Genomic DNA, 50,718 nt, shown 5'->3' with positions numbered 1-50,718 from the left:
TTGGAAGGCTAACACTCTACCATTGAGTTATACCCGCATATTGTATTAAAATGGTCGGGGTGACAGGGATTGAACCTGCGACCTCATGGTCCCAAACCACGCGCGCTCCCAGCTGCGCTACACCCCGATATACATTAAGTCTTTATAAACCTACTAAATGTGCTAAATCCACTCCGACCTCATAACTTTTAATTCTAATGTTATTTTGTGACGACATGGATTATTCTACACCATATACACTAATACGTCAATACTTTTTCAAACTTTTTCTCTTGATATTTAAATAAACTTTACCAAAGTATCTTTTTTTTGTTTTAACACATAATTAAATACTATAAAAAAACTGTAATTTTGAATTGCAGTTTTAAAAAATTATTTGAAAAAACTATAATCTTATTAAATTGGTTCCTATGGACTCTCCCTGGATATCTATAATAGCAAAACTTGGAGTTCCATCTCTTGGCTCCGATGCACTTCCAGGATTTATATACCATATGCCTTCTTCAAAATCTATTTTTCCAATATGAGTGTGGCCATATAAAACAATATTAGCTCCTGTTTCTAGTGCCTTATATCTTAACTTAAGCAAACCTTCTTTTACATTATATCTATGCCCATGAGTTAAGAAAATCCTTTTACCGCAAATATCTTCTACCCTATCATAAGGCGTATTTTTCGAAAAATCACAATTTCCTTTCACATTAATTATTCTCCCCTTAAAATACTTCTCTATAATTAATATGTCATCTACATTATCACCTAAGTGAATCACCACATCCAATACCTTTATTTTGCTTGCTAACTGCTCTATGCAGCTAGCATTCCTATGTGTATCACTTATAACACCTATACGCATTTAAAATCACCCTCTTCATTAATATTCTACCCTATATTAATTTTTTAAGCTCATTTTTTAATTTATCAAGTGCCCTGCCCCTATGACTAATAGAATTTTTTTCCTCAGCGCTTATCTGTGCAAAAGTTTTATTGAATTCTTTCACAAAAAATAGTGGATCGTATCCAAAGCCTTCTTCTCCTCTAAATTCAGCTGTAATTATTCCTTCTACTTCACCTTGCACTTTTACTATTTTATCCTCATTAACTATCAGTACCATTGCGCAAATAAATTTAGCTTTTCGCTGTGCATCTTTCGCACCTTCTAAAAGGTATAATAATTTTTCGTTATTTGCTTTGCTATTTCCATGAGCACCTGCAAACCTAGCTGAAAAAACACCTGGAGCACCATTTAGTGATTCCACTGATAATCCTGAATCATCTGCAAGTACCATATTCCCATCAGCTATTTTGAAAATTTCACTAGCCTTTATATCTGCATTGTCCATAAAGGTACTTCCTGTTTCCTCTACATCAATATTAATATTAGCTTCCTTCAAAGATAATACTTCAAAAGGAAATTGTGATAACATTTCCTTTATTTCTTTAATTTTATGATCATTATTGCTAGCAACTATTAATTTTTTCATTTTTTTCCTCCTCGTAGTTCTCTAATTATATGCTAAATAACTCATCTCTAGTAGGCGGTAAAACGTCCTTTTGGATCTCATCCATTACTAATATACCTCTGGACTCAGTTATATTTCCTATTACTGTAGCTTGTATTCCTTTACTAATCAATTCCTCTGCTAGTTTTTTTCCACAAGTGGCAGTTATTAACATGCTTCCTGAAGATATAAACTTCAAAGGGTCAATATTAAGTCTTTCACAGATTTTAATTGTAATATCACTAATTGGCATTTTATTATTATATACCTTAAAGCCTAAATTACTCGCCTCCGCAACCTCCCACAAGGCTCCTAACACTCCACCCTCTGTTATATCATGCATTGAATTAACACCAAACTCTCCCGCTATACGGCCTTCATTAACCACACTAATACTATTCACATAGTCTTTTGCTTGTTCTATTTCCTTATGGGTTAAAATATCGCATACCCTATCTAAATAATCATTTACGACAATTGAAGTTCCTTCCATACACAATAGCTTAGTAACAACAATTTCATCTCCTAGCTTTGCCCCTGACGTTGCCACCGCGCCTTGTGCTTTCCCCTTACCTATTGCTGTACAGGAAACTACTATTCTATTCACCGCAGCCGTAACCTCAGTGTGCCCACCTAATATTTCCACGTTCAGTTTTTTTGTTTCTTCATCAATTTCACTCATAATATTTTTTATATCTTGAAGTGTTGATGTAGGCGGTACAAGAATTGTAACTAAAATACCTACAGGCTCAACTCCACAAGAAGCTATGTCATTACAGTTTATATTAACTGCTAATTTACCTATATTTTTATCTGCTCCCGTTATTGGGTCAGTGGATACTACGCACTCATATTCACCAAAATTTATGACACTGCAGTCTTCTCCTATTCCACTTCTAATTCTTACGTCATCCCGAACAACGCTTTTATTATTGTCGATTATTTGTTTTAAATCATCCCAATTTAATTTTCCAACTTTCATATAAATTCTTCCTTTCTAATTTTATAAAACTAGCACATTTTAACGGTTGTAATCATATTATCTATATAAGGATTAATTTATGGTGGTGGTATTTTGAAATTTATAGGACCTTTTTTAAGAGTCAATGCATTAAACAAAAATAACATAAAAAATCAATTCTTTTACTTATCAAAAGAATCATTAAAAGATATAGTTTTCGATTCCAAATGTGGGATATATATTCCCGCCCGGGATTTAAAATCTAAATCTTTTTCTAAGATTGATATTAACACAATTAATTTAAATTCTCCACTTTTATGTATTTACAAAAAAGCAGATGCTAAATTAAAATCGCAAGAGGGCACTTTAAATTGGAATGAAAACAAGGTAAAGAAAGAAATAACAATTAATAGCAATGCCTTCATGACTTTATCGCTATTAGAACTGGTAGACTATTATAGTGAGTTTAAGAACATTGATGATTCCAAATATGCTTTAAGCCCTTTGTACCTTAAACTATGTAAAGAACAGTTAGAATTTTATGCTTCTTATTTTAGAAATAAAGATGGGCTCTTTGTTGATAAAGTGGATTTAACTGACCCAATGAGCCAAGAATTTAATTTTGAAAATAAGAACAATAAATTCAAATTTTGTGATCAGGCTTTCATGATGGCCGCCTATTACAAATATTCTTCTTACGATAAAGACAACCATGATCACGAGTATAAAAAATTTGCTCTGGATATACTAAATATGTTTACTCAGTATAAAGAAGAAATTTATAATGTTTCTTTTGAAGAGCTCAATAAGATATGCTTTGCCTTAAACGTTTTTTACAAGTACTCGGGTCTCGAACAATGCCAGAATTTATTGCTAGATTTTTCAGACTTGCTTATAGAACAATATAACACAAAACCTTCTATAATTATTAATTCCAAATTGGACTACTCCTGTATGTTTTTTATAAATTGTACACTTTTATATAATAATACACTCATGCACAAATTTAAAGTTACTAGTGATGATTTATATGAAAAACTTACAAAATTATATGAAAGCGATAAAGGACTTTTGCTAAAGGAAAGTAATGATAAAGAGATAAACTACACTTGTGATGAGCTCTTACTCTATATGTATAGTTTAATGACTTATTCTGATTTTAATAATATTGAAGAGAATTCTTACATGCTTCAAGATATTTTTAAGCATCAAATAATAGACTCTGGCATAGTTTTAAGTTGGCCTGATTCTCCTTCTTTAGATAGTACAGAGCATTACAGGAATTTTTCACTAAAATCTGAAGATTTGCTTCAAGAAGAAGATTTTAGAACACCGACTATAGGAACACCTGAAAGTAATGAGTTAGCTTCTATCTTTATTAAAAATGTGGTATATAATAGACGAAAAGATACATTTAAACAAACTAAATTATCTTTTGATAGCAGTAAGAATATGTTTATATTCTTCTTAACAATATTTTTCCGAAATCAATAACATTAGGGTATAGTAGTTTTCTCTTATATTATGCTAACAAAAGTATATATTGCATAGATTGCATTTGAATAAGCTTTAATAATTCTAATTTATTTTAGAATTACTTAGAGTCATGAATGCATTTTAGCAATATATACTTTTCCTTATAGCATAATATAATAAAAACCGCTTATTGTAATCTCTACTTGGTTATCTCTATTGACTCTAATCTTTTCACTATATGTTTGAAACCCTTCTGTAGTTTTATTGTTATTTCATTTAAAACACTTTTCAATGCATCCACTAATTTCCCCCCCTTTAATTTTCCTGCAATTTGATATAATTTACTACTTCCAATTATATCACAATAGTGTAAAAATGTAATACTTTTTATAGTTTAACATATATTGGTGTTAAATTAAAATTATAAAAACACAGCCTAAGTTTATTGCAACTTTTTAAGGCTGTGTTTTATTTATAGTTATTTTTTAATAAGTTCCACCTTATTAAATCGAGTAATAACCCAATTGTTTTTAACTTTATTTAAAGTAAGTTGCCCCCCAACTTCTTCCTCTTTTTCTACCTTTGTCTCCGTAAATGTAAGTTTTAATTTTGCTTTATAATTATACACTATTGAACCATCATTTTCACTACTTTGTTGATCTATGCTTATAGACGCAACTTTTGAATTTATATGAACAGCACTTAAATGGTCAATATATATATATTTAATTCTATCTAAAATAAATCCTTCAAAAGCACTTTCAGTGGATATTTTCCTGATTTCATTTGTATATTGATCTTTAGGATATTCCAAATTTACTTTTGCCATATCTACTGTTTTATAATCTTCCAAGGTATACATCTTGGTTACAAACTCTTTAATTATAACCTCGTCTCCAGCTTCCTTATTACTTTTACACCCTATCAATAATGAAGATGAAAATACAATACATAATAATAAGTATATAATTTTTTTCATAAAATCGCCTTCCTTTATATAATATTATCTACTAAATCATTGTAAACCATATCCTTATATAAATCCACCGTTTTACATTTAAGGTTATTATATACTGAGTTTTGTGTTATATTATTACTTTGCCACGGTATTATTTTCTTTATAAGCATAATCAAATATTAAATTCCCAGCACTCGTGGTATAAATTTCTTTAATATTTTCTTTTTTACAAATAACTGTATTAAGTATGTATATAGGTATACAAGGCAAATCTTTTGCTAATATTTCTTGGGCTTCATTGTAAAGTTTTATTTTGTTTTTATTATCCTTCTCCAGTAACGCACTTTCAATAATTTTATCATATTCTAAATTCCTATATCCATAAATGTTGTAATTTGAACTAGATGTCCATCTTGAAAAAAATTTATAAATATTTCCATGTTCTTCATCAATTTTTGAGAATAATATATTATACCCCCCCCGCTTTATCACTTTATTAAGTTCATCTTTTTCATATCCTTTGCAAACTACATTTACATCTAAATAATCTTTTAAATCTAAATATCCTTTAATATTTTTAGCTATTTCATCTAAGTTCTCTTTAATGTTTTTACCTATTTCCCTTGCTATCCTATAATCCAAATTTTTATTTTCATAGACTATAATTAATTCTGGTTTCTTTTCATAGTTGTGGTTATTTAAATACTCCTTTAAATATTTTGTTCCTTTATCCTTACTCCCAAACACATCAAAAATCAGTTTACTACTATCCTCATTAACTGTGCTTGAAGCTGTATAATTAATTGCAGGAATGGCTAAATCTTTTGATATAGTTTGTATAATAAATTCCTTAGATATTATTGTACTAATTGCATTTCTAAAATTATTGTCTTTTACTGTATCTTTACTATTTAAATTAAAAGTTAGATAATACATACTCTTTGTGGGCACAGCAATAGTTTTCTTTTCCATACTAAGAGATTTTCCTTCGCTTATTGGGGGACTAACAAATACATCAATCTTTGAAGTATCGAGAACCTCAGTAGTTACAAAATCTGCTAGTGTTTTTTCTTCATCCTTTATGGTTGTAAACAACATTTCACTGCTAACAATTTCATGAGCCCTCCAATACTTTTCATTCTTTAATAGCGATATTTCTCCATCTTCATTTATCTCTTTAATAACAAATGGACCACTATATTGAATTTTTCCATAGCTATCTTTCCAGTTTCTCATATTCATACTAGTTTCCCTTAAAGTGAAAACTGGATTACTAAGGATATTTATAAAATAATCATTAGGACTATTCAGCCTTATCTCTAAGGTTAAATCATCCTTTGCTGAAATAGCAACTTTGTCAGATTTTACTTTTCCCATACTAAAATCCTTAGCTCCAAATATACAATATAATTGCTGGGCAAAAACATTATTTTTTTCCAATAGAATGTTTTGAAAAAGCCTTACAAAATCTATAGCTTTTATAGACCTTCCATCGCTATAATGAAGGTCCTTTCTTAATTTAAATGTATACCCAATTTTATCTACTGAAATATCAAATTTTTCTGCCATAGCAGGCACTATTTTCCCATATTTATCTTCCCTTACCAACCCTTCAAATAAAGCTAACAACAAGTCTTTTTCTCTGACATTATCACTGTTTAACATTAACAAATCTGAAGGCAATTCTCCCAAGTTATAAACTAAATATTTTCTAGAATTTTTAGGCTTTACTTTTTTCTCAACACATCCACTAGTTAACATCATAATAAAAATTAATATTATACATAATAACTTTTTCATAATTACCCTCCAATCGGGTCTTATTAAAAGTATTAACCTTTCATGTATGAAGTAATCATATTTGCAGTAAAAATATTAACTCCTCCTATAGATCATAAATGCAGACATTTACAGAGGTGAAGTCATAGAAGTAAAATCATGGAATAATGCAGCATACTAATATGTTTATGTAATGATTTTTTGTGTGAGGGTAAATACAGGAAGGCGAATGTGAGCGTTAGCTAATTTTATATTCGCAAAAGATTAGAATTTCTTAATGGAATTTCCAGTTTTGAGTTCGTTTGCAATGCACGCAGTAAAAGTTTATACTTTCTTATTATATTAGCTTTTTATACTTTAATTATGCTATAATGTATATATATATATTTACATAATTTATGTAATTAAAAGGTATGTAGGAGGAATTTTTTATGTTAATCTTAACTATTCAAATAATTGCTATATGTGCCATGATAACTTTTATGTTTATCGGAATTTGGGGTTTTATCTTATTAATTAAAATATATGACCAGTTAAGATATAAAAATTATTTAATGGAGAAACTTATACAAAGCACCTCTAAATTATCTTTAACCCATAAAAATGTAGCACAGCCTAAAGAAGATATTGAAGTTGAAGATACTTTTAAGCCCAATGAAAAAGAAATATTAGAATCCTAACATAAAAAAGACGTCATATGACGTCTTTTTCTTTTTTCTGTCTTTATATAACCAAATTATAATGTCATCTTTAGCATTAACAATGAGATAGAAAATTTTATATCTGGTATTTTTCTTATATTATGTCTAACTATTTTAACATCTTTACTAATTCCTCTTCAGATATAACTGTAATTCCGAGTTCCTCCGCTTTTGCACGCTTGCTTCCGGCATTCTCTCCTGCAAGCAGATAACTGGTTTTCTTCGAAACAGAACCTGCTACTTTTCCTCCATGATTCTCTATAAGCACTGTAGCTTCATCTCGCCCCATAGAAGTCAGTGTTCCAGTTACAACGAAGGTTAATCCATCAAACACATCATCGCCCTTACTCGCCTCCTCTACAGCCATATTAACGCCATATTCTTTTAATCTATCAATAATTTCTCGATTTTTATCATCTTCAAAAAATCTCAATATACACAAGGCACTTATTTCACCTATATCCGATACGTTTTGTAAATCTTCTAGTGAGGTATTTTTCAAATCTTCAATAGATTTGTAATGCTTCATTATACTTTTTGCTGCTACCTTCCCAATATTAGGAATTCCAAGGCCCGTAAGCAGTCTTTGTGCTTCATTACTCTTTGATTTATTTATAGCCTCTAGCAACTTATCTGTATTCTTTTCTTTTCCAATTATACCTTGCTCTATAAGTTCTTCCCGATAATTAAACAGTGAATATACATCCGCAATATCTTTAATATATCCCAAACGAATAAGTTCCTTAACATATGCCGTGCCAAAACCTTTTATATCCATAGCAGTCCTACCAACAAAATTAATAATATGTCTTTCTAATTGCGCCAAACAATTAGGATTTATACATTTGATGTCAGCAGTGTCTTTTTCACGGACAGTAGGTGCCCCGCATACCGGACAAATGCCAGGAAGCGTAAATGTATTTAATTCGAGAGCGCGTTTTTCTTTTACTACAGACTTAATCTTCGGGATAATCTCTCCGGATTTGTATACAACAATTATATCTCCAATCCTTATATCTAAATCATCTATAAAATCTTGGTTGTGAAGGATTGCTCTAGATACAGATGTTCCGCATAAACGAATGGGCTCAAATATTGCTGTTGGAGTAATTCTACCGGTTCTTCCTACTGATACTTCAATATCCATTAATTTTGTTTCTTTTTCTTCTGGAGGAAATTTATAAGCTATAGCCCATTTTGGAACTTTCGAAGTATTTCCAAGTTCTTTTCTATCTTCTAAATTATTAATTTTAATAACAACTCCGTCAATATCGTATGCTAAGTTTCCTCTTTCTTCTCCAATAGCCTGCACCGCATTCCATACTTCATCAGCTGTTTTACATTTTACATAATTCTCAATAACTTTTACACCTTGTTTTTTTAACCATTCATAACTTTCCGTATGTGTTTCAAATTCAATTCCTTTTGAATCTTGTACATTAAAAATAAATAGAGATAATTCTCTTTCCTTTGTTATTTTACTATCTAACTGTCTGAGTGTTCCTGCAGCGCAGTTCCTTGGATTGGCAAAAATCTTTTTCCCTAGTAACTCTTGCCCCTCATTAACCTTATCAAAGGCTTCATTAGACATATATACTTCGCCACGAAGCTCTAAGTATGGAACTTTATCTTTCAGTTTCCGTACTACATCTTTAATTACTTTAGCATTTTCAGTTACATCCTCACCTTGAATGATTCCATCACCGCGAGTCACAGCTACTGTTAAAATTCCCTCTACATAACGCAGTGACATTGACAAACCATCTATTTTAAGTTCAACAACAAAGGTTGGATCCTCCAGTTCTTCAATCATTTTATTTACATAAGCATAGACATCTTCTTTTGTAAACACATCTTGCAAACTGAGCATTGGGACATTATGTTTTACTAGTACTCCAGCTTTTCTTTTAGCATTTCCACCTACTATTTGAGTTGGGGAATCTAAGGTAATAAGTTCTGGATGCTCTTTCTCTATTTCTTTAAGCGTAAGCATTAATTGATCGTATTCATAATCCGATATTTCTGCATTATCTTCATTGTAATATCTATCACTATGGTACTTAATTATATTTTTTAATTCTTTGATTCTATCTTCTACATTCATAAACTGCACCCTCTCCTAAAAAATATAAACTTACTATTTAGTATACCAAATAACCAAATAAAATAACTAGCATACTCACTAGTTATTTTATGGAACATGTTTTATAACATTTCTATAGGTGCTTTATCTAATACCAATTTTTTTATTCCCATATTATCAAAAGCTATTGAAATCAAGGTGTCACCATTTGAACTTGATATTGACACAATGGTACCTATTCCAAATTTATCATGTTTAACTTTTCTCCCTACCGCCGCTTCACTTTTCATACTTTGCTGCTGCAAATTACTACCTTGCGCCGTAACTGATAGGTAATCCTGCGTCGCAGCATTACTCTCTTCACCATTTGAACTCATGAGACCATGAGGATTATACTTTTGTGGAGCCTTAGTTTTATTTCTTCTTAAGACCTGCACAGTCCTATTTTTATTTCCACCAATAATTTCTTTTAACCCTTCTGGGATTTCACTTATAAAATCAGAAGGTGCATATCCAACGGTTCTTCCAAATACCATTCTACTCTCTGCTGATGTTATATAAAGCTTCTCTTCTGCTCTTGTTATAGCCACATAGCATAAACGCCTTGATTCTTCCATTTCTTTAGGATCATTTAAGGAAGACATACCCGGGAATAAGCCGTTTTCCATACCAACCATGAATACCACTGGAAATTCTAGTCCTTTTGCACTATGTACCGTCATCATTGCTGCAGTATCTACAATCTCTTCAGGATTTTCAGTATTCTCTGCAGATGAACCTAAACTAACTCCTTCGAGGAATGCTAAAAGTGATTTATCTTCTGAAGTTCTTTCAAATTCTACAGCATCTGATACTAATTCCTTTATATTTTCTACCCTACTCTCATCCTCTGGTTCCTTAGATGTTTCTAATTGCTTTAGGTATCCTGTATCACTCAAAATAGACTTAATTAACTCCGCTACAGTGATCTCATCCTTTTTAGCCATAAAGTTATTCATAAGACTAACAAACTTATTTATAGATGATGTATTTCTAGTAGTTAGCGACGGTATGTACTCCACATCTAGAATTGCACTATACAAACATTGGTCTATCTCAGTTGCAAACTCTTGAATTTTTTGAATAGTTGCATCACCTATATTTCTTTTAGGAACATTTATAATTCTTTTTAATGCAATATCGTCAAGAGGATTATTCATAAGCTTTAAATAGGCCATTATGTCCTTTATTTCTTTTCTATCATAAAACTTTAATCCTCCTACTATTTTATAGGGAATTAAAGATTTCCTAAAACTTTCCTCAAAAATACGAGATTGAGAATTCATCCTATATAAAATTGCAAAATCCTTAAAGCTCTTATTTTCTTCCTTCATAATTTCCTTAATCTGACTTGCTACAAAATTTGCCTCATCTCTATCTGAAAATGCTCTATACAAATTAATTTTGTCTCCACTGTCTTTTTCAGTTCTCAGTGCCTTATCTTTTCTCTGTGAATTATTTCTTATGACTTCATTAGCTGCCGTAAGTATATTTCCATAAGATCTATAATTTTGCTCAAGCTTAACCACTTTTGCACTTGGATAATCACTTTCAAAATCTAAGATATTAGTGACATCAGCGCCTCTCCATGCATAGATGCATTGGTCATCATCCCCAACTACGCATATATTTTCCCTCTCATCTACTAAAAGTTTTACAAGCATATACTGTGCCTTATTTGTATCTTGATACTCATCTACCATAATATATCTAAACTTTTTATGATAAAAATCTAAAACATCCTTATTATTTTTAAGTAATTCTACAGCTTTAAAAATCAAATCATCAAAATCTAGTGCATTATTGCCTTTTAATTTCTTTTGATAAAGAACATATATATCAGCAATTTTATTCATTCTAAAATCACTTTCATTTTCTTTTTTGTATTCTTTAGCAGAAATAAGTTCGTTTTTAGCATTTGATATTTTATTTAAAATTTCTGAATCAGTTAGGTCTTTTTCATTTATTTGGAGTTCCTTCATACACTGTTTAATCAAACTTTTTTGATCATAACTATCATAAATAGTAAAGTTCTTGTTATATCCTAGTTTATCTATTTCCCTACGAAGAATCCTAACACAACTAGAATGGAATGTAGAAATCCACATATTATCTGCTATATTACCTACAAGCGCACGCACTCTATCCTTCATTTCACCAGCTGCTTTATTCGTAAAAGTTATTGCGAGTATTTGCGAAGGATATATATTTAAATCTTGAATCATATGGGCAATTCTATAAGTTAAAACTCTAGTTTTTCCAGAGCCCGCACCCGCCAATATTAGTAGCGGCCCATCCACTGTTATTGCAGCCTCACATTGCTCTTTGTTTAACAAACTTTCTAAATCCATAAAAACACTCCTTATATATTATATTAATACTAGATTCATCTAGCATTACTTATATTTCACTCAACACGCAAATAAACAAATAACAATTTAATGTACTATTTGTTTATTTGCAACAAACATACCTATAATTATATCATAATGTGTGTAAACTTAAACAACTTTAGAAATAGAGACGGTTAATTTATGTTTACTCCTCTAACCTTAGTTATGTTGAGTAAATATATGTCAACCGTCCCTTTTTGTCCCAAGCTGTAGGCAAATAAATATACTTATTTCTTTAATTTCAAACGTTCTAATATAAGTTTATATCCATCACTACCATAGTTTAACGATCTATTTATTCTACTTATTGTGGCAGTACTTGCCCCTGTAGTACTAGCTATATCCAAATATGTCCTTTTTTCTGCTAACATTTTTGCTACCTGAAGTCTTTGCTCAAATGCTTGGATTTCATTTATAGTGCATATATCCTCAAAAAATCTATAGCACTCTTCCTTATTTTGCAGGCTTAAAATACCATCAAAAAGAAAATCCATATCTTCACTTTCTAATTTAGAACTATATTCACTCATCATCCTTCACCTCTAATAATCATTGATTACTTTAAACAATTTTAACATTTATATTACATTTATACTATTAAAATTTTAAAAATTCCAAAAATTACATGTCCTACAAGTATCTTTGCTTTATTCAAGTAATTTTATAATTTCCTATGAAATAAAAAAATGCAGTTTATTAAAAATAATTTAAATAAACTGCTGCAAGACCAAAATATTTATTTGAATGTGCCTAACTGTGAGTTAGATAATTATATTATTTAACTATATTTAACATAACTGTAGTTAATATAAAGCACACTGCTGAAACTGTTGTGATTCGTGCTAAAACTGATTCCGCAGTTTTTGTTTTATTTTTCGCAAAAAAAGTATCAGAACTCCCTGCTATAAGACCACTTAATCCATTTGATTTACTAGGTTGCATCATAACTGACACAATTATAGCTATTGAAGTTATAACCTGTAAAACTACTAGAAAATTATGCATGTGAACACCCCCCCATTCATGGAATATATTATTATTTTATCATACTCTAGGTTAGCTTGCAATGGATTCTAATACTCCCACGCTTAAAGGTATGTGTTTTTCTTACAATCTGTAAATATCCACACAAAGGACACTAAAATATAAGAGTATAGCCTATGTAGACTATACTCTTATCTAAAATTAATTATTATCTATTAATGTTATAGAATGCTTTTAATCCTCTATATTCAGCCATTCCTTCTAATTCTTCCTCTATTCTTAATAGCTGATTATATTTAGCAACTCTTTCGGTTCTTGCTGGTGCGCCAGTTTTAATTTGTCCTGCATTCACAGCTACAACTAGGTCTGCTATGCTCGTATCTTCTGTTTCTCCTGATCTATGAGAAACTACTGCAGTAAATCCTGCTCTTTCAGCCATTTCTATAGCATTTAATGTTTCAGTTAGTGTTCCTATTTGATTTAATTTTATAAGAATTGAATTTGCTGTTTTTCTTTCAATTCCCATTTTTAATCTATCAGTGTTAGTTACAAATAAGTCGTCTCCAACTAATTGAATTCTATCTCCTATTTTATCAGTTAAGTATTTCCAACCTTCCCAATCTTCTTCAGCCATTCCATCTTCTATAGAAATAATTGGATATTTGTTAACTAATTCTACATAGTAGTCAGCCATTTGCTCTGGAGTTAATATTCTTCCTTCTGAAGATAAGTTGTATGTTCCATCTTCAAAGAATTCAGAAGCAGCTGGGTCAAGAGCTATATAGATATCTTTTCCTGGAACATATCCAGCTTTTTCTATAGCTTCAATTATAATCTTTATAGCTTCTTCATTTGATGATAAGTCTGGAGCAAATCCACCTTCATCACCAACACCAGTAGCCAGACCCTTACTTTTCAATAATGCTTTTAATGCATGGTAAACTTCTGCGCTCATTCTTAGAGCTTCACTGAAAGAAGTCGCTCCAACTGGCATAATCATAAACTCTTGTAAATCTACATTATTGTCAGCATGACTTCCACCATTTATAATATTCATCATTGGAACTGGTAAAACTTTAGCGTTTACTCCGCCAATATATTGGTATAATCCAAGGCCTAGTGATTCAGCTGCAGCTCTTGCACAAGCCAAGGATACTCCAAGTGTTGCATTAGCACCTAGTTTGCTCTTATTGTCTGTTCCATCAAGAGCTATCATTGCTTTATCTATAGCTATTTGATCGTATACGTTCATTCCAATTAGTTCTTCAGCTATTAATTCATTTACATTATCAACAGCCTTTAAAACTCCTTTTCCGTTATATATATTCTTGTCTCCATCTCTGAGTTCCACTGCTTCAAACATACCTGTAGAAGCACCTGATGGCACTGCTGCTCTTGCTACTGTTCCATCTTCTAGAGTTACTTCAACCTCAACAGTTGGAAATGCTCTTGAATCTAAAATTTGTCTTGCGTAAACATCAATAATTTCAATAAAGTTTTTCATATATTATTACCTCCAATATTTTTTTCTATTTTATTATCTCCTAAGTTAAATTAAGATAATCCTATAATTTAAAGAAACTTAAATTCACCTTAGATAATATAGTAATTTCATTTAGTTTTCTATTAATTAAATAATCACCTTCAGTGATTTAATCTTAAAGTGTGATTAAAGATTTTCCTGTCATTTCCTTAGGTACATCTAGTCCCATAACCGAAAGCATAGTAGGAGCAATATCTGCCAATATTCCGCTTTCTTTTAGCTCCATGCGTTGGTTTGAAACACAAGTAAATGGAACTAAATTTGTAGTATGTGCTGTCATAGGCTTTCCTGAAGAAAAGTCAATCATTTGCTCAGAATTCCCATGGTCTGCAGTTATAAATATGCTACCATCTTTTTCTAAAACATTTTCAACAATTTTCCCAAGACATATATCTACTGCTTCTATAGCTTTTTTAGCAGCTTCAAAATCTCCTGTATGCCCTACCATATCTGGATTGGCAAAGTTAAGTATAATCATGTCATACTTATCTGTATCTAACCTTTTTAGTAATTCCTCAGTAACCTCATATGCACTCATTTCTGGTTTTAAATCATAAGTAGCTACTTTAGGTGATGGAATTAATGCTCTATCTTCATTGGCATTTGGAGCCTCAACCCCTCCATTAAAGAAGAATGTAATATGAGCATATTTTTCAGTTTCAGCTATTCTTAACTGTTTTTTGCCCATTTTACTAACATATTCTCCCAGTGTGTTAGTGAAACTTTCTGGTGTGTATGCCACATCAACATGTTCTAGTGACATATCATATTGAGTAGTACATACATAGTTCAAATTTAGTGTTTCTCTTTCAAATCCAAGGAATACTTTGTCATTTATCGCTCTAGTAATTTCGCGAGCCCTGTCTGGTCTAAAATTAAAGAATATAACACTATCATTATTCTTTATAGCGGATACTGGTTTATTATTCTCCATTATAACCGTTGGAAGAACAAATTCATCTGTCTTATTATCATGGAAAGCACGTTTAACTGCTTCTGTTGCTGAGGTATTCTCTTCACCTTTAGATAAAACCATAGCATCATATGCAAGTTTAACTCTTTCCCATCTCTGATCTCTATCCATAGCATAATATCTACCACTTACAGTAGCAATTTTTCCGATACCTATTTCATTCATATATTCTTCCAGGTCTGCTATGTATTCCAGCGCTGACCCTGGTTGTACATCCCTACCATCTAAGAAAGCATGCACGTAAACCTTTTTCGCACCTTTATCCGCAGCAAGCTTTAATAGTGCTTTTAAATGATTAATATGGGAGTGAACTCCTCCATCAGACAATAATCCTAAAAGGTGTACGGTCGAATTTGCCTTAATAGCTTTATCTATAGCACTATTAAAAGCAGGATTTTTAAAGAAGTCTCCTTCCTTAATTTCTTTTGTTATTCTTGTAAGTTCTTGGTATACAATTCTACCAGAACCTATATTTAGATGACCTACTTCAGAGTTTCCCATTTGACCCTCTGGTAGTCCTACCTCTAGGCCACTTGCATTCAATTTTGTACTTGGATATTTCTTTAATATTGCATCATAGTTTGGTTTATTTGCAGAGTATACTGCATTTCCATCTAAGTGATCTGATAATCCAAATCCATCTAAAATCATTAGCATTACTGGTTTCTTTGGCATTTTTGTTCCTCCCACCCGATCTGTTTCTTATATATATATATATATCTGTTTATTTATATTTTAATAGTTTACTATTCCTTAATAGTTTACTATCCCTGCAAAGTCTTCTGCTTTAAGACTAGCTCCTCCAATTAATCCACCATCTATATCTGATTTACCCATTTGCTCACTTATAGTTGATGGTTTAACTGAACCGCCATATTGAATTCTAAGTTTATCCGAAACATCAGATCCAAACATAGCTCCTACAGTCTTTCTTATAAATCCAATTGTCTCATTAGCTTCATCCGCAGTTGCAGTTTTTCCTGTGCCTATAGCCCATATTGGTTCATAAGCTATAACTAATTTTTCCACTTGCTCTCTTGTAAGTCCTGCTAAATCTAATTTTATTTGATTATCTAAGACTTTTTCTGTAATATCTGATTCTCTTTGTGCAAGAGTTTCTCCCATGCAAAGTATAGGTGAAATTTTATGATTATAAGCAGCTTTAAGCTTTTTGTTTACAGATTCATCTGTTTCATTGAAATATTGTCTTCTTTCACTATGTCCAATTATTACATAATCAACGCCCATATCTTTTAACATCCCTGGTGAAACTTCACCTGTAAAAGCACCATTTTCTTCGTAATGCATGTTTTGAGCTCCTACTTTTATATTTGATCCCTTAGCTGCTTTTATTACTGCATCTAAACATAAAAATGTAGGACAAACTACAACTTCACATTGTGCATTTTTAACTAAAGGCTTTATTTCCTCGATTAAGCTTACAGCTTCACCTACAGTTTTATTCATTTTCCAATTACCTGCAATTATACCTTTTCTCATAAAAAACCCTCCTAATTGTTGGTTTGTGATATATGTGAACTATTAATTGTCATCTCTCTCATTTATCTTTAAAAAGAACTTTTAAGGGGGACAACAATTAATATTTATTTATGACTTTAGAATAACAAAATTTCATTTAATTATTTGTTAGTAAGTGCTTCAATTCCTGGTAACAATTTACCCTCTAAAAATTCAAGAGATGCTCCACCACCTGTAGATATGTGAGTCATTTTATCCCCGAATCCTAATTGGTTAACTGCCGCTGCACTATCTCCACCACCTATTACAGTAGTTCCGTCAACTTTTGACATGCCTTCTGCTACTGCTATAGTTCCCTTTGCAAAATTTGCAAATTCAAATACTCCCATTGGTCCATTCCATATAATAGTTTTAGCTATACTTATAGCACCTTTGTAAATTTCACAAGTCTTAGGTCCAATATCAAGTCCCATATATCCAACTGGAATATTTTGATTATCAGTAACTATAGGCTCTGCCTCAGCTGAAAATTTATCTGCAACAATATGATCCACTGGTAATAAGAATTTAACACCTTTAGCCTCCGCTCTTTGCATCATATCTTTAGCATATTCTACCTTGTCTTCTTCAACAAGTGAGCTTCCTATAGAATAACCACCAGCTTTTAAGAATGTGTAAGCCATTCCTCCACCAATTATTAAAGTGTCTACTTTTTCAAGCAAATTAGCAATAACATCTATTTTATCTGAAACCTTAGCTCCACCTAAAATTGCTACAAAAGGTCTAACTGGAGTTTCTACTGCTTCTCCTAAGAATTTCAATTCCTTTTGGATTAAGTATCCACACACCGAAGTTTCAATAAACTGCGTTACGCCAACTGTAGAGCAATGCGCTCTATGAGCTGTTCCAAATGCATCATTTACAAATATATCTGCAAGAGATGCGAGCTCCTTTGAAAAATTCTCACTATTTTTAGTTTCTTCTTTTCTATATCTTGTATTTTCTAGTAATAAGACATCTCCGTCTTTCATTTTTGATACTTCAGATTTTACATTATTACTAACTACATTTGGGTCTGCTGCAAAAACTATTTCTTTTCCTAACATTTCACTTAATCTCTTAGCAACTGGTGCTAGTGAAAGTTCAGGTTTTGCTTCTCCATTTGGTTTTCCAAGGTGTGAACATAAAATAACCTTTGCTCCATTTTTAACCAGATAATTTATTGTAGGCATAGCACCCACTAATCTATTTACATCTGTAATTGCTCCCTCACTTAATGGTACATTGAAATCGCATCTTACCAATACCTTTTTACCTTTAACCTGGATATCTTCTATAGTTTTTTTATTAAATTTCATACACATTCTCCTCTCATTATTGTTTATTATGCAAAATATTTTTATCTTAAAATAATTGTACTAAAATCAATTATTGTTAGTGATAATTTTTACATGATGTAATTATTAAAAAGGCCTGGTTTTATAGTTTAACTATAAAACCAACCCTTAATATTTTACTTACTGTTTGCTTACAGTTAGATTACAGTTTGCTTACAGTTTTATAGTAAAATTAATTTTTATAGTCTGTCTGCAACATATTTAGTTAAATCTGCGAGTCTATTTGAATAACCCCATTCATTATCATACCAAGCTACAACTTTAACCATGTTATCTCCAATAACCATAGTTGATGGTGCATCAACTATAGAAGATCTTTCGTCTCCTCTAAAATCAATTGAAACTAATGGTTCTTCGCAGAATCCAAGAATTCCTTTCATTGAAGTTTCAGAAGCACTCTTAAATGCTGCATTTACTTGTTCTGCAGTAACATTTTTTGAAAGTTCACAAACTAAATCTGTACATGAAACTGTTGGAGTTGGAACTCTTAATGAGAATCCGTTTAATTTTCCTTTTAATTGTGGTAAAACCAGTGCTACAGCTTTTGCAGCTCCAGTTGTAGTTGGAATCATTGATTCACAAGCAGCTCTTGCACGTCTCATATCATTATGTGGAGCATCTAATAATCTTTGATCTCCAGTATATGAATGAATTGTAGTCATAAGACCCTTAACTATTCCAAATTCTTGATCTAAAACTTTAGCAAATGGTGCTAAACAGTTTGTAGTACATGATGCATTTGAAATTATGTTATGTTTTGCTGCATCATATTTTTCTTCGTTAACTCCTAGTACTATTGTTATATCTTCATTTTTTGCTGGTGCAGATATAAGAACTTTTTTAACACTTCCACCTAAATGAGCATTTGCTTTAGTAGCATCTGTAAAGAATCCTGTAGATTCTATTATTATTTCTGCTCCAAGTGAATTCCAATCTATGTTTTTTGGATCTCTTTCTGCGAATATTTTAATTTCTTTTCCATTAACAACTATTGAACTTTCTTTAGCTTCTACAGTTCCGTTAAATTTTCCGTAAAGTGAATCATATTTTAAAAGATGTCCTAATGTAGCAGCGTCTGTTAAATCATTGATTCCTACTACCTGTAATTCTGTAGCATAGTTTGCCACTAGTGCTTTAAATACATTTCTTCCTATTCTTCCAAATCCATTAATTCCTACTTTTATCATTTGACAAAACCTCCTAAATTTTTAAAAATAATTATATGTAAATATATAATTTTTCCTTTTACAAAATCATTATATAGTTTACTCTGTTTTCTCGATAATATTTATAATTTCTTTTGCAGCTGCTTCATCAATTATTAAAACCGTGCTTGAACTACTGATTTCAGTGGCTATGATGGCTCTAGCTTTATTTTTTCCAGCTGCTACTGCAATTAGAGTTTTAATATTTTTAACATCTTCATTTTTCACCCCAATAGTAGGTGTAGAATGAACTATTTCCCCTAATTCATTGTAATAATGGCCAAAAGTCTCTCCTACAGCACCTAATTCTTCTAGGCCCTTTATATCCTCTTCCGATAGGCCTCTTTTCCTAGCCATGTCTGTAGCGATACCTATACCATATATAAGCACTTCAGCACTTCGGATTTTTCGGATTATACTTTTTATTTCTTTTTCATTTAATATGGTTTCTAAAGCTGCATTACTCAAATTATCAGGTGCATGAAGTAATTCATAATTGCCACCAATTTTATCTGCAAGCCTTGCCACTAATGTATTAGCTTGAATTTCTACATTTCTTGCCATACCACCTCTAGCTGGAAGCACTAAAATATTATTATATTTATTATTTTTAGTAAAACCCTCTACGACTTGTTTAACTGTTGATCCACCTGTTAATGCAATTATACTGTTATCTTTAATAATATCCATAGCATAAATGGCTGCTGCTTTTCCAAGTTCTTTAAGCACGCTTTTATCAATGTCTACATCTCCAGGAACAACTATAACTTGATTAATATTCAAATGTTTTTCAATAAAGTTCTCAATTTCGGACAATCCTTTAATTTCATGAATAAACTCTTTTAACTTACTTATAATTTCTTCTCCATCAGTTGTTATAAACATACCCGATGCATTAACCTCAATTAAATTCTGAGATTTCAAAAAGTTTATTTCATTTCTTACAATTCTCTCACTTATATTCATGTCATTCGCCAAAATTCTTCGTCCTATAGGCCCATCATAATATATCACTCTTAATATATCATACCTCTTTTGGAGAAGTTCTATGAGTTCTGGCACTACCTTTTGTTGTAATTTTAATATATTATGCACTTGAACACCTCTCTGGACTTTTTAAGTCCCAGCATATATTTTTTGTTCCCACTTACATTATAAATGAAATACTAACTTTTTTAAATTAGTATTTGAAAAAAACTTGTTAACAATGTGTTAACAAGAGGATTATAAGTAATATTTTGCTTAAAATCTTTTACGTTTACTAGAACTCTTAATTTGGAGTTCTTCTCTATATTTTGCTACAGTTCTTCTTGAAATATTCATCCCTTCTATATTTAATCGATTACAAATAATTTGGTCTGATAGTGGTTTCTTTTGCTCTTCGTTATCCACCATTTCCTTAATAGCGCTCTTAATATTAATTGTAGATATATCCTCTCCACCTATAACTGATGCAATTCCATTAGTAAATAAATCTTTTATTTTAATGACTTTACCACTATTCACTGAAACATATTTTTCTCTAATTGCACGACTTATAGTGGATTCATGCATTTCTAAATTGTTAGCAATTTTTTTAAGTGTCATGGGTTTTAAGTATTCAGAGCCATTATCGAAATATTCCTTTTGAACTGCCAAAATCTCTTCCAAAACCCTATACACAGTGTTTTTCCTTTGTTCAATACTTTTTATAAGAAACATTGCACTATTGAGTTTTTCTTTTACATATTCTACTGCTTCTACGTCTTTTCCATTTTTAATAATTTCCTTATACATGGAATTTATATTAAGTTTTGGTAGCATATCTTCGTTCATAGAAATAAAATATTGATCATTAATTTTATTAATGTAGGCATCTGGTACAATATACTTAACTGTCTCACCAGTATAAAATCCTCTTGAAGGCTTAGGCTCTAAAGTTTTTATTATGTCTACATATTTTTGAACATGAGGAATTGTAATTTTTAGTTCTTTAGCTATAACATTATATTTATTTTCTGCCAACAATTCCAAATAATCTTGGATGATTTTATAGATATTTTCATCATTATTGCCCAGGTTATATAATTGAATTTTTAAGCATTCTTTTAAATCCCTAGCTCCTATTCCCTCTGGATCTAGGGATTGTAGAATTTTAAGTGCATTTCCAGCTATTTCATCTGATATTGTAAGTTCCTTGCATATGTCAGATAATTTTACAGATAAATATCCTTTAGTGTCTAGGTTTTCCACCATGTATTTGCATATTTCCAGAGTTTCAGGTTCTTCAGTTAATTCACCTATTTGCTCCATAAGATAATCTTTAAGAGATTTTTCCTGAGCAATATAATAGAAAGGAGAAACTTCTTCATTTTCAGCCTTTGCACTATAATTTTTTATTTTATAATCATCTTTTTCAAGGTATTTAATTATTTCTTTATAATCTTTTGCTTGTTTATAATCATTTGTTTCATTGTTATTACTTTTAGGGTTTTGTAAATCTCTTTCCTCAAGTACCGGATTTTCTTGCATCTCTTTATTTACATATTGACCCAGCTCGTATGCAGACATTTGAAGAAGTTTAACAGACATCTGCATTTCTTGAGTCATTATTAATTTTTGTTCTTGCACTAAATTCAAACCAAAATTAATATTCATAATATCTATCACCTCATCTAAGTCACATTACAAATATTATAACATAGCACAGGATATAAATATAGATTATGTCTTGGGCCTCCAAAGATATTATGTATTTTAAAAAAATGACATATGTCCTTTTTAAAAAATTATAATCTGTTTATACTTACAATATAGATTTATGGTTGTGGGCATATTAAGATGGAAACTAAAAAAGCATGCTAAATGTTTAGCATACTTTTTTGTAAAAAACCCATTAGCAAAAGCTGAGTTTATTTATTTTTAAAATATTACCTTGATGCTTTATCATAGGGCTTACCACTAGCCAAGGGTCCTGTTGTTTTTCCAACAAATCCTGCAAGTGCAAGCATAGTAAGTACATATGGAATAACCTCGTATACTTCTGAAGGTAAATTCCAACTAAGTCCCTGAGCAAAAATATTAAATGCAAGACCAAAGGCAAATAGTAAACTAGCACCAAGCGCTCCAAAAGGCTTCCAATTACCGAAAATAACAGCGGCTAAGGCAATAAATCCACGTCCTCCTACCATTCCTTCTCTGTAAAGTGGGGTTATGCCAAGTGATAATGCCGCTCCACCAAGACCCGCAAGCATTCCGGATAAAATAACACATGAATATCTTATTTTATAAACATTTATCCCTAGTGTATCAGCAGCCTTTGGGTGCTCTCCTACAGCTCTAATTCTTAGTCCTAAAGGTGTTTTATATAGAACATAGTGTGACACAAACACTAAAATAATTGCTAATAGAACAAACCAATTTAGCTCAGATATGAGTTTACCTATAAATGGTATATTTTTAATGACCTCTGGTATGTCATAAGAAAGCCCCTTTACTATATCTGTCTGACCACCTTTACCCCCAAATAACTTAAATATTAAAAAACTGGCAAGGGCAGTGGCAAAAAGATTTATAGCTGTACCTGAAATTACTTGATCTGCACGCAAATGTATACTAAGCACTGCATGTATCAAACCCAAAACGCCACCAGCTATAACACCGAAAAGTACTCCTAATAAAGGGCTTCCAGTTACATAACTTCCAAATACCGCAAAGAAAGCACCTATTACCATCATACCTTCTAGACCTATATTAACCACACCTGATTTTTCAGAAAATATACCACCAAGTGCTGCAAAAATCAGAGGCGTTGCTATTCTTAGAGTTTGCGCGAGCAAATTGATTAAAATAACACTACTCATTTGTAATGGCCTCCTTCTTTTTCTTTTCCGAGAAGTATTTAACAATATAATCTGTAGCTACAAATATAATAATTATAGCTTGGATTAAATAAACTATGTCTTTTGGTATTCCATTTAATTGAAGCGTTCTAGCACTACTATTTAAAGTTCCAAATAATAGAGCTGAGGCTATACATCCAACAGGATTACTCTTGGCAAGTAGTGCAACAGCTATACCATCAAACCCGAAAGATGGAAGTGCCATAAAGTCTTTTACATTATGAAGAACTCCTGCAACCTGCGTTGCCCCACCAACACCTGCTATTGCACCAGAAAGTATCATAGCCAGGATAGTATTTTTTGCTACATTAATTCCACCATATTCTGCTGCATGTGGATTTATACCAACTGCCCTTATTTCATAGCCAACAGTTGTTTTCCATAATAACCAAAATATAAAGATAGCCACTGCTATGGCAAGGAATATACTAATGTTAGCTCCACTACCGGACACAAATCTATGAAGCTCTGCGCTGCTCTGTATAGAAGGAGTACTTGATTTACCTGGCACTCCAAAATGAGTTCTTTTTATAATGAAATTAGCAAAAGACATAGCTATATAATTCATCATAATTGTATTAATTACTTCATGAGTACCTACTTTAGCCTTTAAGTATCCTGGAATTGCTCCCCATAATCCTCCGGCTACAAAGCCTGAAAGAATAATTAAAACTATATGAATTACAGGATTGAGTCCCGGTATTGTTCCAACTATTGCCGCTGCTAGCATTCCAAGTATAAATTGACCAGCAACACCTATATTAAATAGGCCACATTTAAATGCTACGGCATTTGCAACTCCTGTAAATATTAATGGAGTAACCTCTGACAAAGTAACAAATGCTACTCTTTCATTACCAAACCCACCTTTATATATAAGTCGAAATAAATCGCCTAGAGCTGAAAAATACTGTAATATAGAATATCCTTTTGCCCACATTACAAAGAACACAGCAACAAATATGGAAATAACTATAGCAAGGAAAGGAAACGCAAGTGCTTTAAGAGCATTCTTTGCTATATCAACAAATTTACTATCCTTATTTTTAACTTTATTCATTTTCTTTAACTCCTTCCAATGTTTCAGAAAGTGTGCCACCAGCCATAAGTATGCCAAGTTTTTTCTCTGTGGCATCACATCTATCCAGTATATCTACTATTTTGCCATCATACATTACCGCTATTCTATCTGATAATGCTAGTATTTCATCAAGTTCTAAGGATACTAGTAAAACAGCCTTACCCTTATCACGTTCCAAAACGAGTCTCTTGTGAATATATTCTATTGCCCCAACATCAAGACCTCTTGTAGGTTGTGCTGCTATTAATAGTTCTGGATCTTTTGAGATTTCTCTAGCTGCTATGAGTTTTTGTTGATTACCACCTGATAGTGACTCAGCGTTTACATCTGCATTTGGAGTTCTTACATCAAATTCGCGAATAAGCTCATCACAGTGTTTTCTAATTTCACCGTAATTCATAACTACGCCTTTACTAAAGGGAGCATTCTTATGGATTCCAAGCACCGAGTTTTCAAATAGAGAGTAAGTTAATATAAGTCCTCTTTTTTGTCTATCCTCTGGTATATGTCCAACACCTGCTGACATAACATCTCTTGGTGACATGCCATATATACTTTTACCGTTTAAAGTAACACTTCCACTCTTAGGCTTTCTAAGTCCAGTTAGGACCTCTAAAAATTCAGATTGGCCATTACCATCAACACCAGCTATACCAAGAATTTCCCCACCATGTATTGTTAATTTTAAATTATCTACAGCAGGCAATCCTCTTTGATCGTTAGCACAAAGATTTTCAATTTTTAATATCTCTCCTTTAATTACAGCAGGCTTCTTGTCCACAGTTAAGTTAACTTTTCTGCCTACCATAAGTTCTGCTAATTCGTCTATACTTGTTTCTTTAGTTTTTACTGTGCCAGTTATCTTACCTCGCCTAATTATAGTAACTCTATCACTCATTTTCATAACTTCTTTTAATTTATGAGTTATAAGTATTACAGATTTTCCTTCTTTTTCAAGATTTCTAATTATAATTCCTAGTTCCTCAATTTCTTGAGGTGTTAAGACTGCGGTAGGCTCATCTAGTATTAGTGTTTCAGCACCTCTGTATAGTGCCTTTAATATCTCTACCCTTTGTTGTTGCCCTACGGAAATATCTTCTATAACAGAGTTTGGATTTATTGCAAATCCATATTTTTCTGAAATTTCTTTGACATCATGAATTGCTTTGTTCATATCAATTTTTATACCTTTTTTAGGTTCAATACCTAAAATTATATTTTGTGTTACAGTGAAATTATGTACAAGCATAAAGTGTTGATGAACCATTCCTATGCCCAGTTTTATAGCATCGTTTGGAGTATTTATATTCACTAGGTTACCGCTTACATAAACCTCGCCTTTTTCTTGTTTATATAAACCGTAAAGAATATTCATAAGAGTTGTTTTTCCTGCACCATTTTCACCAAGAAGAACATGTGTTTCGCCTTTTAATAGTTCGAAATCTACATTATCATTGGCAATGGTTCCCGGAAAAACCTTGGTTATGCCTTTCATTTCAATTACCTTTTCCATTTACTTCCCTCCTTAAAAAGATTAATTATCACCTTTAGCTATGCCATCACCTTCGTGGCTGGGATATTAAAGTCTTATGAATTCTGTGGAAATAACATCTCACCCTGTAGATGTGGAGAATTCCCTTTTGGAACACCTCTAAAACTAATATTATTTTTATAAAGAGCTAGATGTAATACATCTAGCTCTTTATTGTATTCTTAAAATCAACAAATATTAATTTATTTAAAATCCATTGCCCCTTTTCTATCTGTTGGAACAATTATATCTCCTTTTATAACTTTATCTTGAGATGTTTTAACTAAAGCTAAAATATCTGCTGGTACGTTTTTGCTAGATGTTTCAGCTATTCCTACGCCTTCTTCTTTTAATCCAAGATTAATAGTTGTACCACCTTTAAATGCATTTTTAACTTGAGCTTTTGACTCATTGTAAGTTGCAGTATCAACTCTTTTCATCATACTTGAAAGTATAACGTCAGCATATTCTGGAACTGTTATAGATTGATCTTCATCAACACCGATTGCCCAAACTGCTTTTCCAGCATCTTTTAATTCTTTAGTTGCTTTAAATAAACCAATACCAACTCCGCCTGCTGCATGATAAACTACGTCGCAACCACCTTGATATAATGATTTAGCTATTTCATAGCCTTTATTTGTATCCTCGAAACTATCTGCATATTTTACAGTTGTTCCTGCATTCTTACCATCTGTGCTTATTAAACCCTTAGCAGCTTCTGGATTAACTGATTTAACACCAGCTGCAAAACCAACTTCAAATCTGTTTATTAATTCACCATCTTTTCCACCAATAAATCCAATTTTATTAGTTTTTGTCATTTTACCAGCAATGACTCCCATTAAGAATGAACCTTCTTGCTCTTTAAAAACAATAGATGTTACATTCGGCAATTTAACAATTGAGTCTATAATTGCAAAGTTTTTGTCAGTATGAGCTTTAGCAACCTCTGTCATTGCATCTGCCATTTGATATCCAACAGCAAATGTTAAATTTGAACCCTCTTCAATTAATGCTTCTAAATTTGCTGAGTAGTCTTCTTTCTTTTTAGCTTCAATAGCCTTATAGTTGAAACCGTCTTCACCTTTAGCCTTATTAACCCCTTTATGTGCTGATTGATTAAATGATTTGTCATTTAATCCACCCTCATCTGTAGTAAGTCCTATCATCGTAGTTGATTTTGCTGCATCTGCTTTCGGTGCATCAGCTTTTGGTGTTTCTACCTTCTTAGTTCCACAACCCACAAATAATGTTGCAACTACAGCCACTGCTGTAAGTACCGCAACTACCTTTTTCTTGTTCATAATAATTCCCTCCCCATAAGTAATTGATTAATTAATCAAACAATTTTATTGCTTAGAATGTTAGTATTCTATAAAAATTAAAAAAATCCTTTAAATTTAAAAAATTTTTTTAAATTTCTATACATGTTAACGGTTACTTAATTGTCAAATAACAATTCAATATATAATATATGCTGAATTGTTTTATCTAGACTATGAATTAAATTATATATGAATTTTTTATTAATAGCAACTAATTATAGGATATAATTGGATTTATTTTTTTTTGTAAAATAATAGAAAAACTCTCACTAATAATTTAGTGAGAGTTTTGTTTTTAATTTAAGTTAGCCCATAAACTTAGCTTTTTTAAGAATTTCAATAGCTTTATCTGATTCATCTTCGGGAACTAAAACTACTGGCCCTGTACATCCCATACCACTTTCTGAATATACTTCTTCTTTCCATAAACATTTACATGCATCTTCCAGTTCTAGTATATCTATTCCAAGGATAGGAAATGTAACAACTCTTTTCTTTGGCATTTTTACTTCTTCCTGCGTATCTAGCTTTTCTACCTTTTTAATAACCTTGTTTATTGCTTCTTTTAAACCTGATTTATTAGCCTTAGCAAATTCATTTTTTGCTATGCTGAGTACAGTATTTTGGGCGCAAATAGCACAGTATTTTAAAGCTTCAGCTATCAATGGTGCTCCTGAAGACCTTGAAACTATATTTACAAGCTTATCGTAATTTTCTCCAATACCCGGTCCATATCCAGCACCTACTGTCTCATAGTTGCCACCAGTGGTGAAAGAAGCGAAAGTTTTAACTAAAATGTTTCCAGTTAGCGAATCACAAACCATAACATCTGGTGTTCCTGCAAGAAGGTCATTCCCCCTCATAACGGCACCACCACCAGCTCTTAACGAATCTGCAAATCTAAAATCATATCCATTACTTTGTACTTCTTTTAATATTCTTTCAACTTGTCTTGCTCCATCTAAATTCAGAATTCCAAGGGTTGGATTTTTTATACCTATAGCTTTAGCTGTAGCAATACCAGAAATTGCGTTAAGCACCATACCTTCTACTCTATTGGTAGACGTAGTTCCAGTAGTCGTAGCTATTATCATATCAGTGCCTTTGCCTGGTGTTACTATCTTTCCAACAGTAGATACCCCAATAGGAAAATCAAAATGTTGAGTAACACACCCACTTAAATTACCATTTTCTAATAATTCAGTCATTTTTTTATGACCCTCTTCTGCAGTCTGGACTTCTATGATTTCAAAGTCTGCATCCACCTTTGGTCCTATTAAAACAATTTCAAAATCGTCATATTTATTTTTAGCGAGTTCTGCAGCTTTTACCATTTCCTCTACACCATGTTCGCTGCCGAAGGTAGTTAATCCTATTCTAACACTGTCTTTAAATTTTCCGCTTTTTATGCCACTGGCTATATCATTAAATACTTCAGCAATCATTTGTTTAGTCGAATTTTCACTCATATCTACACCCCTTTTCTAAGCGACAAATTAAATTATTATTCATTTATTCATTATTTATTCAATAAATATTCAGCAAAATCTTTCATTGCATCGCCAACCATGGCTTTAACTTCTTCTTTGCTAATTCCTGAATTATCTTCTACTTTTCCTGGATTTTTCTCAACCAAAATTGAGATTCCATCAAATAAGTTAGTCATTCTTCCTAGAAATAGACTTCCTTTACCAATTACCATGAAGTTTTTTAAAACTCCTGATTTTATATGCTCTATTCCATGTCCAATAATAGGTGCTCCTGAAGGTATATGTCCTTGAGTAGGTGCATACCCTGGGTATCCATGTTGTTTTATAAAGCTGGGTAATTCTTTTCTATCCAATTGTCCTTTTTTAACTGCGAGAGCTCCAATCATTTTATAATTTTGCGTAGGTACATCCCCAGCTCCTGCAGGCTCAGTTATATCTGGTGTTTGCATTTCTGGTGCATATTTATCCACATCTGTAATTTTCATTCCAGCAGCAGTTAATGGGTCAAGTACTAATGCTTCCAGTACTGCTTGAGGTGCCGCACCATGTCCTATAGTATGTTTTCCTATTACATCAGTTCGAAGTATTGGGCTAACTCCATCATTTTCTGATACAAGAATAGCAAAGCCACCTAAACAATCTTCAAGTACAGATAATCCCTTTTTAACATGATCTTTACCGTTCATACCCAGCTTTGCAGTAGCTCCTCCAGCAATAACCACTACATTTTTAAATATACCTGATTTAACTAAAGAAGCAGCATTTACTAAAGCATGAGTTGGAGCAGCACAGAATCCTCTTATATCTGAACCGGTTGCGCCAACAAGTCCTATTACTTCGCCTATAGATTTAGCTAAATTTCCGCCACCTCTTTGGTTCATATCACCTACAGCCTCTTCAGAACATTCTAATATATACCCAATATCTTCTATTGGTATATCTAAGTTACTAACTAAGTGAAGTCCAGCTAAAATCCCTGATGCTTTAACAGCTATGTTTTCTAGCATATAATGTGCTGCAAGATTTGGATCAAATTCGTGAGCACGTCTTACGCAACCTACTAAGTCCGCTCCCTCATATAGCCCTTCTGCACCACTATCACAAACAAGACTTCTGATTTTTTCTATTTCCTCACCAACTATTTTTTCTACTTTACTAGCTATTAATGGGTGTTTTAATAGTTTTTCTTTTACACTTTCTGCAAAAGAATTTTCTAATAGTACAAGATCAAACACATCTGAAATTTTCATTAAACCATAGAATTCATCCTGTGGCATAATTTCACCAAATTTACCAAATCTATTTGCATTCTCAAGGTTTTTGCCGTACCAAGGTCTTGGCATTTCAGCTAACTCCTCTGGAGTTATGTTTCCTATATATGTTTGGTTTGGGGCATATGCCACAACCTCTTCAAATCCTCTTAAATGACTTTTCATGTCTTTTAAATATTCGGAATCTGGATTTGTTTCTCTCTCTAATGTTTGTGTAGTTCCATTGTGAATTACCATATCTGGAGTATTGACTAAAATATAAGATGCTTTTTTTATAACTGGGAAATTCATAATCACTCATCCTCCTTATTTTCTCTTTCAAGTACAGACTTTAATTTAATTTATGTACATTAATTTTATTTTTAATGTACAATCCACAATATAAACTTTGCTAAATAAAATATAAAATTTAAGCTAAATTGTACATTGTGCATTGTACATTGATCATTGTATAAATAATTAGGGAACTTTAAAGTCCCCTAATTTATTTATTAATTGGAGTTAAAAACTAGTCTTCAAACACCTTTTGACCATCTACAGGAGTCTGTAGAGCCACTAATGCCTTTTCTACTAAATGTCTTCTTAATTTAAACTCATCTTCCATGGTGAGTGCTGGGTTTCCAAGTGGATGAGGAATAGCAATTGTAGGTATAATTCTATTAGCACCAACAGTTACTGAAACTGGAGTAATAGTACACATATGAACTACTGGAAGTCCAGCTCTTTCTATTTCTTTAACTAACGTTGCACCGCAACGCGTACAAGTTCCTCATGTTGAGGTTACTATAACTGCATCTACGCCGCCCGCAATTAATTCTTTAGCAGTATCTTCACCAAATTTCTTAGATGATGCAACTGCTGTACCATTACCTACTGTTGAATAGAAATATCTGTGTAATGATCCTATTTTGCCTTCTTTTTCTAATTGTCTTAATACATCTACTGGAATAACTCTATCTGGATCTTCATTAGCATATACTGGATCGTGTCCACCATGTGCTGTTTCATGAGTAACAGACGTTAAATCCATTATTCCTTCTATGTCGTATTTGCATATTTTAGAAGCACTTGAAGATTCTATATGATCAGGGTTTCCTTTTGGAACAATACCACCTGATGTAACTATTGCTATTTTAGCTTTAGTTATATCCTTTATAGGAGCATTTGGTTCAACTCTATCAAAAGTAGGCATTTTGAATTCTGTTACAAATTCTTCTCCCTTTAACTTCTTAACAAGCATGTCAACTGCTCTTTTAGAACCTCTCTGCGTAGCGAAATAGTTCTTTCTTATACCTCTTTCGATATAATTATCTTCATCTGGTGTTCCTATTTCTTCACCCTTAGCTAATTTTAATGCTAAATTTACCATCTTAGGTAATGCATCTCTCATACCAACTGCACTGTTTCTAGTTGAAACTAGATACACTTGTTTTTTATACATATCAGCACCTGGATTTTCTACATACATTCCAGACATTACTGGTATATTTAATTTTTCTTTTACTGCTGTAGCTACGGCACCGCAAGCAATACCATATCTTCCTGCATTAAAAGCAGGACCTGCTATAAATAAATCTGGCTTGTATTTCTTCACCATCTCTATTATTGTAGCTTGAGCTTCATCTATGTTTTCAGCAAAGTAGGAGTCTCCACAGATTACAGTAGCAACTATTTCTGCTCCACCTTTAATTAGTAAACCATTTAGTCCCATTCCTGGTCCTACAAAGCCTTCTCTAACCTCTGGTTTAATATTTGCATGTTCTTCTCCGCCTATTCCAGCGTAAAATTGATTTATATAATGTACGATTTTTAACAAGTATTTCTCCCCCTTTCTAACGGGAATTGACAATTTTCTTTTAACTATATTAATTTAAGTTAATTTACAATTGACAATTTTATGGTATTTATACTGGTGCATTTATACTAAAGTATATTTATACTAAAGCATATAATCTAATTTAACCTTATAATTTTAAACAGTATATTTAGAGAATTCTTCTCTAATTGGTTTTACTTCTCCGATTATTTCATCTACGTCTAAAACCATTTCCATCATTCCACATTGCTCTTCATAAACTGCTTCTTCACATTGATCTTTAATTTCTGGTTCAACTATGTGATATACTGCAAGTCCTAGTGCAATTCCAGCTAGAGGGCCTGCAAATGTTGGGTCTCCTGCTGCTACTGTTTCTGCTGAAAGTCCTGAGGCTTCAGCTTCTGCTCCTCCAATAATTACTACCATATTTTCAGCGCCAAACTTTTCAGTAAGGTCTTTTACTCTTTGTTGGATCTCCAGATCCATAGCTCCTGCGGCTGTTCAGACAAAGCATTCTGTTGATGCAAATACTACTTCAGCTCCAGCGGATTTAACACAAGCTTCTATTGCAGGTCCTGGTATTCCGTCTCTATCGCCAATAGCTATAACTTTTTTCCCTTTTAACATTTTCATCTTCCTCTCTTGTTTATATTTATTTTCTAGTAACTATAATCCAATTCTATATATAATTAATAATATTAGTAAGCTTTAGCTGTTAAATTATTAAATCCTACTTCACTAGTTGCACCAGTTATAACTTGGATTTCAGCAAAGATAGAACCATCTTCTCCTAAACTTCCCATGTGTCCACCAGCTATTATATTAGCAGCGTCCAAATGTCCAATAATTTTTTTCATTGGAGGAAGCGTTATTACTTCATTAGCATTTCCACCAGTTACAACTGCATCACCATGAGGTGTTGAGTCAGCGAGAGATTGAGAACTTCCATCTTGGCCAGCATATTCATCAGTTAAAAGTACAGTTTTAACTCCTTTTGCAGTTATCTTATTACAGTTCATAACAAGGTCAGCATCTGGATTACCAAAACCTTCTTCTGAAATTATAGCAGCATCTGCTCCTATGAATTCAACTAATTTTGCAACCATATTTGATGATCTTTCTTTATCTGCTAAGTAAACATTTTCATTTGTTATTATACAGCCCATAAAGTTAATATCCTTACCATGTCTCTCATATAAATCTTCTATTATTGGATGATTCATATGCACATAACTTGGGTTTTTATCACAAGCCGAAACACAGTTACCACTTACTATTGCTCCATCAAATATTTCTGTTGGATAAATAAAAGTAGGTATTATCTTTTTAGCATCTACTCCATAAACATAAGTATCATGTAATAAACCTTGTGTTTGAAGCATGTATACATATACTACTTTTGGTAGTTCAGGATATAATTTAATTTGTTGGAGTAGTGGTAATGTTTCAAATGTTTTCACTTCATCTGGTTCAATATTTTTTCCAGCTTCTCCAAGATAAACAGCAGCTTTAAATCCTACCATTCTTACAGCTTCTTCATGATCATGTTGCAGTATTCCCTCTTTTGGTTCACAAGTAATTACTAAGTTGTTTGTTTTTGAGAAAGGTGTATATTTAGCTCCTTCTCCGCACATATCAACTATTCCTTCTTGGAATCCAACTATTTTACCAGTTGTTATAACAGCTGCTCCTTTAAGAACGTGAGTTCTTCCTGAACCTACTGTATCAACTTTGTTTATAAATCCTGGGAATATTCCACCACCACCGCTAACTTTAACTCTTGGTTCTATTACGTCTTTTACAGGTATTATTCTAACTTCTTCACCTGGTCTTGCTATATCGAAATTAATCGTTTCCAGTCTTTCATCTCCAGATACCTCTTTTAATAATTCTTCTTTATTCACATAAAGAATTCCACCCTGAACCTTTGTTTCTGCCCCAAATTGAACATCTTTAATAAATATGTTTCCAATTTCTAGACGCAAAACATTCACCTCCTATGATATTAAGTATATATATCTAATAGCTTATAGCTTTTTTACTATAAGCTTTAGTACCAAATTATAATGTATTATAATAATCTTTTATAAAGTTTTCTACATCATCTAATGAAGAAATTTTATCAGGTGTTATTGTAGCTACTTTTTCTCCACCCTTATATAAAATCATTGTTGGAAGTCCTAAAACTCTTTGAGCTATAGCTGTTCTTCTCGCTCCGCCAATGTTTAAAGAAGCAAATTTAATTTTATCTGAAAATTTTTCTTCTAGGGCATGAACTCCTGGCATAAGTTCTATACAGATTTCACATTTATCTCCCCAAAAATCTACAAATACTGGTTTTTCAGATTGTAATACTTCTGCTTCAAAATTTTCTTTGTTTAATTCTACCATTACTAATGACCTCCTAAAATTTTAATTGTAATTGTTTCATATATATATATTAAAAAGAATTACGCCTTTTATTTAAAAGGATAATACCCTTTATATAAGCTAATTAAATTTATCTTCAATGTAATGTTCAGCATGAGTAGCTGCTATTGCGCCATCTGCTGCAGCTGTAATTACTTGTCTCAATAACTTTTCTCTTATATCTCCTGCTGCATATACTCCTGGTATATTAGTTCTCATTTCTTCATCAGTAATAACGTCGCCTCGCTCCGTCATATTAATCATACCTTTAAACAATTCTGAAATTGGAAGATATCCTACAAATACAAAACATCCATCTACTTTTAAGTCACTGAGTTCTCCAGTTTTAACATTTTTTAAAACTAAACCTTCTAAAATTTCTTCTCCCTTAGCTTCCTGTACTACTGTATCCCAAATAAACTTAATTTTTGGGTTTTTAAAAGCTTTTTCTTGAAGTGACTTAGCACCACGAAGTTCATCTCTTCTGTGTATTACTGTAACGCTTTCACCAAATTTAGCTAAGTATATAGCTTCAGATAAAGCTGAATCTCCGCCTCCTAGCACTGCAATATCTAAATCTGTAAAAAAGTCAGCATCGCAAGTTGCACAATAAGAAACACCTTTTCCTCTTAGTTCAATTTCATTTTTAAATCCACCAAGTCTTGGGTATGCTCCTGTAGCAATTATAATTGTTTTAGCTTTATAAGTTTCTTTCTTACATTTAATTACCTTAATATCTCCTTCAAGTTGAACTTCAACCACTTCTTCTTTAACAAATTGTGTTCCAAATTCTTCTGCTTGCTGTTTCATTCTTTTACTTAATGATGTTCCTGTGCATTCTTCAATGGAACCTGGGTAATTATCTAATTCATCTGTTGTAGTCGCTTGTCCACCAAACTTTGCTCTTTCTATTATTAAAGTATCCATTCTTGATCTTGATGCATAAAGTCCAGCAGATAATCCCGCAGGACCTCCACCAATAATTATAGTATCATAAATATGTTCCATAGCTTGCGCCTCCTAATTTTTTAATAACTCTATTTCTTAATATTTCTAATTTATTGCATGATCTATTAAATCAGAATCTATAAGTTGAAAATCCAGCAATATCTTTTCATTCCACTGAGGCGTTTTAAAATCTTTTAAGAATTTCTCTGTGGTCATGATGCTCTCTTCGATTATAGATAACGATTGCAAGTCAACTTTGTTTAATTTCTCTTTTGATATGCAAATAGTTCTATAAGGCGTTTCATTTGGCTTTACACTGCTCATTAGCGGGTGTGTTAATAATTTATGACCTACATGAATATTATCCCTAACTTTTTTCAAAATATCCATCATAGTTCCTTCAACAAACACTACCTTATATTTACTCCCAAATTGCTTCTTTGACATTGGATTATTTGTTATAATAATTAATGGTTCTATCAATTAATCCCCTCCTTACAGTTCTCTAGGTCAAAACAAGTATTAATTATTATCCCACCTACCTAAACACATTTTAGCACAACAAAAAAGACAGATATAAAAGCCCCTTGTGCCCTTATACTCTGTCTTTTAACCTGAGAGGTTTACTCCGTCGGTGCTATTCGCTTTCCAGAGGTATGTCCATTTTCGGTACCTTTTGCCTGAGAGATTCATGTTGCATAGGCTGCAATACTTACTCCTTCGGCTATCTTAAATGGGTTAAATCTTTCTTTTTACAGTTATTAAGATTTACCCTGGGATAATTTAAGATTATCTCCCTAAAATATCATCCATTTCAATATTAAATTTTATTTATTAATCTATCATTTATTTACATTATACACTATTTTTTTTACTATATCCACAATGTTTAGAATATTACCTATTTTAATTATCTATAGCTGTGATTTATATATCAAATAGTTTGTTATTTTTTTATCATGTCCGAAGCATATTAAATATCCTTATGAAAAAGAAAATTAAATCATATTATAATTGCATTTAATCGACCTTAATACTCCTCAATATAAAAAACACCACAAGCACCTTCACCAGCATGGGTTCCTACAACGCACCCAACCTCACATTCTACAAAGTCCATTTCTCGCAGACTCATATGTTCTCTTAAACTCTCTAGAATGTTTTTATCACTGGCTTGTAATAATATGCTTGTTTCTCCCTGTTTAATCCCTGTTTTGTCTAAATTTTTTAAAATAGTTTTTATAGCTTTTTTACGTCCACGAGCCTTATCTATTACCACCATTTCACCATCTCTTACAGATAAAATTAGTTTTATCCCCAGTAATCCTCCTAAAGCTCCAACAGTTTTAGACAACCTACCGCCTTTAACTAAATTATCCAAGGAGTCAAAAGCAAGTGCACTTTTTATATGAGGTATAGCTTCCTTAACTTTTTCTTCAATTTCAAAAATACCGTATCCATCGTCTTTTAATTTACAGGCTTTTAAAACTAAAAGTCCAAGACCTGAGGTAACATTATAACTATCAATTGTAATAATGTCTTCTGTTTCCAGCATGCTTTTAGCCATACAAGCGGATTGATAAGTTCCGCTCATTTTTGAAGATAGATGAATAGAAACTATTTTATATCCCTCATCTAAATATTTTTTATAGCATTCCTGAAATCTGTGTGGATTTACCTGCGTTGTGGTAGGAAACTCTTCAGAATTATTCATTTCATGTAAATATTCTTGCAATGTAATGTCGACGCCATCCGTATAAGTTTTATTTTCTATGTTTACCAGTAGCGGTAAAACTTCTATATTATACTTATCAATAAGGGCTTTGTTTAAATCACAGGTGCTATCTGTTATTATTTTAATCTTTGCCATTTTACTCCTCCTTACTTACCTCTGGGGGGATATAGCCTTTCAAAAAATAACTAGTCTATTCTATCCTAGTTTATTTTTGGGATTTCTTATTTCATCTCTGGAAATCCAATTTGTCTAAGAGCTTCATATGTTGCAATAGCAACAGTATTAGAAAGATTAAGAGACCTAGTTGTGGTATTTATCATGGGGATTCTTATACATCTTTCAGGGTCACTATCTCGAACATAATCCGGAAGTCCTGAGGATTCACGTCCAAATATTATAAAATCGCCTTTTTTATATTCTACTTGTGAATAAAATTTTGAAGCCTTTGTTGTAGAATAGTAAAAGGTTGACTCTTTATATTTTTCTCTAAGCGCTTCATAGGAATCATGTATCTCAAGGTCTAGAAAAGGCCAGTAATCTAAGCCGGCTCTTTTAAGTTGTTTCTCTTCTAAACTAAATCCTAAGGGTTTTATGAGATGAAGTTTGCAATTAGTAAGCACGCAAGTTCTTCCAATATTACCTGTATTCTGTGGGATTTCCGGTTGAAATAAAACTATATTTAAATTCATAAATTACTCCTTCTTGCCCTTTTAAGCAGTTCAAACTATTTTAAATTATTTTGTTCTAATGTAATATATATATTCATGTTACCCTAAATACAGATAATAGTAAAGATGCAGGGGGATAATATCCTTTACCTATTCTGAAACTATAATAGCTTTTCTTATGATCTCAGCTTTTCTATGATTTCAGCTCTTTTATATGCCTTATCTGTTATATCTTTTGGATAACGCATGTACTCTAAAAGCTTAATGGCATTTCTTGTTTGAGATATTCCTTTTTTTATTTTATAATCAAAACTTAATCCCTTGCTTTTATCAACCTTTTCACTAAAGTAGTAAAACTCATAATTTTCTTTTAAAATGTCTACCAGTTCTCTATCATGAGTAGCCACAATGGAAATACTTTTTCCATGATTTATATAATTTAATATTTCTGCTGACATAGAAATTCTCTCTATGGGGTTTGTGCCCCTAAATATTTCATCTATAGGGCAGAATACAGGCACATCTTTTTCTAGTGCTTTAATTATTCGAAGAATTGATTCTACTTCTGCCATAAAGAAACTTTTCCCCTTTGCCAAATCGTCATTGGGGCTAATTGATGAAACTATGTTAAAAAAAGGAGCATGGTACTCTTTGGCTAAAACGAAATAAAAACTTTGAGCTAAAATCATATTTACTCCTAGCATTCTTAAAAAAGTAGATTTACCAGCCATATTTGTGCCCGTAAGTACAATACCTCCACTTTCTATGTTAATTGAGTTAGCAACCGCATTATCTATAAGCGGATGTACTCCTTCTACTATATTTAAATTAACATCCTTTATAAACACAGGTTTTACAAACTGCTGTTTTAAATTATGTATATAACCTGAAATAGAAATTAGTGCTTCTAATTCTCCAACTATATAGTAAAGATCCATTAGTGTTTGTTTTTCTTCTTTTATTTTATCAGAAATAGAATAATAAGCAGTTTCTTCTAAAAGAAAAATCACGGAAATAGATTCAAATAATCCTCCCCACATATTTACAAAACCTATTAATCTTGTGCCTCTGTCTATATCCTTTATAGATTTAAGTATTTCTGTTATCTTAGACTTATAACAAATAATATCACTATTATTTATCCTTGCGATTTTTTTAGCTGCAACAATATTTTTTCTTAAATAGAATATTCCATTAGACTTAATAGCCTTTACTTCAATAGTGTTTATAATCATATTAATAGAGCTTATTCCAAGTAGCGCTATCATATATTTCGTATTTACAAATATTGAAAGAAGAATCATTATTAATGGCACTATTTTACCTAGAAAAGTATATATATAATATTTAGCTTTATCTATAATAAGATCATTCTCTATCATTTCTAAAAAAGAATTTTTAAAATCACTATTTAAGTTGAAGAAAATGCTCTGAAGACTTTCCCTTAATTTACTATTTTCTTTAAATGACTGAATTAATCCTCCTCTTTCTTTTAACTTCTCTTCCGACCTTAAAGGATTTCTAAGCATTGAGTATAGCGCTGCTTCTCCAGGGCTGCTATAGGCCCTATCCAATTTTTCATACACCTTATTCATATCTAAATCGTCCCAGGTCTGATCATCTAAAGTGTAGTCATTTTTTTTACTGACCTTAAAAAAATTTTTAATCTTTTCAAAATCTCTTTTCTTATCCATGTCTTCATTGTACTCGTTTCTTATTGACCTCAAAACCATTTTATTCATAAATAAATACTCCTTTGTACCCTATATATACTATTGGGCTTCACTTCAATGTTTTCATACATAGCGAACTCGAACACTTAGTTAGCTACTGCAACATATCTTCACGCTTGATATTACAATTGTACCATATTATGGCGTTTAATCATAAAAAATTGTCCCCTTATTTAATTAATAATGGGACTTAATGTTACTATTTAGCCTCTTAAACTATTACTTTGAATTTTTATCTAATTATAATTCCATAATCCTAGATGTCCCTTTACTTCTATGGATTTATTAAGCAATTGTATGTTATCTAATATCCAAGCATATCTACCTGTACAACTTTCTTTTCCTTAAGTAAAAGCATTTCAGATAACATATTCATCATTTAAGAAGATTTCAAACTAACTTATCATTAAAAAACAACGCCAAACCTCTTGAACTTTCCATCGCCTTTATATCATCTTTAGATGGAATATTATTTGTACCATGGCTATAAACAACTGGTGCAATTTCTCTCGAGTTCATGTGATTCAAGAGTGTGCAGGCTGTATTATAAGCCTTTCCAATATCCCCATCTCCCCCACCAACAATTATAACCCCACCTTTTTTCTTTTTCTCAATGGGGTTCACCTTTCGAAAAAATCTTGCACAAAAATATGTTTGTAGCCTACTTGTAATAGCCAATAACTGCCCTGTTAATTCTGAAAAGTAAAGTGGTGATGCAATTAATATATTATCGCATTCTTCAATATAGTTATAAACATCCTGCATTTCATCGTTCAGAGAACAGCCAGCAGTCTTCCAACAGTATCTGCAGTCAATGCAAGGCTTGATATTACAATCATATGCATCTATAATTTTATACTCACCTTCGAGGTGACTAATAAATTCATTTACCAAAGTCATAGTATCACCATTTTTTCTAGGTGTTCCACTAAATATGAGCGTTTTCATTAAAAAAACCCCTTTATACAGTAATTCATTATCTCATTCTCCATTACATTACATATCTTTTGTGATTCATTAAGATACTCTTCTTTCCAATTAGAATTATAGGGAACAACCTCAAATTGCATAAAAATTATAGTCATTTCGAAAATTAGGTGTTTTTTCTTGGATTATGCTAACAAAAGTATATATTGCGCAGAATGCATTTGAATAAGCCCTAGTAATTCACAATTTATTTTATTTGCAGATGCGTACAGAAAAATGCATCTTTGAGCGTCAGCGAGTTTGTATTCTTTAGAAAATTAAGTACACCTATAGGGATGCTAAAGACATATGATATTTCTCCGAAGTGACTTGCAATAAAAAGTGAAAGGACTATTGAAATTTCATTTAGAAATTCTTATTTTGCGAATATAAAATTCTCGTAAGGCTTCCAGGACGGCAGCCTAGCGAACCCGAGGCAGGAAGCCGAGTGTGAGCGCTAGAGAATTTTATATTCGCAAAATATTAGAATTTCTTAATGAAATTTCTAGTCCAGAACTTGTTTGCAAGGCACTTAGGAGAATTTTCAGGCCCCCCGTTATACCTCTAGCACAAATTTCTCAATAACCTTTGCTACTCCATCACAATTATTACTATCAGTAATGTATTGTGACGCTTTTTTTACAGCATCATTTCCATTTCCCATAGCAACTCCAAGCCCCGCAAATTTAATCATAGATAAGTCATTTCCACTATCCCCTATACAAATAATCTGCTGACTACTTATTCCATAATAATCACCTAAAACTTTAACCGCATTTCCTTTTGACACTCCCTTATTCATCACTTCAAAATTATTAAAACGAGAACTTACTACTTCAAAGTCTTCCATGCATTTTAGCTGATTTTTTGCATTCTGTAATTTTTCTAAGTCCTCATCTATTGCTATACCCTTGAAAATTTCACTCTCGTATTTCTCGAATATCTCATTCCAATCCTTTACCAGCACTATTTCCACCTGCTTATCCTTAGGTAGCGTTTTATTAACTTCCTGATAAAAACATGAAGAATGTATTAATTGCTCTGTAAAAACTATATTACTAGTATAATAGTGTGGATATAAATTGTACTGTCTAAACACCGATAATAGTTTCTTGCATTTTTCCGCTCCGAGTGTTGACTTATAAACTACTTCATTTCTATCCTTCTCCCTAATATAAGCTCCATTTGAAGCTATTACTGGAGACTTAACTCCCAAAAGCTCCGAAAAAAAGTCTGCTGAAGTAAAAATTCTCCCTGTACACACCGCAATTCTTACACCTTTTTCACTTGCTAATTTTATAGCGCGAAGGTTGCTTTCACTAATAATTTTTTCATCATTTAACAAGGTACCATCCATATCAATGCATATTAATTTGTAATCCATATTTTTACCTTCCTTCTTATGTATTTTGTTAAATCATCTTCTGCGAAGCTGCAATATTAAGTTATGAAAATAAACTAGGCCAGGCTAGAATAGCCTAGCCTGTTATTTATTTAAATGTACCTAAGTACTTGTTCAACAAATATTGGAACCTTCCTTCATATTCCTTTAAATATCCCTCCAAAAACTCATAATATTCACCATTATTCAGTGTCGCCACTGAATGTTTGCCATAATACTCTTCATATGCCCCTATAACTAAAATTTTCATTTTTTCTTTAAGCTCCAAATTCCTTATTCCATCCGCAAACTCCAAATCGCCTTGATACTCTGGTTTAACTATTCGTATTTCGGCTAGTCTATAGCTATAATAATTATATAGCGGTGCAACTTTTTTAGATTTTAGTAACTTACTTCGCCTTATCAACACTTTTATAATTCGCATTAGAATAAATAATATAATTGAAGTTAATATGTTTATTGCCTTAAGTTGTGAATCTGATAATATCCCTAACTTACTTTCAGAAGCTCCCTCTGCAGTGCCCATATCATCTATAATATTTTTGGGTTTACGAATCATATTTATACCTACATCATCACTAATAACAGTATTTTTCTGCTTTTTTTCAAGCTCCTTTAATTTTCTTTGCATTTCTTCTGAGGCAGTAGGGGATGCATCTGCTATTGTCCACATATTTGAATATTTTGAAACTCCAAGCAACACTTCACACCAAGCATGAGCATCAGAATTAGAAACAATATACAATCCACTAGCATCTTTTTTATCAGGCGTTTTAAATCCTTCTACGTATCTTGCAGGAATTCCCGCCATTCTACACATCACAGTCATTGCTGTATTGAAATAAGTACAGTACCCTTTTTTCTCCTTGAATAAAAAATAATCAATAAACTCAATATCCTCAGGCACCACTGAAACCTGCAAATCATACACATAATTTTCTGTTAAATACTTTTTAATTTCCAGCACCTTTTCTATGCTAGTATTACAATCTTTTGTGATATTCTTAACTAAATCATAAGTTCTTTTAGATATATTTTCTGGCACCTGGAGATATTCCCCATAGTTTATTGCTATTTTAAAATCTTCACTGTTTCTAAATGAAAATTTCTCTTCAATATAGGTGTTTTTATTGTTAAGTATATTAACATTCTTAGTTTTAGGCTGCAGTAAATAATCCATCGGCCCTTCATAAACAAAACTTGTTTCAGGGTTATCCCTAATCTCAAAGACTTTATTTCTATAATCTTTTACATCTTCAATAGTATCAATGGCATCAGTATATTTATAAAAATATACATTATATGGTTTTGTAACTGGGCCTTCACTTAAAACTGAAGGTGCTTTATCATAAAACAAAGTTTTCTGAACACCACCTACATTAAATGTATAGTTGGGTACAAATATCGTATTAGTTTTAAATTTTTTACCTGGATATATAATTAGTGAATTTCTCATGTCAAATGAGGTTTTCCCATAATTTAAAAACTCCATATCCTTACTGTCAATTTTTTTATAATAAATTTCATTAGATTTGGTCCACCTATTCCCATCATAAAAATCCACAACATTACCTTTTAAATAATAAGGCTTATCACTTTTGACCTTAAATACTTCTTGATAATTCAAATCAATAGGTCCACCTAATTTTTTATCATTACCGCTGTAACCGGAGCTAGATAATTTATATTTATCTTTATTTACAGAAGAGGTCTCTGGTTCACTCGGTGCGAATTTATTCTCAACATAATTCCCAAAACGAGTAAGATCACGACCTTTATACTCCTGTGGTAACATAATGGATATTTGGGAAATTGCTAATGATACTATAACAGCATAAATTAAAATCGGAATAAATTTTAAAGATACCTTTACCCCCTCAGCCTCATACTTCTGAATTTTTTTAATGTGGTTCATAATAATAAATGTCAATGAGGAGATAAAAATGTATATAAACAACTGCTCTTTAACTACAACATAGCTACTTGAAAACCATAATCCAATAACTACTCCAAGAGTTACTATTAATATAAATTTCTTCATAATTCTAAAAGTTACCCATAAAATCAGAGCGATAATCAACGGAATTATTAGAATAAGTATAATTTTATATTGATAAAAATAAGTAGTAGCCTGCTGATATATAAGGTCATTTAGAATAATAATATTTTTTAAAAGGTATTGATTTACTATAGCATTAACAAATTTAGCTTTTCTTAAAAAGAAGGCACCACCTATACTAAATATAAACAATGTAAATAATACCTTATACATCCCTTTTCTGAGCACATAGTCATAAAACCAATAAATTAAAAAGCCTATAAACATTAATAAGCTTGTAAATCCATAATTAAAATTCTTAATATACATACCTTTTTCTAGAAGTCTTAAAATAAAAAAAAAGTTTATATATATTAGACCTATGTATATTAGTTTTTCCTTTATCCACTTCATTGCTTCACCTTCTCTATGGTTTGCTTAAAATTAATGCAATCTATTCCCACATTTTTAAGAAGACCAATGTTTTTAAGAGAATTTGCATTTTCAAATTTATTAAAGATATTTCTGTAGTAGAATACATTTACTCTATATCCCATCCCTTTTAAATTCATAAGCATATTTCTTAAGTAATCATCAACATTTATACTTACAATTCCTATCCAATTTCCTTTAGGTATATGTCGCAGCTTTGATTTTATAAAGCTTGTAAATTCTAAAGTTCCATCACTTTTAGATTTTAAGAAGTATTCCATTAACCCTATAAAAGCTTCTTTAGACTCCACCTCTATGTCTTTTTGATCTTTTGCATTTATAAACAACTTAGTTTTTATTCTACTAATAACCATATAATTTGCCAGAGATACTGAGAAATCTACTATATCTTCCTCAATAATTTCAAGTAAATCGCTACCCAAATTATCAATATGCATATTCACAAATAAATTACATTCCATTCCATAAATTGAATCAAAATTCTTTACATACAACTCCCCATGCTTTGCACTTAATTTCCAATGTACTTTTTTAAGATTATCTCCGGTATTATACTTTCTTATATCCTTAATTAATGTAAAATCATCAATTCCGCTCTTACTATTAATAAAATTTTCATAACTATCCCGTCCACTTGAATTTATATTGCTTAAATCATATACCTTAGGATATACCTTAATTTGAAGTTTATTGTGGATATTTGTTACTGATTTAAAGATACAGAGTAAGTCATTGACCTCAAGAGAGATATCTCCAAAATCATAAATTCCCCTTTTTGTGAAAATGATTTTATTATTGATCCATTCACCCTTATTCCCAGGTAGATAAATCACATTCCCTTGGTATCCTTCTATTAACGATCGTAATAATTTACTCTCAACTTGAACATAGGGCGTGGGTATTAACCCTGAATTTTCTACTATTATTGTAATATCAGCGCTGTCTCCAACATTATAAATTCTACTGCCATATTTATATTTGGCATACAAATTTTTCTTAGCCATACGCATATAAATTATTCCCAAAACTATGCTAACTAAAAATATATAAAATATTGCATAGGGTAAATTACCTCCTGATGTATAAGCGAAAATGAAAGCCACTACACTCAGAAATACTATTTTTTTATTTGTCCTAATCATGCTATTTCACCTTAGGAACTTGAATAGTTTTTAAAATATCTGAAATCACCTGCGAGCTGCTATAATTATTAGCTCTGGCTGATGAGGTCAATGTTATTCTATGACTTAAGACAATCATTACATTTTCCCTTATATCTTCAGGTATAATGTAATCACGTCCATTTATAAGCGCAGTTGCTTGTGCAACTCGTTGTAGTGCTAAGGATGCTCTTATGCTTCCTCCTAGACTTATAAAACTATTATGCCGAGTGGCATTAACTATTTTAACTATATATTCATTTAGCTGTTTTTCCACATGAATTTCTCTAACTTTTTTCTGTAAATAAATAATATCATCATCCGTGGCAACAGCTTCTAATTCTTCAATAGGATTGTTTTCCTTATATAGCTCTAATATATCCACTTCAGCATCTGAGTGAGGGTACCCTATGCTTACTTTAATCATAAATCTATCTAATTGTGCCTCTGGTAATGAAAAAGTGCCTTCATACTCTATAGGATTTTCAGTAGCTAGAACTAGAAAGGGTTCTTTTAGCTTATATGTAATTCCACCTTCTGAAATTTGTTTTTCTTCCATTGCCTCAAGTAGTGCCGACTGTGTTTTAGGTGATGTTCGATTTATCTCATCCGCAAGGACTATATTAGAAAAAATAGGTCCTTTTTTATATTCAAACTCCATGGTTTTTTGGTTATATATAGACACTCCAATAATATCCGAAGGTAAAAGATCTGGTGTAAATTGAATTCTACTATATGACAAACTCAGTGACTTTGCTAAAGCTTTTATAAGTGTAGTTTTTCCTACTCCTGGAACATCTTCAATTAAAATATGACCATTAGCTAATATTCCTTTTAATATATTGTATATTTCAAGTCTCTTGCCCAAAATAACTTTTTCTATATTATCTGCAATCTTATGGACTAATTCTACTTCACTTGTTGTCATAATATATCCCCCTCATCATGTTTGAATTTATAAAAAAATTGGTATTATATGATATTATTTATATAATATCACGTTCTTCATTATTTATCCATTAATTCAATTATTAAACTTAGAATCTTTTCTATAATTTATAGAATATGATCATTGATTTTCATCATGCAAAAATTTGTATTCCAAAGACTGAGTTTATATTTTTTAGCAGCTGTGAATAAAATAAATTTTAGAATTACTTAGCGAAGTGAAAGCATTCCAGCAATACTTTTAGTTAAAGCATAATATAAGAAAAAACATAACGTTAATTAAACGTTATGTTTTTTCTTATATATATCTATTATCGAGGTCTTCCCGACGCTATTGTTTACTTTTTCTTAGTACCAACTTTTATAACGCCATTGATAACGTTAAAAGTATCATTATTTATTACCTTCGTATCAATTAGTTTACCATTTTCATAAGTTTTTCTAGACACTCTAACCTTAAATCCATTATAACCGGTTTTAACAATTTCACTTTCGCCTTCATACTTAGTTGCATCTTTTATTATTTCTGTTTTGGGTTGAGTAACTTCCAACATTTCACTTATAATTTCATAAGTTCTGTTAGTTAATGAAGAATTAGAATAAACATTGAAATAAATGTTTCTGTTTGATACAATACCTTCAATATATATTGGATACTTATAGGTGTTTTTAAACTTATAATCAAGATTTCCATAATCCACTGTGGCATCCTGTCCTTTTGGAATATATCCTGAAGAAATTGTGTGATGAATTCTTTCTACAGAAACAAGCTCAGTACCCAGTATTGCATTATACAAAGTAGATGAAACCTGACATATTCCACCACCTAGACCTTGCTCTATTTTATCTCCGATAATTACACCTGCGCTTTGATAACCCCTTGCTGCTGTTCTTTCCCCTACCGTCCCATTAAAGCTAAACACCTCTCCTGGCATTAATAGAGTCCCATTAATACTTTTAGTGGATAGTGCTATGTTGGTTGCTCTGCCTTCTTCGGAGCTTGCATAATTCGTAGTATAAGTGGATATCCTTTTATTTATCCCCTTTAAGGCAGCTTCTGAAATTTTAGGCTTTACCTTACTTACTGGGGCCACTATACTTATAACATCTGCAGAAAGAACACCGTTAATTTTGCTTTTGATGTCTTTTTTTAATGTATCCTCTTGTAGTTGCCTTCCAGAAGCGTCATTAGTAACATTAAATTGACCACTACTAACCATAGTTATAGTCGCATTCACAGCCTTTTTATTTATATTTTTAGCTATTTCCGTAAGCATTTTATCAACAATCTTATCATTATATTGGAAGGTTAGCTTTATTTGCTTTTCTACGGGATTTTTTATCGCTTTATATTTTTGGAACATATTCAAGTCTCTTCCATAGCTATATGCCTCTTCTATTGCTTCATTAATATTATACTTTGCGTCTAGCATTGAGTAGTCTAAGGTGTATTTTTTCTCCTCAGTTATTATATTTATTTTTTTCTTAACTACTTGGTTTGAATACTTGTCCATCATTATTTTTTGAGCTTCTTTCTTAGTTTTACCTGTTAAATCTTCATTTTCTATTTTAATACTAGGTAAAATCAAAGAATCCCAATGTTTTACTCCAACATAGGAATAGCTAGTAAATGTAACCGTGCCTAACAAAATTAAAATTCCTAATATTATAATTGCTTTTTTTTTCATATAAATTCTCCTTCTCTACTCGTAAATATTATACTACAAAGAAACTAATATTCCTATATACTTTTATTCTTATATACCTGTTTTTTTCATGTTTATTTATTGTTTAAATTTAATTTTTTAGTTTAAATTTAACATTTTTTATGATAAAATTACACCTATACTAATTTAATTTCTAAGGAGTGATAACATGAACTATAATGAAGATAAAATTAAATACTATTTAAAAAATATTCTTTCAATACCTAGTCCTTCAGGATATACTGAAAAAATCATGGACTACATAAAAGAAGAGCTTCAAGTTTTGAAGGTGCCACATTTCACCACTAATAAAGGTGCTGTTATCGTTACCCTAAAAGGCAAAAACGATGATTACCAAAGAACACTTTCTGCTCATGTGGATACACTTGGTGCAATGGTTAATAAAATTAATTCCAGCGGTTCTCTTGGAATAGATCCTATCGGTGGGTTCATGATGAATTCAATAGAAGGTGAAAACTGCACCATAGAAACTATCCATGGTAAAACCTTCACAGGAACTATCCAGAGCACAAAACCTTCAGTACATATTAGCGGAAACGATGCCCGCGAGCTTAAAAGAACCCCAGAAAATATGGAAGTAATTCTTGATGAAAAAATTTCCTCAAAAAAAGAAGTTGAAGAACTAGGTCTCAGCGTTGGTGACTTTATTTGCTTTAATGCAAGAACACAATTTACTGAAAAAGGATTTGTAAAATCTAGACACTTAGATGATAAAGCTTCAGTGGCAATTCTGCTTTATTCTATAAAGCACATAGTAGAAAGTAACATTCAACTTCCCTATACAACCAATATATTTATTAGCAATTATGAAGAGGTTGGACACGGAGCCTCTGCATCAATGCCAGAAAGAACTAAAGAGTTTGTATCTGTAGATATGGGTTGTCCAGGTCTTGATCAAAATTCTTCAGAATATAGTGTTTGTATTTGTGCTAAAGACTCATCAGGTCCTTATGATTTAAGCTTGCGAAAAAAATTAACAGATATCTGTGAAAAAGAAAGCATTGATTACAAAATAGATATTTACCCACACTATGGTTCTGATGCTTCAGCTGCTTTAATAGCCGGACATGACATAAAAACAGCCTTAATTGGGGCTGGAATTTTTGCCTCACATGGTTATGAAAGAACTCATATGGATTCTATATTATGTACTTTAGATTTAATAATTAAATATTGCTCAGAGGAATAATGAATATAAAATTGGTAGTAGAATTTTTTCTACTACCAATTTTATATTCTAATTACTTATTTATCTAAGCTAAACTTAATGAATTCGAACATTTGCGCATCATTATTTTTTCTAATGACATATACTTCTTTATTATTAGAAGACCAAATACTCTCATAGTAACTATATTTACTGGTTACTTTAAGGTCACTAGTAACACTTCCACTTCTTACCGCATCTGCCCAAGATTGAATGCTATCACCATTAATATTAACTTCATTATTTGTTAAACTATGGGTGTTTTCGGTTGATAAATCAAATACCCATAAGCTAGAAAATGTTTTTTTAATATAAACATCTTTTTTACCAGTATTTGCATCATAATTTTGAGTTTCTTTATCTTCCTTTACATAACTTATCGTATTACCATTATCAGAAAAAGCAGGATATTTCCCATTGTCTACAAACCTTCTATCATTTGTTGCTAAATCTAGAATAAATATTTTGCCTTCACTTTCATAGACTAACTTTTTACCATCTTTTGATATCATAGGGTTTTTTCCATCTACAAGTTTACTAGACTCTTGACCATTTTTATCCGTCAAATAGATAGCTCCATTTTTTTCACCAATATCTCCATTTGCTAAAGTTACCTTTTCTGATGCATAATAAATTATTCCATCATCCGGTGTAAAATTAGGCTTTTCAACTATTTGAGTTTTCTCATTATAAGTTATTAACTTTTTCTCTATTGAAGACTGCATATCCTTCACATATATACCGCCATCCTTAACACTAACTAAGCTCTTTTCACCAAGCGAATACCTTGAATCGTAGAATTTCAGGTTTGAAACTACTTCTTCCTTATTCCCCGTTTTAGGTATGTCTACTGGTCCACCGCCATCTACTGAAAGACTAGCACTTTTACCCTCTTTAACTAAGCCTTCATTTATGTCATCATCACTCTCTTCAGAATTTACAACCTTTTGGTTTCTATTAATTGCAACACTGTTCTTTTTGCTATACTTTTCTAAAAGCTTATCAACAGTACTACCATCAATACCTTTCGCTATAACCGGTAGCTTACTGCCATTATTGATGATTGCTACTGTATCTTTAGGTTGTAGTAAACTTGTTTTTTTACTACTATCATCTGTTGAGCTTTTTTCACTACTTATTGGGATAATAACTTGTTCTTCACCCTTTCCAAATATACTTTTACTTGGAACATCTATTACCTTAAATATTGTCCCACTTACAAATACGCAAATTACAAAGCCTGAAGCAATTTTAAAATATTTGCTTTGTTTAAAGCTGTTTTTACGTTTAGGCAGTTCTGTAATATTGTTGTATTTATCTCCAAGCATTATTCTGTTTTTTAAATCGCATTTAAATTCCTCATCGATAACAATCTTTGCTGCATCATTACACAATAATTTTTCTACGTAAAATTCATTGCTAACCAATTACATCACCTCCTAAACTATGTTCA

General features: G+C 31.7%; 42 protein-coding genes, 1 tRNA gene and 1 riboswitch (1 of these 44 cut by a window edge). Of the genes, 3 read left to right on the top strand and 40 right to left on the bottom strand.

Going from position 1 to position 50,718, the window contains the following annotated elements:
• Nucleotides 1-51 precede the first annotated feature (51 nt).
• From ACREV6_RS19020 to ACREV6_RS19005, 4 genes are all read right to left on the bottom strand, one after another.
• Nucleotides 52-127 (bottom strand) — tRNA-Pro (locus tag ACREV6_RS19020).
• A 258-nt stretch (nt 128-385) separates the two neighbouring features.
• The gene (locus ACREV6_RS19015; RefSeq protein WP_431579617.1) at nt 386-856 is read right to left on the bottom strand and encodes a metallophosphoesterase; all 471 of its coding nucleotides are present in this window, start codon (nt 854-856) and stop codon (nt 386-388) included.
• A 31-nt stretch (nt 857-887) separates the two neighbouring features.
• A complete protein-coding gene (locus tag ACREV6_RS19010; RefSeq protein WP_431579616.1) occupies nt 888-1,484 on the bottom strand; it encodes an XTP/dITP diphosphatase in 597 nt (198 codons plus the stop codon).
• 25 nt (nt 1,485-1,509) lie between these two features.
• On the bottom strand, nt 1,510-2,484 hold the full coding sequence (locus ACREV6_RS19005; RefSeq protein ID WP_431579615.1) for an AIR synthase family protein: 975 nt from the start codon (nt 2,482-2,484) through the stop codon (nt 1,510-1,512).
• Nucleotides 2,485-2,577: 93 nt separating this feature from the next.
• Between ACREV6_RS19005 and ACREV6_RS19000 the strand changes: the two genes are divergently transcribed.
• The gene (locus tag ACREV6_RS19000; protein WP_431579614.1) at nt 2,578-3,957 is read left to right on the top strand and encodes a hypothetical protein; all 1,380 of its coding nucleotides are present in this window, start codon (nt 2,578-2,580) and stop codon (nt 3,955-3,957) included.
• Nucleotides 3,958-4,417: 460 nt separating this feature from the next.
• Here ACREV6_RS19000 and ACREV6_RS18995 read toward each other — a convergent pair whose 3' ends face one another.
• Both ACREV6_RS18995 and ACREV6_RS18990 read right to left on the bottom strand, forming a co-directional pair.
• Nucleotides 4,418-4,918 (bottom strand): hypothetical protein, encoded by a 501-nt coding sequence (locus ACREV6_RS18995; protein WP_431579613.1) that lies wholly within the window; start codon nt 4,916-4,918, stop codon nt 4,418-4,420.
• 114 nt (nt 4,919-5,032) lie between these two features.
• Nucleotides 5,033-6,697: a peptide ABC transporter substrate-binding protein gene (locus ACREV6_RS18990; protein WP_431579612.1), complete on the bottom strand. Its 1,665-nt coding sequence runs from the start codon at nt 6,695-6,697 to the stop codon at nt 5,033-5,035.
• Nucleotides 6,698-7,107: 410 nt separating this feature from the next.
• Between ACREV6_RS18990 and ACREV6_RS18985 the strand changes: the two genes are divergently transcribed.
• Entirely contained in the window at nt 7,108-7,356 is a 249-nt protein-coding gene (locus tag ACREV6_RS18985) for a hypothetical protein (RefSeq protein ID WP_431579611.1), read from the top strand.
• Nucleotides 7,357-7,486: 130 nt separating this feature from the next.
• Here the strand turns inward: ACREV6_RS18985 and ligA are convergent, their stop codons facing one another.
• The 32 genes from ligA to ACREV6_RS18825 form a co-directional block, all read right to left on the bottom strand.
• Nucleotides 7,487-9,481, bottom strand: coding sequence for an NAD-dependent DNA ligase LigA (gene ligA, locus ACREV6_RS18980; RefSeq protein ID WP_431579610.1), 1,995 nt, complete (start codon nt 9,479-9,481; stop codon nt 7,487-7,489).
• Between the two features lie 101 nt (nt 9,482-9,582).
• Nucleotides 9,583-11,850 carry a DNA helicase PcrA gene (gene pcrA, locus ACREV6_RS18975; RefSeq protein ID WP_431579609.1) on the bottom strand — a complete coding sequence of 756 codons (2,268 nt, stop codon included), beginning with the start codon at nt 11,848-11,850 and terminating at the stop codon, nt 9,583-9,585.
• Between the two features lie 269 nt (nt 11,851-12,119).
• Entirely contained in the window at nt 12,120-12,422 is a 303-nt protein-coding gene (locus tag ACREV6_RS18970; RefSeq protein ID WP_124999700.1) for a YerC/YecD family TrpR-related protein, read from the bottom strand.
• A gap of 244 nt (nt 12,423-12,666) precedes the next feature.
• The gene (secG, locus tag ACREV6_RS18965; RefSeq protein ID WP_431579608.1) at nt 12,667-12,897 is read right to left on the bottom strand and encodes a preprotein translocase subunit SecG; all 231 of its coding nucleotides are present in this window, start codon (nt 12,895-12,897) and stop codon (nt 12,667-12,669) included.
• 187 nt (nt 12,898-13,084) lie between these two features.
• On the bottom strand, nt 13,085-14,380 hold the full coding sequence (gene eno, locus ACREV6_RS18960) for a phosphopyruvate hydratase (RefSeq protein WP_431579607.1): 1,296 nt from the start codon (nt 14,378-14,380) through the stop codon (nt 13,085-13,087).
• A gap of 154 nt (nt 14,381-14,534) precedes the next feature.
• The gene (gpmI, locus tag ACREV6_RS18955; protein ID WP_431579606.1) at nt 14,535-16,067 is read right to left on the bottom strand and encodes a 2,3-bisphosphoglycerate-independent phosphoglycerate mutase; all 1,533 of its coding nucleotides are present in this window, start codon (nt 16,065-16,067) and stop codon (nt 14,535-14,537) included.
• Nucleotides 16,068-16,145: 78 nt separating this feature from the next.
• Nucleotides 16,146-16,892: a triose-phosphate isomerase gene (tpiA, locus tag ACREV6_RS18950; protein ID WP_431579605.1), complete on the bottom strand. Its 747-nt coding sequence runs from the start codon at nt 16,890-16,892 to the stop codon at nt 16,146-16,148.
• Between the two features lie 140 nt (nt 16,893-17,032).
• Nucleotides 17,033-18,229, bottom strand: a complete 1,197-nt coding sequence (locus ACREV6_RS18945; RefSeq protein WP_431579604.1) for a phosphoglycerate kinase — start codon at nt 18,227-18,229, stop codon at nt 17,033-17,035.
• 218 nt (nt 18,230-18,447) lie between these two features.
• The gene (gap, locus tag ACREV6_RS18940; RefSeq protein WP_431579603.1) at nt 18,448-19,455 is read right to left on the bottom strand and encodes a type I glyceraldehyde-3-phosphate dehydrogenase; all 1,008 of its coding nucleotides are present in this window, start codon (nt 19,453-19,455) and stop codon (nt 18,448-18,450) included.
• 78 nt (nt 19,456-19,533) lie between these two features.
• Nucleotides 19,534-20,568, bottom strand: coding sequence for a sugar-binding transcriptional regulator (locus tag ACREV6_RS18935; RefSeq protein ID WP_431579602.1), 1,035 nt, complete (start codon nt 20,566-20,568; stop codon nt 19,534-19,536).
• Nucleotides 20,569-20,715: 147 nt separating this feature from the next.
• On the bottom strand, nt 20,716-22,104 hold the full coding sequence (gene rpoN / locus ACREV6_RS18930; protein WP_431579620.1) for an RNA polymerase factor sigma-54: 1,389 nt from the start codon (nt 22,102-22,104) through the stop codon (nt 20,716-20,718).
• Nucleotides 22,105-22,382: 278 nt separating this feature from the next.
• Nucleotides 22,383-23,315, bottom strand: a complete 933-nt coding sequence (locus tag ACREV6_RS18925; RefSeq protein ID WP_431579601.1) for an ABC transporter permease — start codon at nt 23,313-23,315, stop codon at nt 22,383-22,385.
• Nucleotides 23,308-24,414 carry an ABC transporter permease gene (locus ACREV6_RS18920; protein ID WP_431579600.1) on the bottom strand — a complete coding sequence of 369 codons (1,107 nt, stop codon included), beginning with the start codon at nt 24,412-24,414 and terminating at the stop codon, nt 23,308-23,310. The genes ACREV6_RS18925 and ACREV6_RS18920 overlap by 8 nt, the downstream gene beginning before the upstream one ends.
• Nucleotides 24,407-25,948, bottom strand: coding sequence for an ABC transporter ATP-binding protein (locus ACREV6_RS18915; protein ID WP_431579599.1), 1,542 nt, complete (start codon nt 25,946-25,948; stop codon nt 24,407-24,409). Before ACREV6_RS18915 ends, ACREV6_RS18920 begins: the two co-directional genes overlap by 8 nt.
• Nucleotides 25,949-26,169: 221 nt before the next feature.
• On the bottom strand, nt 26,170-27,273 hold the full coding sequence (locus tag ACREV6_RS18910; protein ID WP_431579598.1) for a BMP family lipoprotein: 1,104 nt from the start codon (nt 27,271-27,273) through the stop codon (nt 26,170-26,172).
• 326 nt (nt 27,274-27,599) lie between these two features.
• Nucleotides 27,600-28,763 carry a glycine/sarcosine/betaine reductase complex component C subunit alpha gene (grdD, locus tag ACREV6_RS18905; protein WP_431579597.1) on the bottom strand — a complete coding sequence of 388 codons (1,164 nt, stop codon included), beginning with the start codon at nt 28,761-28,763 and terminating at the stop codon, nt 27,600-27,602.
• A 50-nt stretch (nt 28,764-28,813) separates the two neighbouring features.
• The gene (gene grdC, locus ACREV6_RS18900) at nt 28,814-30,346 is read right to left on the bottom strand and encodes a glycine/sarcosine/betaine reductase complex component C subunit beta (protein WP_431579596.1); all 1,533 of its coding nucleotides are present in this window, start codon (nt 30,344-30,346) and stop codon (nt 28,814-28,816) included.
• A 217-nt stretch (nt 30,347-30,563) separates the two neighbouring features.
• Nucleotides 30,564-31,871, bottom strand: a complete 1,308-nt coding sequence (gene grdB, locus ACREV6_RS18895) for a glycine reductase complex selenoprotein B (protein WP_431579595.1) — start codon at nt 31,869-31,871, stop codon at nt 30,564-30,566.
• Nucleotides 31,872-32,027: 156 nt separating this feature from the next.
• The gene (gene grdA / locus ACREV6_RS18890) at nt 32,028-32,504 is read right to left on the bottom strand and encodes a glycine/sarcosine/betaine reductase complex selenoprotein A (protein WP_431579594.1); all 477 of its coding nucleotides are present in this window, start codon (nt 32,502-32,504) and stop codon (nt 32,028-32,030) included.
• 65 nt (nt 32,505-32,569) lie between these two features.
• Nucleotides 32,570-33,856, bottom strand: a complete 1,287-nt coding sequence (locus ACREV6_RS18885; RefSeq protein WP_431579593.1) for a glycine/sarcosine/betaine reductase component B subunit — start codon at nt 33,854-33,856, stop codon at nt 32,570-32,572.
• A gap of 76 nt (nt 33,857-33,932) precedes the next feature.
• Nucleotides 33,933-34,262, bottom strand: coding sequence for a thioredoxin family protein (locus ACREV6_RS18880; RefSeq protein ID WP_124999661.1), 330 nt, complete (start codon nt 34,260-34,262; stop codon nt 33,933-33,935).
• 99 nt (nt 34,263-34,361) lie between these two features.
• Complete coding sequence (trxB, locus tag ACREV6_RS18875) at nt 34,362-35,288, bottom strand: thioredoxin-disulfide reductase (protein ID WP_431579592.1); 927 nt, start codon at nt 35,286-35,288, stop codon at nt 34,362-34,364.
• A 45-nt stretch (nt 35,289-35,333) separates the two neighbouring features.
• Nucleotides 35,334-35,711, bottom strand: a complete 378-nt coding sequence (locus ACREV6_RS18870; protein ID WP_431579591.1) for a GrdX family protein — start codon at nt 35,709-35,711, stop codon at nt 35,334-35,336.
• 174 nt (nt 35,712-35,885) lie between these two features.
• A riboswitch (glycine riboswitch) is annotated at nt 35,886-36,037 on the bottom strand.
• Nucleotides 36,038-36,258: 221 nt separating this feature from the next.
• The gene (locus tag ACREV6_RS18865) at nt 36,259-37,098 is read right to left on the bottom strand and encodes a DegV family protein (protein WP_431579590.1); all 840 of its coding nucleotides are present in this window, start codon (nt 37,096-37,098) and stop codon (nt 36,259-36,261) included.
• A gap of 86 nt (nt 37,099-37,184) precedes the next feature.
• The gene (locus ACREV6_RS18860; RefSeq protein ID WP_431579589.1) at nt 37,185-37,652 is read right to left on the bottom strand and encodes a tRNA (cytidine(34)-2'-O)-methyltransferase; all 468 of its coding nucleotides are present in this window, start codon (nt 37,650-37,652) and stop codon (nt 37,185-37,187) included.
• Nucleotides 37,653-37,807: 155 nt separating this feature from the next.
• On the bottom strand, nt 37,808-39,373 hold the full coding sequence (locus ACREV6_RS18855) for a MutS-related protein (RefSeq protein ID WP_431579588.1): 1,566 nt from the start codon (nt 39,371-39,373) through the stop codon (nt 37,808-37,810).
• 381 nt (nt 39,374-39,754) lie between these two features.
• A complete protein-coding gene (locus tag ACREV6_RS18850; RefSeq protein WP_431579587.1) occupies nt 39,755-40,312 on the bottom strand; it encodes a flavodoxin family protein in 558 nt (185 codons plus the stop codon).
• A 574-nt stretch (nt 40,313-40,886) separates the two neighbouring features.
• A complete protein-coding gene (locus tag ACREV6_RS18845) occupies nt 40,887-41,714 on the bottom strand; it encodes a Cof-type HAD-IIB family hydrolase (protein WP_431579586.1) in 828 nt (275 codons plus the stop codon).
• Nucleotides 41,715-41,820: 106 nt separating this feature from the next.
• A complete protein-coding gene (locus ACREV6_RS18840; protein ID WP_431579585.1) occupies nt 41,821-44,184 on the bottom strand; it encodes a transglutaminase-like domain-containing protein in 2,364 nt (787 codons plus the stop codon).
• The gene (locus ACREV6_RS18835; protein ID WP_431579584.1) at nt 44,181-45,365 is read right to left on the bottom strand and encodes a DUF58 domain-containing protein; all 1,185 of its coding nucleotides are present in this window, start codon (nt 45,363-45,365) and stop codon (nt 44,181-44,183) included. The genes ACREV6_RS18840 and ACREV6_RS18835 overlap by 4 nt, the downstream gene beginning before the upstream one ends.
• Before the next feature lies 1 nt (nt 45,366).
• The gene (locus ACREV6_RS18830) at nt 45,367-46,311 is read right to left on the bottom strand and encodes an AAA family ATPase (RefSeq protein WP_431579583.1); all 945 of its coding nucleotides are present in this window, start codon (nt 46,309-46,311) and stop codon (nt 45,367-45,369) included.
• Nucleotides 46,312-46,669: 358 nt separating this feature from the next.
• Nucleotides 46,670-48,019, bottom strand: coding sequence for a VanW family protein (locus ACREV6_RS18825; protein ID WP_431579582.1), 1,350 nt, complete (start codon nt 48,017-48,019; stop codon nt 46,670-46,672).
• Between the two features lie 187 nt (nt 48,020-48,206).
• Between ACREV6_RS18825 and ACREV6_RS18820 the strand changes: the two genes are divergently transcribed.
• The gene (locus tag ACREV6_RS18820) at nt 48,207-49,247 is read left to right on the top strand and encodes a M42 family metallopeptidase (protein ID WP_431579581.1); all 1,041 of its coding nucleotides are present in this window, start codon (nt 48,207-48,209) and stop codon (nt 49,245-49,247) included.
• A 56-nt stretch (nt 49,248-49,303) separates the two neighbouring features.
• Here the strand turns inward: ACREV6_RS18820 and ACREV6_RS18815 are convergent, their stop codons facing one another.
• Together ACREV6_RS18815 and ACREV6_RS18810 are read right to left on the bottom strand one after the other, a co-directional pair.
• Nucleotides 49,304-50,692, bottom strand: coding sequence for a TolB family protein (locus ACREV6_RS18815; RefSeq protein ID WP_431579580.1), 1,389 nt, complete (start codon nt 50,690-50,692; stop codon nt 49,304-49,306).
• Nucleotides 50,685-50,718, bottom strand: the 3' end of a protein-coding gene (locus ACREV6_RS18810) for an RNA polymerase sigma factor (RefSeq protein ID WP_431579579.1). 473 nt of this gene lie beyond the right edge of the window; only the last 34 of its 507 coding nucleotides appear in the window; its start codon lies off the right edge, out of view; its stop codon occupies nt 50,685-50,687. The genes ACREV6_RS18815 and ACREV6_RS18810 overlap by 8 nt, the downstream gene beginning before the upstream one ends.

This window comes from Clostridium sp., from assembly GCF_050717515.1.
Taxonomy (GTDB): Bacteria; Bacillota; Clostridia; order Clostridiales; family Clostridiaceae; genus Clostridium_AD.
This window is presented reverse-complemented; position numbering and strand designations above follow the sequence as displayed.

Excerpts from the sequence above, each read along its gene's own strand:
- ACREV6_RS18825 (WP_431579582.1), bottom strand. The coding sequence starts at position 48,019 with ATGAAAAAAAAAGCAATTATAATATTAGGAATTTTAATTTTGTTAGGC.
- ACREV6_RS18920 (WP_431579600.1), bottom strand. The coding sequence starts at position 24,414 with ATGAATAAAGTTAAAAATAAGGATAGTAAATTTGTTGATATAGCAAAG.
- pcrA (WP_431579609.1), bottom strand. The coding sequence starts at position 11,850 with ATGGATTTAGAAAGTTTGTTAAACAAAGAGCAATGTGAGGCTGCAATA.
- ACREV6_RS19010 (WP_431579616.1), bottom strand. The coding sequence starts at position 1,484 with ATGAAAAAATTAATAGTTGCTAGCAATAATGATCATAAAATTAAAGAA.
- trxB (WP_431579592.1), bottom strand. The coding sequence starts at position 35,288 with ATGGAACATATTTATGATACTATAATTATTGGTGGAGGTCCTGCGGGA.
- ACREV6_RS18910 (WP_431579598.1), bottom strand. The coding sequence starts at position 27,273 with ATGAACAAGAAAAAGGTAGTTGCGGTACTTACAGCAGTGGCTGTAGTT.
- ACREV6_RS19015 (WP_431579617.1), bottom strand. The coding sequence starts at position 856 with ATGCGTATAGGTGTTATAAGTGATACACATAGGAATGCTAGCTGCATA.
- secG (WP_431579608.1), bottom strand. The coding sequence starts at position 12,897 with ATGCATAATTTTCTAGTAGTTTTACAGGTTATAACTTCAATAGCTATA.
- ACREV6_RS18840 (WP_431579585.1), bottom strand. The coding sequence starts at position 44,184 with ATGAAGTGGATAAAGGAAAAACTAATATACATAGGTCTAATATATATA.
- grdD (WP_431579597.1), bottom strand. The coding sequence starts at position 28,763 with ATGAGTGAAAATTCGACTAAACAAATGATTGCTGAAGTATTTAATGAT.
- ACREV6_RS18820 (WP_431579581.1), top strand. The coding sequence starts at position 48,207 with ATGAACTATAATGAAGATAAAATTAAATACTATTTAAAAAATATTCTT.
- tpiA (WP_431579605.1), bottom strand. The coding sequence starts at position 16,892 with ATGAGAAAAGGTATAATTGCAGGTAATTGGAAAATGAATAAAACTGTA.
- ACREV6_RS18850 (WP_431579587.1), bottom strand. The coding sequence starts at position 40,312 with ATGAAAACGCTCATATTTAGTGGAACACCTAGAAAAAATGGTGATACT.
- ACREV6_RS18995 (WP_431579613.1), bottom strand. The coding sequence starts at position 4,918 with ATGAAAAAAATTATATACTTATTATTATGTATTGTATTTTCATCTTCA.
- ACREV6_RS19005 (WP_431579615.1), bottom strand. The coding sequence starts at position 2,484 with ATGAAAGTTGGAAAATTAAATTGGGATGATTTAAAACAAATAATCGAC.
- ACREV6_RS18880 (WP_124999661.1), bottom strand. The coding sequence starts at position 34,262 with ATGGTAGAATTAAACAAAGAAAATTTTGAAGCAGAAGTATTACAATCT.
- ACREV6_RS18925 (WP_431579601.1), bottom strand. The coding sequence starts at position 23,315 with ATGAGTAGTGTTATTTTAATCAATTTGCTCGCGCAAACTCTAAGAATA.
- ACREV6_RS18945 (WP_431579604.1), bottom strand. The coding sequence starts at position 18,229 with ATGAAATTTAATAAAAAAACTATAGAAGATATCCAGGTTAAAGGTAAA.
- ACREV6_RS18915 (WP_431579599.1), bottom strand. The coding sequence starts at position 25,948 with ATGGAAAAGGTAATTGAAATGAAAGGCATAACCAAGGTTTTTCCGGGA.
- ACREV6_RS18860 (WP_431579589.1), bottom strand. The coding sequence starts at position 37,652 with ATGAATTTAAATATAGTTTTATTTCAACCGGAAATCCCACAGAATACA.
- ACREV6_RS18855 (WP_431579588.1), bottom strand. The coding sequence starts at position 39,373 with ATGAATAAAATGGTTTTGAGGTCAATAAGAAACGAGTACAATGAAGAC.
- grdC (WP_431579596.1), bottom strand. The coding sequence starts at position 30,346 with ATGAATTTCCCAGTTATAAAAAAAGCATCTTATATTTTAGTCAATACT.
- gap (WP_431579603.1), bottom strand. The coding sequence starts at position 19,455 with ATGATAAAAGTAGGAATTAATGGATTTGGAAGAATAGGAAGAAATGTA.
- ligA (WP_431579610.1), bottom strand. The coding sequence starts at position 9,481 with ATGAATGTAGAAGATAGAATCAAAGAATTAAAAAATATAATTAAGTAC.
- ACREV6_RS18865 (WP_431579590.1), bottom strand. The coding sequence starts at position 37,098 with ATGGCAAAGATTAAAATAATAACAGATAGCACCTGTGATTTAAACAAA.
- ACREV6_RS18830 (WP_431579583.1), bottom strand. The coding sequence starts at position 46,311 with ATGACAACAAGTGAAGTAGAATTAGTCCATAAGATTGCAGATAATATA.
- ACREV6_RS18835 (WP_431579584.1), bottom strand. The coding sequence starts at position 45,365 with ATGATTAGGACAAATAAAAAAATAGTATTTCTGAGTGTAGTGGCTTTC.
- ACREV6_RS18985 (WP_431579611.1), top strand. The coding sequence starts at position 7,108 with ATGTTAATCTTAACTATTCAAATAATTGCTATATGTGCCATGATAACT.
- eno (WP_431579607.1), bottom strand. The coding sequence starts at position 14,380 with ATGAAAAACTTTATTGAAATTATTGATGTTTACGCAAGACAAATTTTA.
- ACREV6_RS18970 (WP_124999700.1), bottom strand. The coding sequence starts at position 12,422 with ATGAGTGAATATAGTTCTAAATTAGAAAGTGAAGATATGGATTTTCTT.
- ACREV6_RS18845 (WP_431579586.1), bottom strand. The coding sequence starts at position 41,714 with ATGGATTACAAATTAATATGCATTGATATGGATGGTACCTTGTTAAAT.
- gpmI (WP_431579606.1), bottom strand. The coding sequence starts at position 16,067 with ATGCCAAAGAAACCAGTAATGCTAATGATTTTAGATGGATTTGGATTA.
- ACREV6_RS18990 (WP_431579612.1), bottom strand. The coding sequence starts at position 6,697 with ATGAAAAAGTTATTATGTATAATATTAATTTTTATTATGATGTTAACT.